This is a genomic window from Pseudomonas sp. SJZ074 (genome assembly GCF_007828215.1).
Classification (GTDB): Bacteria; Pseudomonadota; Gammaproteobacteria; order Pseudomonadales; family Pseudomonadaceae; genus Aquipseudomonas.
In genome coordinates, this window is sequence record NZ_VIUE01000030.1 from 1 (window position 1) to 56302 (window position 56302).

Genomic DNA, 56302 nt, shown 5'->3' on the forward strand with positions numbered 1-56302 from the left:
TGAATGGGCATAAAAAATCCGATACCAGAGGACTGGTATCGGATTTTCTAGAAAGCCCGGCTTGGACTCAAATGCTTAAGTGAACAGCATTACGGTGAAAACCGGGGTTCTTCTTTGAATCAGTTTCAGCCCTTGTAGGCGGCAACCGACTTGGTGATCGCTTCGCGGGCGGCGTCAGCACCGGCCCAGCCTTCGATCTTGACCCACTTGCCTTTTTCGAGGTCTTTGTAGTTCTCGAAGAAGTGTTCGATCTGCTGGATCAGCAGGGGTGGCAGATCGGTGTATTCCTTCACGTTGACGTACAGTTGCGACAGTTTGTCGTGTGGCACTGCGATAACTTTGGCATCGCCGCCGCCGTCGTCGGTCATGTTCAGGATGCCGACTGGACGGGCACGGATGACCGAGCCAGGGGCCACTGGGTAAGGGGTCACGACCAGCACGTCGAGGGGGTCGCCGTCGTCGGCCATGGTGTTAGGGATGTAACCGTAGTTGGCCGGGTAGAACATGGGGGTGGCCATGAAGCGGTCAACGAACAGGCAATCGCTGTCCTTGTCGATTTCGTATTTGATCGGGGCGTGGTTGGCCGGAATTTCGATCGCAACGTAGATGTCGTTCGGCAGGTCTTTGCCAGCCGGAATCTTGCTGTAACTCATTGGGCGGTGTCCCCGTTAGTTGACCAAAAGGCTGGTCGGATTGACCAAAAGTGGCGGCGATTATAGGCATATTCAGCCATCGATGCCACGTTACCAGGGTCTTAGAGACCTTAGTATGACGCCTGATAGACCGGATCTTCGACCTGAAGTTGCCGCAGCCGCGCCAGAGGATCCTGGCGGTAGAACGCCTTGAGCTGTTCGTAGACCCGCGGGTACGCCTGGTGCAGCAGGTCAGGGGCGCTGAAGAAGTATTCGCTGGTGACGGCGAAGAACTCCGCCGGGTTTTCCGCGGCGTAGGGATCGATGAGGGTGTCGGCGTCCGGGTTCTGGTCCAGTTGGCGGTTGAGGTCGTCGAAGGCCTGCTGCATGGCTTCGGCCCAGTCGCTGACGCGCATGTCGGCGTGCAGCGGTGGCAGGCCGTTGGCGTCGCCGTTGAGCATGTCGAGCTTGTGCGCCAGTTCGTGGATCACCAGGTTGTAACCGTCCCAGCCACCGCTGGCGAGCACGCCGTCCCAGGCCAGGATGATCGGGCCCTGGGGCCAGGCTTCGCCACTGTGTTCACCGTCCCATTCGTGTTCGATGCCGCTGGCGTCGCGGTAGCGCTGTGGGCTGAGGAAGTCGTCGGGATAGAGGACGATTTCGTGGAAGCCCTGGTACCAGTTCAGCTCGCCCAGGTGCATCAGTGGCAATTGGGCCTGGGCGGCGAGCAGCAGGCGTTGTTCCTGGTGCAGTTCGACGCCGGGCAGGGCGGTCAGGTGCTTGTCCTGCAGGAACAGGACGCAGGCTTCACGCAGCCACTGGTCCTCGGCGGCGCTGATGCCGTCGAGAAAGCTCAGGTGGTGACGCACGCGCTGCCAGATGTCATCGGCCACGGGATGCTTGGCGAGGGTGCGTTGGCGGCGCCAGTTGCTCAGGGACCACATGGGCGATCAGGCCTTCGAAGCACGCTGGCCCAGTTTGCTGCGGACCAGGCTGATGATCATCGGCAGCAGCGATACCAGGATGATGCCCACCACCAGCAGCGACAGGTTCTGCTTGATGAAGGGCACGTTGCCGAAGAAGTAGCCGAGGGTGACCAGGCCGCCGACCCACAGGACCGTGCCGAGGACGCTGAAGCCGAAGAAGCGCAGGTAATTCATTTTGCCCACACCGGCGACAAAGGGCGCGAAGGTGCGGATGATCGGCAGGAAGCGCGCCAGGGTCACGGTCTTGCCGCCGTGCTTGTCGTAGAAGTCGTGGGTTTGTTGCAGGTAGTCGCGGCGGAAGATTTTCGAGTTGGGGTTGCTGAACAGTTTTTCGCCGGCAGTGCGACCAATAAGGTAGTTGGTGCTGTCACCGAGGATCGCTGCCAGCATCAGCAGGCCGGCCAACAGGAGTGGGTCCATGGCGCCGCCCGCGGCCACGGCACCGGCGATGAACAACAGCGAATCCCCTGGCAGGAACGGCGTTACCACCAAGCCGGTTTCACAGAAGATCACCAGGAACAGGATGGCGTAGACCCAGGTGCCGTAGTGGGTCACCAGCATGTCGAGGTATACATCGAGATGCAGAATGAGGTCGAGGGGATTGAAATCCATGTAATGCACCTTGGTGGTGGCCCGGCTCGGCAGGCGGGTGGCTCGGGCTTTGAGTTGGGCTGCGGGGTTTGTAGCTTTTTCTTACAAGCCGGGAAGATCGGGATTATACGGCGTGGATTGTGAAGGGGGCGTTGAGTTTGTAGCGGGGGATTTCTGGATGCATATCAGGCGTGAAGAGTTTTTCTGTGGCGAGGGGATTCATCCCCGCTGGGCCGCAAAGACTGAATGTAAGGTGTGTCAGGCGGACTGAGTTGGATGGGTTGGGGCTGCTTCGCAGCCCAGCGGGGATGAATCCCCTCGCCACAAGGGGGTGGTGTGTTGTTTTCAGAGCTCTTCGCTGATCGGCAGGGTGTAGTTCTTGAACTCGGTGTCTTCCCTGAAGCCAATCGACTCGTAGGTTTTCTGCGCCACTTCATTGTTGCTGCTGGTGGAGACGCGCATGCGCACGGCGTTGGTTTCCTTGGCCATTTTTTTCGCGGTGCGGATCAGGTGGTCGGCCACCAGTTGCCGGCGGGCGTCTTCGGCGACGTAGATGTCGTTGAGGATCCACACGCGCTTGAGCGACAGCGACGAGAAGCTCGGGTAGAGCTGGCAGAAGCCCAGCAGCTTGTTGTCGTCGTCATCGGGCAGGGCCAGGTAGATCACCGATTCCTTGCGGCGCAGGCGCTTTTCGAGAAAGGCCCGGGACGAGTCCGGGTATGGCAGCGAGCCATAGAATTCCCGGTATTTGACGAACAATGGGGTCAGCAGGTCCAGGTGTTCCAGGGTCGCTTGAATAATCCGCATGGCAGGTCCCGTTTACAAAGGTCGACACAAAGTCTGACAACAACGGCGCTCTGCCGTGCTTTTGATGCTGCCTGAAATCGGATCAAGAACGCAATTGGATCTACGGATCAGCTTTGGGGCGGCATCAGTAGGAAATTACCTTTCATATCGGCACCGTTTTCCGACTCTAGAGTGTGTACCTGGGCCTCGTCCTTCAGGTTGACCCCCGAAAGCTGTCGGCGACAGGCCTCGCGCATCAGGTAGACCAGGCGATGGGCCGCCATGCCGTAGCTCAGGCCTTCGAGCCGGACATTGGAGATGCAGTTGCGATAGGCGTCGGTCAGGCCGACCTTGGGGTTGTAGGTGAAATACAGGCCCAGGCTGTCGGGCGAGCTGAGGCCGGGACGTTCGCCGATCAGGATCACCGACATTTTTGCCCCAAGGCGTTCAGCCACTTCATCGGCCACCGCAACCCGGCCTTGTTCTACCAGGATGACCGGCGAAACCGACCAGCCATCGGCGGCGATCTGTTCTTCCAGGCGCGCCAGGAACGGCAAGGTATGGCGGTGCACCGCCAACGCCGACAGGCCGTCGGCCACCACGATGGCAAGGTCGACGCCGCCGGGATGGGCCGCTGCGTAATCGTCCAGCGTCTGCGCAGAGGGCTCATCCAGGCGTCGGCCCAGGTCCGGGCGCTGCAGATAGCTGTTGCGGTCGCTGGCGGCGCTATGGAGCAACAGACTCTCGCGGCCGCGCTCGGCCAGTTGCGCGCGAATGCCCTGGTGGTCGAACGCCAGGTGCACCGCATCCCGTGCCTGGGCGTGGGCGTATTGGAAGTCCAGTTGTGCTTGTGTCGGCAGGCTGGTGCCGGTGCGACCCAGGGCGATGCGCGCCGGGGTCAGGCGGCGCAGTTCCAGCCACGGGTTTTGCGAATCGACAGATTTTTTGTCCATGGGCAGGTCACTCATCCCAAGTGCGCCAGGGCGTGACGAAACGCCGGAGGCAGGTTGTCGCCGAACTGAACCCGGCCGTCGGCCTGGGTGAAGATGCCCATGTTCGCCAGCCACTGCTCGAACTCCGGCGCCGGCTTCAGGCCCAGGGTCTGGCGGGCGTAAAGGGCGTCGTGGAACGAGGTGGTCTGGTAATTAAGCATGATGTCGTCGGAGCCGGGGATGCCCATGATGAAGTTGATCCCGGCTACGCCCAGCAGGGTCAGCAGGGTGTCCATGTCGTCCTGGTCGGCTTCGGCGTGGTTGGTGTAGCAGATGTCGCAACCCATCGGCACGCCCAGCAGCTTGCCGCAGAAGTGGTCTTCGAGGCCGGCGCGGATGATCTGTTTGCCGTTGTAGAGATATTCCGGGCCGATGAAACCTACAACGGTGTTGACCAGGAACGGGTTGAAATGTCGTGCCACGGCGTAGGCCCGGGTCTCGCAGGTCTGTTGATCCACGCCGTGGTGGGCGTTGGCTGACAGGGCGCTGCCCTGACCGGTTTCGAAATACATCAGGTTTTTGCCGAGGGTGCCCCGATTGAGGCTGAGCCCGGCGTCGTAGCCTTCTTTCAACACGTTGAGGTTGATGCCGAAACTGGCATTGGCCGCTTCGGTGCCGGCGATGGACTGGAACACCAGGTCCAGGGGCACGCCACGGTTGGCCGCTTCGATTGAGGTGGTGACGTGGGTCAGCACGCAACCCTGGGTCGGGATGTCGTAGCGCTGGATGATGGCGTCGAGCATTTCCAGCATGGCGCAGATCGAGGCCGTGCTGTCGGTGGCCGGGTTGATGCCGATCATGGCGTCGCCGTTGCCGTAGAGCAGGCCGTCAAGGATGCTCGCGGCGATCCCGGCTGGTTCGTCAGTGGGATGGTTGGGTTGCAGGCGCGTGGACAGACGCCCGCGCAGGCCGAGCGTGCCGCGGAATTTCGTCACTACGCGGATTTTCTGCGCCACCAGCACCAGGTCTTGCACACGCATGATTTTCGACACGGCCGCAACCATTTCCGGGGTCAGGCCAGGGGCCAGTGCCCGCAGGCTGTGTTCATCGGCGGCGTCGCTGAGCAGCCAGTCGCGAAAGCCACCGACTGTGAGGTGGCTGACCACCGCGAAGGCTTGCTTGTCGTGGGTGTCGACGATCAGCCGGGTGACTTCGTCGGCTTCGTAGGGAATCAGCATTTCTTGCAGGAAATGGCTGAGGGGCAAGTCAGCCAGGGCCATTTGCGCGGCCACGCGCTCGCCGTCGTTGAGCGCTGCGACACCGGCCAGGAAATCCCCGGAACGCGCCGGGCTGGCTTTGGCCATCAGTTCTTTGAGGCAGTCGAAGCGATAGGTCTGGGCGCCGACGGAATGGACGAATGCGGCCATGGGGCGGTGTCCTCCTGGTTCTTATAATGAATTCAAATACAACACTGGAACCTGTACTAAAACCTGCACTGGAACCCTGTGGGAGCGGGCTTGCTCGCGAATGCGGTGTGTCATTCAACAGATGCATTAACTGACACACTGCATTCGCGAGCAAGCCCGCTCCCACAGGGGGACTGGGTTCCCACACAGAGAACTCAGTCCCCCTCACTTCAAATCCCAGTAAGCATAGCGTCCGCCGGGGCAGCGGAGCGTTGTTTGGCGGTCAGTTGGAAGTACAGGTAGCCAACGATCATGAACGCCAGGAACACCAGCCCGATCAGGGTATTGAACCAGGCCATCGCCACCAGGCACACCACGGCCAGGAACAGCGCGATGCCCGGTACGATGGGGTAGCCCGGAGCACGGAAGGTACGCTCCAGGTTCGGCTCGACCTTACGCAGCCGGAACAGGCTGAGCATGCTGATGATGTACATCACGATGGCGCCGAACACCGACATGGTGATCATCGCCGCCGTCAGGCTCATGCCTTGCAGGTTCACCAGGCCATCGCTGTAGATCGCCGCGATGCCGATGACGCCGCCGGCCAGGATCGCCCGGTGCGGGGTCTGGAAGCGCGACAGTTTCGCCAGGCCCCGTGGCAGGTAACCGGCCCGGGCCAGGGCGAAGAACTGCCGCGAGTAGCCGAGGATGATCCCGTGGAAGCTCGCCACCAGGCCGAACAGGCCGATCCACACCAGCATGTGCATCCAGGTCGAATTGTTGCCGACCACTGCTTTCATTGCCTGGGGCAGCGGGTCGTTGATGTTCGACAGTTGGCGCCAGTCGCCCACGCCGCCGGCCATGATCATCACGCCGATGGCCAGGAACACCAGGGTCAGGATGCCGCTGACGTAGGCGCGGGGAATCGTGCGTTTCGGATCCTTGGCTTCTTCGGCGGCCATGGCCGCACCCTCGATGGCGAGGAAGAACCAGATCGCGAAGGGAATCGCCGCGAAAATGCCCGGAATTGAGGCGAGGCTGAACTCATTTGCACCAGACCAGCCGTTGAGCACGAAGTTGCTGAAACTGAAGCCCGGCGCGACCACGCCCATGAACACCAGCAGTTCGGCCACCGCCAGCACGGTGACCACCAGCTCGAACGCCGCGGCGATGCTGACGCCGAGGATGTTCAGGGTCATGAACACAATGTAGGCGCCAACCGCCGCCACTTTCGGGTCCAGGTCCGGGAACTGCACGTTGAGGTAGGCGCCAATGGCCATGGCGATGGCCGGGGGCGCAAAAACGAACTCGATCAAGGTGGCGATCCCGGCGATCAACCCGCCTTTCTCGCCAAAGGCCCGTCGGCTATAGGCGAACGGCCCGCCGGCGTGGGGAATCGCGGTGGTCAGCTCGGTGAAGCTGAAGATGAAACAGGTGTACATCAATGCCACCATCAGCGCGGTGACGAGAAAGCCCAGCGTCCCTGCCGTGCCCCAGCCGTAACTCCAGCCGAAATACTCGCCGGAAATCACCAGGCCGACGGCAATGCCCCACAGATGCAGGGTACCGAGTGTGGGTTTGAGTTGGTTGGTAGTCGTCATAAGTCCTCTCTTGGTTTTTGATCTTTGGTGGACTTTCGGTGGTTGGGGTGTGGAGCGGGCACGCAAAGGTTATGCCAGGGCTGTGGGGCATTGGTTAGGGTGTGTTAGTGAGGAAGCCTTCGCGAGCAAGCCCGCTCCCACAGGGGACTGTGAGCCGACGCAAATCCCCTGTGGGAGCGGGCTTGCTCGCGAAAGCTATCTAGGGAGCGACGCAGGACCTACCTGAATCGCCCCAGGGGGTTTAGAAGAACCCCAGCGGATTAATGTCGTAGCTCACCAGCAGGTTCTTGGTCTGCTGATAATGATCGAGCATCATCTTGTGGGTTTCACGACCCACGCCGGACTTCTTGTAGCCACCGAACGCGGCATGCGCCGGGTACAGGTGGTAGCAGTTGGTCCAGACGCGACCGGCCTTGATCGCCCGGCCCATGCGGTAGGCGCGGTTGATGTCGCGGGTCCACAGGCCGGCGCCGAGGCCGAACTCGGTGTCGTTGGCGATCGCCAGGGCTTCGGCTTCATCCTTGAAGGTGGTAATGCTCACCACCGGGCCGAAGATTTCTTCCTGGAACACGCGCATCTTGTTGGTGCCCTTGAGCAGGGTCGGCTGGATGTAATACCCGCTGGCGAGGTTGCCTTCGAGTTTTTCCACCTGGCCGCCGGTCAGCAGTTGAGCACCTTCGCCCTTGGCGATTTCCAGGTACGAGAGGATCTTGTCGAACTGTTGCTCGGACGCCTGGGCGCCGACCATGGTGTCGGTGTCCAGCGGGTCGCCGCGTTTGATCTGCTCGATCTTCTTCATCACCACCTGCATGAATTCGTCGTAGATCGATTCCTGCACCAGGGCGCGGGACGGGCAGGTGCAGACTTCGCCCTGGTTGAAGAACGCCAGCACCAGGCCTTCGGCGGCTTTTTCGATGAAGCTTGGTTCGGCCTGCATGATGTCTTCGAAGAAGATGTTCGGCGACTTGCCGCCCAGTTCCACGGTGGACGGGATGATGTTTTCGGCGGCGCATTTCATGATGTGCGAGCCGACCGGAGTCGAGCCGGTGAAGGCGATCTTGGCAATGCGCTTGCTGGTCGCCAGGGCTTCGCCGGCTTCCTTGCCGAAGCCTTGCACCACGTTCAGCACGCCGGGCGGCAGCAGGTCACCGATCAGTTCCATGAGTACGCAGATGCCTAGTGGGGTTTGCTCGGCAGGCTTGAGCACCACGCAGTTGCCGGCGGCCAGGGCCGGGGCGAGTTTCCAGGCGGCCATCAGCAGTGGGAAGTTCCACGGGATGATCTGCCCGACCACCCCCAGCGGTTCGTGGATGTGATAGGCCACGGTGTTGCCGTCGATCTCGGCGGCCGCGCCTTCCTGGGCCCGCAGGCAACCGGCGAAGTAGCGGAAGTGGTCGGCGGCCAGGGGAATATCGGCGTTGAGGGTTTCACGCACGGCCTTGCCGTTGTCCCAGGATTCGGTGATCGCCAGGGTTTCGAGGTTCTGTTCGATGCGGTCGGCGATTTTCAGCAGGATCAGCGAACGGGCCTGGGCCGAGGTGGCGCCCCAGGCATCGGCAGCAGCGTGGGCCGCGTCCAGGGCTTTTTCGATGTCTTCGGCCGTGGAGCGCGGGAATTCGGCAATGGGCTGGCCATTGACCGGGGAAGTATTGGTGAAGTACTGACCTTTGACAGGCGCGACGAACTCGCCGCCGATGTAGTTACCGTATTTGCTCTTGAACGAGACGATAGCGCCTTCAGTACCGGGGTGAGCGTAACGCATGGTGAATTCTCCTTGGCTTTTGTGCTTATACGGGAGGCCGCGCAAATTGAGCGCCGGTATCTAAGCCTAGAGCAAAGGTTGGGCCATTGCCGTGCAGGGCCCGAAAATCAAGACTTTAGGAGGAGTTGGTCGGACAAGCGGATGGGGTGTGTGGCGCTTTCGATACAGCGGATGTGACAGTTTGTGCCAGATGCGAGACAGTCTGTGACTGACAGGTCGCGCCAGCATTGCAAAGGCGGTTGGGCTGGAGGATGCTGGGCTTCACCCAGTTGCCCTGCAAGCACAATTGTGGTGAGGGATTGTCTGTGGCGAAGGGATAAATCCCCTCGCCACAAGTTAAGTGTCAAGCACGGGTCCGGTGTTCGACAGTTGCTTCAGCAGGAGAATAATAAGAAATGCACAGCAACCATTTGAGTCGCCATGCCCAGCAGGTCCTGACGGTCACCCAGGGCAAGGCCCATCTGCAGGGGCCTGGCAGCGATCCGTCGATTGCCCGTTCCTGGTTGCGCTGCCTCGAGGATTACCACCTCGACCCGGCCCAGAACCTGGCGCCGACGGTGCTCGAGCATGGTCGGGTGCTGGAAAGCCGCGAGCGCCTGCAACAGGTGCTGCACATCGCTGGTAATGAAATGACCAGCCTGCACCAGCAACTGTCCGGTGCCGGCCACGCGGTGTTGCTGACCGACGCCCGGGGCGTGATTCTCAACTGCGTCACCGCTCCCAGCGAACGGAAGATTTTCGAACGAGCCGGTCTCTGGCTCGGGGCCGACTGGAGCGAGGCCTGCGAAGGCACTAATGGCATTGGCACCTGCCTGGTGGAGCGCCAGGCGCTGACCATTCACCAGGAAGAACATTTTCGCGGTCGCCACACCGGCCTGACCTGCTCGGCCAGCCCGGTCTTCGACCCCCATGGCGAACTGCTGGCGGTGCTCGACGTCTCCTCGGCCCGACCGGACGTGTCGCGCCAGAGCCAGTTCCACACCATGGCGTTGGTGAATCTCTCGGCGAAGATGATCGAGAGCTGCTATTTCCTGCGCTGCTTCGACAATCAATGGCTGCTGCGCTTTCATCTGCAGGCCGAGTCCGTAGGGTTGTTCAGCGAAGGGCTGCTGGCGTTCGACGGCGAAGGGCGTATCTGTGCCGTCAACCAGAGTGCGCTCAACCTGCTGGGGCACATTCGCGGCGGCTTGCTGGGGCAACCGGTAGAAGCGTTTTTCGATTGTTCGCTGGACGAATTGCTGGGCCGGGCCAGCGTCCACGCCAGCGCCAGTTGGCCGCTGCGCACCCGTGACGGTCGGCATTTGTTCGCGGTACTGCGTGGTCAGCCTCGCAGTGTCCCGGTTCCACTCGCGCCGCCACCCAAGGTGACTGAGCCGCCGCGACTGTCGGGTATCTGCCTGGGGGATGCGCGATTGCAGGAGCATTTCCGCAAGGCGCTACGGGTGTTCGAGCGCGATGTACCACTGCTGGTCAACGGTGAAACCGGTTGTGGCAAGGAAGCCTTCGCCAAGGCCGTGCACCAGGCCAGTCAGCGCGCCGGGAAAAATTTCGTCGCCCTCAATTGCGCGGCCATCCCCGAAAGCCTGATCGAGAGCGAGCTGTTCGGCTATCGCGGCGGCAGTTTTACTGGGTCGCGCAAGGAAGGCATGCGCGGCAAGCTGCAGCAGGCTGACGGTGGCACCTTGTTCCTGGATGAAATCGGTGACATGCCCCTGGCCTTGCAGACCCGCTTGCTGCGGGTGCTGGAGGATCGCCAGGTGGTGCCCATCGGTGGTGAACCCGAGGCGGTTAATGTGCGCATCATCAGCGCCACCCACCGGCAATTGCTTGAGCGAGTGCAGGACGGCAGTTTCCGCGAAGACTTGTACTACCGGCTCAACGGCCTGGAAATCCCTTTGCCGGCGTTGCGCGAGCGCAGCGACAAGGCGCAGTTGCTGGATTTTCTGCTGGCCGAAGAAAGCGTCACCGAGGCGGTGTTCATCGACGAGCCGGCGCGCCGGGCGCTCCTGGCGTTCGACTGGCCGGGCAACGTGCGGCAGATGCGCAACGTGCTGCGCACTCTCGCCGCATTGTGCGACGGTGGCAGGATCGGGCTGGAGGACCTGCCAGCGATGATTCGCCAGGCACGACCGGCGTTGGAGGGCACACCCACATCCGAACATCCGCTGGAAGATGCGGAGCGGCTGGCCTTGCTCAATGCACTGGAACAGACCCGCTGGCACATGACCAACACGGCCGAGCAGTTGGGTATCAGCCGCAATACCCTCTACCGGAAACTGCGCAAACACGCGATCGCTCGCTGAGCCCGGATCCCACGGCCACTGAAAATCCCCTGTGGGAGCGGGCTTGCTCGCGAAAGCGGTGTGTCAGTTGACGCATCTGGTGGATGACACACCGCATTCGCGAGCAAGCCCGCTCCCACAGAGTTCGGTGGTGCTCACTGGCCTGTGAGCATCAGGTAGCTCCAAATACAAAAGATGCGATTTCTCCCTCCCTACGCTAACCTGCGGCCATGTTTTACGAGGTCGACTATGCACATCCATATTCTCGGTATTTGCGGCACTTTCATGGGGTCGATGGCGGTCCTGGCCAAGGAGCTTGGCCATCACGTGACCGGTTCCGACGCCAACGTCTACCCGCCGATGAGCACCCAACTGGAAGCTCAGGGCATCGAACTGACGCAGGGCTATGACCCCGCGCAGTTGGACCCGGCACCGGACCTGGTAGTCATCGGCAACGCCATGTCCCGTGGCAACCCGGCGGTGGAGTACGTGCTCAACAAAGGCCTGCCGTATGTGTCCGGGCCGCAGTGGTTGGCCGATCACGTGTTGCAGGGCCGTTGGGTCCTGGCCGTGGCGGGGACACACGGCAAGACCACCACCAGCAGCATGCTCGCCTGGGTGCTGGAGCACGCGGGCATGAGCCCGGGTTTCCTGATCGGTGGTGTGCCGCAGAATTTCTCGGTGTCGGCGCGCCTGGGCGCTACGCCGTTCTTCGTGATTGAAGCCGATGAATACGACAGCGCGTTTTTCGACAAGCGTTCGAAATTCGTCCACTACCGCCCGCGCACGGCGATCCTCAATAACCTGGAATTCGATCACGCAGACATCTTCCCTGATCTGGCGGCCATCGAGCGGCAATTCCACCATCTGGTCCGCACCATCCCGAGCGAAGGCCTGGTGATTCATCCAACCACTGAGCTAGCCTTGCAGCGGGTCATCGAGATGGGCTGCTGGACTCCGGTGCAGACCACCGGCGTGGGCGGGCAGTGGCAGGTGAAGTTGCTGAAGGACGACGGTTCGCAGTTCGAAGTGATGTTCGAGGGCCAGTCCCAAGGCGTCGTGGAGTGGGAACTGACCGGCCAGCACAACGTCGCCAACGCTCTGGCCACTTTGGCAGCGGCGCGTCATGTAGGCGTGGTACCGTCGATGGGTATCGCCGCGCTGAGCGCGTTCAAGAGCGTCAAGCGCCGCATGGAAAAGGTCGCCGAAGTACGCGGTATCACCATCTATGACGATTTCGCCCACCATCCGACCGCCATTGCCACGACCCTCGATGGTTTGCGCAAGCGTATTGGCGATGCGCCGTTGATCGCGATCATCGAGCCGCGCTCCAACTCGATGAAGCTCGGCGCCCACCGCGATGGCCTGCCGGAGAGCGTGGTCGATGCCGACCAGGTGATCTGGTACGCGCCGGCCAACCTCGGTTGGGACCTGGGAGCCACGGCCGCGTTGTGCACGGTGCCGTCGATTGTCAGCGATTCCCTGGAGGGCATCATCGAACGCGTGAAGAGCCAGGCCCAGCCCGGCACTCACGTGGTGATCATGAGTAACGGCGGCTTCGGCGGCCTGCATGGCAAACTGGCTGAGGCGCTGAAATGAGCAATGGCCCGGAACGCATCACGCTGGCGATGACCGGTGCGTCCGGCGCCCAGTACGGCTTGCGCCTGCTCGATTGCCTGGTGCGTGAGGACCGCGAGGTGCATTTCCTCATTTCCAAGGCCGCGCAGTTGGTGATGGCGACGGAAACCGACGTGACCCTACCGGCCAAGACCCAGATGATGCAGGCCTTCCTCACCGAATACACCGGCGCGGCAGCGGGGCAGATCCGGGTGTATGGCAAGGAAGACTGGATGTCGCCGGTGGCATCGGGCTCCGGCTCGCCGACGGCCATGGTGGTGGTGCCGTGTTCCACCGGGACGCTGTCGGCGATTGCCACCGGGGCCTGCAACAACCTGATCGAACGGGCCGCGGACGTGACGCTCAAGGAGCGTCGCCAGTTGATCCTCGTGCCGCGGGAGGCGCCATATTCGAGCATTCATCTGGAGCACATGCTCAAGCTGTCGAATATGGGCGTGACCATCCTGCCGGCCTCGCCGGGCTTCTATCATCAGCCGCAGACCATCGACGACCTGATTGATTTCGTCGTCGCGCGGATCCTCAACCTGCTGAATATCCCCCAGGACATGTTGCCGCGCTGGGGCGAACACCACTTGAGCAGTGATGAATAAGCTGCTGATCGTGCTGCTGGCGCTGCAACTGACCGGTTGTGCCACCGCCCGCACCCTCGACGCCGCCAAGCCCGGTGCGCCGGTGGTGTATGCGGGCACTCGCCTGGACCTTTACGCCCTCAACGGTGGCTGCTGCGCGAAGGACCGCTTTGGCGCCGAAGCCCCGAGCTACCCCGGTGTTGACCTGCCGGGCAGTGCATTGCTCGATACCTTGTTGCTGCCGTTGTCGTTGTTTACGGCGATGGGGGTGGGGTTCCGGGCGACGGGTGGGTTGTAACACCACAGAGCCCAATGGCGATGAGGTATCTGTGGCGAGGGGATTTATCCCCGCTGGACTGCGAAGCAGCGCCCTTCGGTCTGTCTGATACACCGCAGGTTCAGGTTTTGGGGGGCGCTTTGCACCCTAGCAGGGATAAATCCCCTCGCCACAAAAGCCCAGCAGCCCTCAGGTCATTTACCCAACTTACGCAGCTCATCCGACTCCACCACCCGCACCCCATCCTGTTCTTCCAAGGCCAGGCGCCACATGGCGCGGGCCAGTTGGCAGGCTTCGATACCGTGATACTTGCCGGGAATCAGCTTTGACAAGGGCCCGGCCAGTTGCTCGGCCAGCCGAGGCTCGACGCGGTCGCCCAACAGCAGGGAAGGGCGGCAGATCGTCAGTTGCGGCCAGTCCTGGGCCTTGAGCGCTGCTTCCATCTCGCCTTTGACCCGGTTGTAGAAGATCGACGACTTTGCATCCGCACCCAGGGCACTGATAACGATCAGGTGCCGTGCCCCCAGTTCCCGGGCGCGCTTGGCAAACGCCACCACCAGGTCCAGGTCCACTGCACGAAAGGCCTGTTCGGAACCGGCTTTCTTGATGGTCGTACCGAGGCAGCAAAAGGCTATGTCGATTTGGCCGGCAAGTTGCGGCAGGACCTGGGCCGGCTCCCCGACCGGATTTTCCAGATGTGGATGTTCGGCCAGTGGCCGGCGGGAAGGTGCCAGGACCCGGCTGATGGTCGGCTCGTTGAGCAGCCGGTCCAGCAGGTGTTCCCCGGTCAATCCGGTAGCGCCGGCGAGCAAAACATGCTGAGGCGTCAAGTACATAGTGTTTCCCCCTTGATACGGTTCAGCTTAGTTGCTCTTTTTGACATCGTCGTTCAGTGCAGCACTTTGCAATGCTTTTCGCGCCTGCAATTTACGCAGCAGTTGCCAGTGGGAAAGGACCGTTCTCGGGGCCCAGATCTGTGGCTCGGAGGCCTCGAAATTATCCGCCTGCTCCCGTTCGGCCACGGTGGCCTTGGCGAGCTTGAAGGCCTGCTCAAGGTCGTCGGTCTGATTCAGCGCCTGAGCGAACAAGGCATCGCCGAAATAGGTGAAGTTGGCTTCCTCGGAGCAACCGAAGGACACCCGGTCGGCCCGTGAAGCAGTCATGACCAGGGTGCGTTCATCCTTGATCGCCGGGATGAAACCGCCGGAGTAGCAGGCCGAGATCACCACGATCTTGTCGCGGTTCTTCAGCGGTGCCAGCACCACCGCCAGTTCGTCGGCGGGCAGGTCGGCCAGTTCCATGCGTGGCTGGTCGAGCACCAGCTCATGTTCGCTGGTGCCATGGCTGGTCAGGTAGATGAAGATCAGGTCTTCCGGGCCGCTGCGTTCGGCCAGGGTGTTGGCGGCGCGGCGCAGGCTTTCGCGGGTCGCCATGGGTCGGTCGCCCAGGTGATCGCGATGATTGACCAGGCGGATCTGGCCGAACGCGCCGAAACGGCTTGCGAGCATGTTGGCGACATAGTCGGATTCGCGCAGGAACACGCTCTGCTTGCCGTCGCCGCCCAGGGTCAGGCTGTACAGTTCCACCGCCGGTGTCGACGCCGGAATCTGCGCCAGGGCGTCATCCAGCAGACGGCCCTGGGACAGCAGGCCGAGCTCGAGTACGTCCGGGAGCAGCTTGCCATCCGCATCGCGCACCCGCTGGCCGTTGGCCCAGGTGCCGCTTTGCACCGTGCCATCGGTCAGCACCAGGGTGCCGCGCCCGTGGTAACTGTCGTTTTCGAACTCGCCGATGTAAAAACTGCCATCGGGCAGGTTCAGGCGGCCCTGGCCGGTAAAGCGCCATTCATTGAAGCGGCCGAGGTAATGGCTGCCATCGGCGCCGATCAGCTCGCCCTTGCCAGTGAGCGCGCCGTCCTTGAACTGGCCGATCCAGACATCGCCGTCGGCATTTTCATAGCGGCCGCGACCGTTGAGCTGGTTGTTCTTGAAGCTGCCGACATAGACATCGCCGTCGGCGCTGTTGAACGTGCCTTTGCCCTGCAACTGGCCATCGACGAAATGCCCGGTGAACTGATTGCCCGCGGCATCGAAGCGCTGGCCGTCTCCATTGGGCTTGCCATTGACGAACGGGCCCTGGTATTGGCTGCCATCGGCAAGCTCCAGGCGGCCGAGGCCTGAATAGCGGTCGGCCTTGAACTCGCCACGGTAGGTCACGCCGTTTTCCTTGAGCGTGCCTTCGCCGTCCCGGCGTCCCTGCTTGAAGCCGCCGGTATAGCTGCTGGTGGGCGTGTCGAGACGGCCCTGGCCGTGGAACAGGCCCTGCTGGAACTGGCCGCGATAGACCTCGCCATTGCTGCCGTGCCATTCCCCGACGCCATGCCATTGGCCTTTGTCGAATTGCCCGGAATACCAGCTGCCGTTGGGGTAGTCGACGCGTCCCTGGCCCTGCAACAGCCCATTTACCAGATCGCCGCGGTAGCGTCCGCCATCGGGCAGGCGTGCGTCAGGCGGCAACAGTGATTCGCCATCGCCGCAGGCGGCCAGCAACAGGGTCAAAGCCAGGGGAAAAAGTAAGCGCATAACGGGATCCAGGTAATCAGGCGACGAGTATGCCGCAGCTATGCGCGATAGAACCAGAGAAGCGCTGCGAAACTGCCTGGGCGGTTTCGCATGCGTGAAGGGGTTACACGAAGCAGAGCGACAGGGGCTCGGCGATGTAGGCCGGCTTGTCCGAGCCTTCGATCTCCAGCGTGGCGGTGGCCTTGAGCAGCCATTGGCCGGGTTTTTTCTCGGTGGCGTCCACCAGGTCGACCTTGAGCCGGACCTTGGAATCGACCTTCACCGGCTGGATGAAGCGCACGCTGTCCAGTCCGTAGTTGACGACCATTTTCACGCCTTCAGGCAGGATCAGGATGTCTTCCATCAACTTGGGCATCAGCGACAGCGACAGGAACCCGTGGGCGATGGTGCTGCCGAATGGCGTCTGGGCGGCCTTGACCGGATCGACGTGGATGAACTGAAAGTCGCCTGTGGCTTCGGCGAACAGGTTGATGCGGTCCTGGTCGATAGTCAGCCAGTCGGAACGTCCGAGTTCCTTGCCGACATAATCTTTGAGTGCTGCAACGGGAACATAGGGCATTGAGACTCTCCTTGGTTCAACGGTTCTATCTTTGGTATGGAGCAGGTGGCCCCCGGGGAACCACTGTAGATCAACATGACGCACAGGGAAGGTCACTGACCATGCTTTTTACGAATGCCGGTCCATAGCCTGGGCGTGCTTATAATGCGGGCGCTTTCATTGGGTAGAGGTTGCAGGGGAGAGGACGGATGTTGCTACGGGGCCTGACCTGGCTGGTGCTGTTTCAATTGCTGGGCACCGCCATCAATCATTTGTTCTTGCCGGTGCTGCCGGGGCCGATCATCGGCCTGCTGCTGTTGCTGGGCTATTTGATCGTCCGTGGCGAAGTCGCCGAGCCATTGAGCCTGGCCGCCGGCAGCCTGCTGCGTTACCTGCCGTTGCTGCTGGTGCCGCCGGCGGTGGGAGTGATGGTCTACGCGCGGGCCATCGCCGCCGATTTCTGGGCCATCGTCGGCGCGCTGGTGTTGTCGCTGGTCCTGTCCATGGCGTTCACCGGGGTGTTGATGCAGCGCCTCGGCCGGCGTCACATCGCTGCCGTGGAGGAGGACACGCCATGATCCTCGACTGGCAGGGCGCCTGGGCCTCGGTGATCCATCATCCGCTGTTCGGCATCGGCATTACCCTGGGGGCCTATCAACTGGTGCTGGCGGCTTTCGAGAAGACCCGCTGGGTATTCCTGCAACCGGTGTTGATGTCGATGGTGCTGCTGATCGGTGTGCTGGTCAGCTGCGGCATCACCTACGCCGAATACCGCAAGAGCACTGAAATCCTCAGCATCCTGCTGGGGCCGGCCACGGTCGCGCTGGCGGTGCCGCTGTACCTGAACCTACGGCGGATCCGGCAATTGTTCTGGCCGATCTTTACTACGCTGGTGATAGGTGGGGTGTTTGCCACCGGTTCTGCGGTGTTGCTGGGCTGGGCGTTCGGCGCCGAGCACATGATCCTGATGACCATGGCGCCCAAGTCGGTGACCTCGCCGATTGCCATGCTGGTGGCCGAGCAGATCGGCGGCGTAGCGGCCATGGCGGCGGTTTTCGTCTTGATCACCGGGGTGCTCGGGGCGATCCTGGGCCCGAGTATCCTGAGCCGGCTGGGCGTCCGCAGTCCTGAAGCCCGGGGCATGGCCCTGGGCCTGACGGCTCACGCGGTGGGGACATCGGTGGCGTTGCAGGAAAGCGAGGAGTCCGGCGCTTTTGCGGCGCTGGCGATGAGTCTGATGGGCGTGGCCACGGCGGTGCTGCTGCCGCTGGTGGTGTCGATGACGGTCTAGGAAATAGTTATGAATTTGCCGCTTTTTCCGTTGAACACTGTGCTTTTTCCCGGCTGCATTCTCGATTTGCAGATATTCGAGGCGCGCTACCTCGACATGATCGGGCGCTGCATGAAAAAGGGCGAAGGGTTCGGGGTGGTGTGCATCCTGGACGGGCAGGAAGTCGGTATCGCGCCGCAAGGCTATGCACGGGTCGGCTGTGAGGCGCTGATCACCGACTTTTCCCAGCAGGACAATGGGCTGCTGGGAATTCGTGTGCTGGGCGGGCGCCGCTTTATCGTGCACGGCAGCAGTATCCAGCCCGACCAGCTCACCGTGGCCGAGGTCGAGTGGCTGGAGGATGAGCCGGAACAACCGCTGCAGGACGAGGATGCCGACCTGGTGGCGTTGCTCCAGGCCCTGGCCGAGCACCCGATGGTCGAGGCCCTGAACATGGGCACCGAGGCGACCGGTCAACAATCATTGGCCAATCAATTGGCTTACCTGCTGCCGTTCAATGAACTGGACAAGATCGATCTGCTGCAACTGGATGATCCGCAGCAGCGCCTGGACGCGATCCAGGCATTGCTCGATGAGTTGCAAGGCGAATTGTTCGCCTGACCCAGCCGGGCTTCTGTGGGAGCGGGCTTGCTCGCGAATGCGGTGGGTCATCCAGCATATGTGTCGAATGACACACCGCATTCGCGAGCAAGCCCGCTCCCACAAGAGGCCTGGTCGTTAGTAGGCATACCTCAACATCCCATGAGGCAGATGCCGCAGAGCGAAGAAACTGAACGCGGCCACCAGCGCCGGCAAGATCAGCCACCAGATTTTCGGCGGCATGGCGGGCAGTGGGGTCTGGCGTTGGCTCAACCACAGGATGGCGGCGCAGACGCAGGCGGCGAGCATCGCGCCGGCGAGGATGTCGCTGGGCCAATGGGCTCCCAGGTACACCCGGGACAAGGCAATCGCCAGCGCCGGCAGGCAGCCCAGCAGCAGCCAGGTCAGGCGCAGGCGTGGCGGTTGTCCGCGACCGGCCAGGACCGCGAGTGCCAGGAACAGCGCGAACGAGCCGGAGGCATGACCGCTGGGCATGCTGTAGCTGGTCAGTGGGTCGGTGAGGATTTCCGGACGCACGCGGGCGAAAAAGTGCTTGAAGCCGGTATTGGCCAGGGCAGTGAACAGCATCGTGGCACCGGCGAAGATTGCCTGTCGCCATTGGCGCGCCAGTAACAGCAGTCCGGTCAGCAGGGCGCTGAAGATCAGCATGAAGCGGAATTCGCCGATCAGCGTGAAGGTCACGGCGATTTCGTCCAGGGTCGGGCTGCGATGTTCCTGGACCAGGGCCATCAACCCTTGGTCGAAGGCCGTCAGGTAGCGGAAACCGATGAACAGGCCGAGCAGGATCACCAGGCCCAGGCCGGCAATCAGCGCCGTGGCGTGTCGATGCCGCCGCAGGCTGCTGTTGACACTCAACCCGATCATGACCGCGATGCTGCCGATGACAATGCCGGCCTGTAGCCAGAAGCCTTCGGGCAGCGGCAGGCGAATCGCTGCCCCGGTGGCCCAGCCCGGCAACAGGTACGCCACGCTCCAACCCGACGCGGCCAGCAGGCTGACGGCGGCAAAACGGGGGAAGGGCATGTCGCACATCCCGGCCACCATCGGCAGCATCGGTCGCAACGGGCCGATAAAACGCCCCACCAGCAGACTGGCGATGCCGTAGCGCTGGAAATAGCTTTCCGCCGCACTCATCCATTCCGGGTGGTGCCGCAGCCCCGGCAGGCGTCGGATGTTCTGGTGGAAGTGCCGGCCCAGGAAGTACGACACCAGATCCCCGAGCAAGCCCCCGAGCAAGCCCAGCAACAGTGTCTCGCCCAGGGACAAGGCACCACTGCCGGCCAGCACCGCGACGGCAAACAGCAGCACGGTGCCCGGTACGATCAACCCGGCGATCGCCAGGCATTCCACGCACGCCACGATGAACACCGCCACCGCCAGCCATTGTGGGTTGGCGGCCAGCCAGCCAGTAATGCTATCGAGCCATGGGCCCATAGGTACAACTCCATTGAATGTGCATTGTTATTGTGGGAGCGAGCCTGCTCGCGATAGCGGTTTGTCAGTCAATATCGGATTCTACTGATCCGACGCCATCGCGAGCAGGCTCGCTCCCACGGGGTTTCGGCGCTGAACGAAAATCTGTGGCCACCGAAAATCCAATGTGGGAGCGGGCTTGCTCGCGAAGGCGGTGTGTCAGTCGACATCAATTCTGCTGACCCGACGCTTTCGCGAGCAAGCCCGCTCCCACAGGGGGCGGCGGTGTTATCAAGGCAGCAAAAAATAATCGCGCCCCTCGACCTGTCCACGCCGCAAGGGGTTGCGGGTGCACCATGGTGCATAGGCGGCGTCGACGAAACGGTAGGGCAGATGCTCGTCGCGGCCCAATGGGATGCCCAGGCGGGTGGTCTGGATCACATTGACCGTCGGCACCGCCACGTCTTCCACCAACAATCGCTCGGGGTCGAAGCGTTTGGCGTCCCATTCCGGCACCTTCAGCCCCAGGGCCTTGCAAAGCAGGGTCTGTCCGGCGCAGAGCTTCTGCGGTGTGCGTGGGCGGCTCTGGGCGTCGGGGTTGTTCAGCAGCATCTGCGCCAGGCTCTCCGGGCCGGAGATAGCGTCGACCCAGGGGTACGCCGATTTGATCAGCACCGCATTGCCCGGGCCCTGGGCGCTGAAGTTCAGCGAGTCGCCGCCCCGGGCGTAGTACATATAGATGTGGCCGCCGTCGAGGAACAGAGCCTTGCGTTTTTCGGTATAGCCCAGGGAGGCGTGGCTGCCCTTTTCGGCGAAATAGTAGGCTTCGGTCTCGATGATGCGGGCGCTGAGCCACAGGTTGCCGACCTTGTGGCGAATGACTTTGCCCAGCAGGTCCTTGGCGAGCACCTGGGCGTCGCGGTCGAAGAAGGCGTGGGGCAGGGCGTTTGGCGTATGAGGCGAATCGGTCATGACAGTAGACGAACTGAGGCCAAAGGAAGGGCGATGATAGCAATGGAAATCTTAATCGCCGCTGAACAGGTGAAATTCCTGACAGTTTTGTGCCTCCGCCGGTCACCACTGTGAGTCCATGCTGTTAGTCGAGGGTTACGACAGCTATAATCTGCCGCTTTCCTCTTCGCCAAGACCACACAGACCATGACTGAGTCCGTTCTTGACTACATGACCCGCCTGGGTCACGCCGCTCGCGAAGCGTCGCGCATCATCGGCCGTGCCAGCACCGCGCAGAAAAACCGTGCCCTGCAAGCCGCCGCCAATGCGCTGGACGCCGCTCGCACCGAGTTGTCCGCCGCCAACGAGCTGGACCTGGCCGCCGGCCGGGCCAATGGCCTCGAGCCGGCCATGCTCGAGCGACTGGCGCTGACCCCGGCGCGCATCGACGGCATGATCGTCGGTCTGCGTCAGGTGGCGGCCCTGCCTGACCCGGTCGGGGCGATCCGCGACATGAGCTACCGGCCATCGGGTATCCAGGTCGGCAAGATGCGCGTGCCCCTGGGCGTGGTCGGGATCATCTACGAGTCGCGGCCGAACGTGACCATCGACGCCGCGAGCCTGTGCCTGAAGGCCGGTAACGCGACCATCCTGCGTGGCGGTTCCGAGGCGATTCATTCCAACCGTGCCATTGCCGCCTGCATCCAGCGTGGCCTGGCCGAGGCCGGGCTGCCGGCCGCCGTGGTGCAAGTGGTGGAAACCACCGACCGCGCCGCTGTCGGCGCGCTGATCAGCATGCCCGAGTTCGTCGATGTCATCGTGCCGCGTGGTGGCAAGGGCCTGATCGAACGGGTCAGCCGCGATGCCCGTGTACCGGTGATCAAGCATCTGGACGGCATCTGCCACGTCTACGTCAGCGCCCACGCCGAGCTGCCAAAGGCCCAGCGCATTGCCTTCAACGCCAAGACCTATCGTTACGGCATCTGCGGTGCCATGGAAACCCTGCTGGTGGACCAGGCCGTCGCCCAGGAATTCCTACCAGCGATGGCCGCTCAGTTCCGCGAAAATGGCGTCGAGCTGCGTGGCTGCGAGCGCACCCGGGCGATCATCGAGGCGGCAGAAGCCACCGAAGAGGACTGGAACACCGAATACCTGGCGCCGATCCTGTCGATCCGCGTGGTCGACGGGTTGGATGAAGCCATCGAGCACATCAATCGTCATGGTTCGCACCACACCGATTCGATTGTCAGCGAGCACCAGGGCGAAACCCGGCGCTTCGTGACTGAAGTGGATTCGGCGTCGGTGATGATCAATACCCCGACCTGCTTCGCTGATGGCTTTGAATACGGATTGGGCGCCGAGATCGGCATCTCTACTGATAAGCTGCACGCCCGCGGCCCGGTGGGCCTCGAAGGGCTGACCTGCGAGAAGTACATTGTGGTCGGTGATGGCCAGTTGCGCGGACAGGAGCCGGTCTGACTTGGGCGACCTCGACCCGTCAGCCGCTGTGACGACGACAGCCCTGCCCCGGCGCATCGGTATCCTGGGCGGCACGTTCGACCCGGTGCACATCGGCCACTTGCGCGGTGCGCTGGAAGTCGCCGACGCCCTGGGCCTCGATGAGCTACGCCTGACGCCCAACGCCAGGCCGCCTCACCGGGATACGCCGCAGGTGTCGGCGCAGGACCGTCTGGCGATGGTCGAGTGCGCGGTGGCCGGAGTGCCGCCGCTGGTGGTGGACGCCCGCGAATTGCAGCGGGACAAACCGTCCTACTCCATTGATACCCTAGAGCTGATGCGTGCCGAAATGCCCGCCGACGCCCAGGTTTTCCTGCTTCTGGGCTGGGACGCGTTTTGCGGCCTGCCCACTTGGCACCGCTGGGAAGAGTTGCTCCAGCATTGCCACATCCTGGTGTTGCAACGCCCGGATGCCGATAGCGAGCCGCCGGATGCCTTGCGCAACCTGCTGGCGGCGCGCTCGGTGAGCGACCCGCTGGCCCTCAAGGGGCCGAGCGGACAGATTGCATTCGTCTGGCAGACGCCGCTCGCGGTATCCGCCACCCAGATCCGTCAACTGCTGGCCAGCGGTAAGTCGGTACGTTTCCTGGTGCCCGACGCGGTCCTGGCCTACATCGATGCGCACGGGCTGTACCGTGCGTCGAACTGAACGAGGCTGCTTCAAGGCACGTGAATGCGTGTAGCGAAGCGCCCGAATATACGAGCAAAACGAGTTTTATATGACTGACAAAGACGTAAACAAAGTAAAGCGCAAGGGCACTTTCAAAAGCGCCCCGCTGCCTGTTGAGGCCCATACCGGTGCCGTACTGGCCGGCGAGGAGCTGGTCAAGGTGGCCGTTGCCGCCCTGGAAGACGTCAAGGCCCAGGACATCCAGGTGATCGACGTTCGTGAAAAGCAGAGCATCACGGACTTCATGATCATCGCCACCGGTACCTCCAACCGCCAGATCGGCGCGATGCTGGACAAGGTCCGCGAAGCGGTCAAGGCCCAGGGCATCAAGCCGCTGGGTGAAGAAGGCAAGGGCGACAGCGACTGGGTCCTGCTGGATATGGACGATGTCATCGTGCACATGATGACCGCCTCGGCACGTCAGTTCTACGACCTGGAGCGCCTGTGGGCCGGTGCCGAGCAGAGCCGTGCGGCGGATGCCCGTCACCACAGCCCTGAAAACACCCATGAGCACTTTACCAAGCTCAACAAAGACCAGCAGTAAGGGATCGCTGTGCGACTGCGCCTGATCGCCGTCGGTTCCCGCATGCCCAAGTGGGTGGAAGAAGGCTGGCATGAATATGCCAAGCGTCTTCCTTCCGAACTGGCCCTGGAACTGGTGGAAATTCCGCTCAACACCCGTGGGAAGAACGCCGACGTGGCGCGCTTCATTCGCCAGGAGGGCGAAGCCATGCTGGCCAAGGTCGGGCCGAACGAGCGCATCGTCACCCTCGAGGTCCACGGCAAGCCCTGGAGCACCGAGCAACTGGCGGTCGAGCTCGATCGCTGGCGGCTGGACTCGCGCACGGTGAATTTCATGGTCGGCGGCCCGGAAGGGCTGGCGCCGGAAGTCTGTGCCCGGGCCGATCAGCGCTGGTCGTTGTCGCCTCTGACGTTGCCGCACCCGTTGGTGCGGATTCTGATCGGTGAACAGTTGTATCGTGCCTGGACAGTCCTGTCCGGGCACCCTTACCACAAGTAATCCTGCCCTCATGCCTCAGCCGATCCGCATCAAGGACCACGAAAAAGACGCCCGCCTGGTGCGCAGTCGCGTCGTGTTCGGCGCCATTACGGTGGTGACGCTGATCGGCGTGCTGATTGCGCGGCTCTATTTCCTCCAGGTGATCCAGTACGAGTACCACTCGACCCTGTCGGAAAACAACCGGGTGCATGTGCAGCCGATCCCGCCGACCCGTGGTTTGATCTTCGACCGCAATGGCGTGGTGGTGGCTGACAACCGCCCCAGCTTCAGCCTGAGCATGACCCGCGAGCGGTCCGGCGACTGGCAGCAGGTGCTGGATGTCATCGTCGAAGTGCTGCAACTGACGCCCGAGGATCGGGCCATCTTCGAAAAACGCATGCGTCAGGGGCGTCGGCCGTTCGAGCCGGTGCCGATCCTGTTCGAGTTGACCGAAGAGCAGATTGCTCTGATCGCGGTGAACCAGTTCCGCCTGCCGGGCGTCGAGGTGGTGGCGCAGTTGGTGCGTCATTACCCCCAGGGGGCGCACTTTGCCCACTCGGTCGGCTACATGGGGCGGATCAACGAGAAAGAGCTCAAGAGCCTCGATCCGGTCAACTACAGCGGCACCCACCACATCGGCAAGACCGGCATCGAGCGCTTCTACGAGCCCGAGCTGCACGGCCAGGTGGGCTACGAAGAAGTCGAGACCAACGCCCGCGGTCGCGTGTTGCGGGTGCTCAAGCGCACCGACCCGATCCCCGGCAAGGACATTGTCCTGAGCCTGGACATCAAGTTGCAGGAAGCCGCTGAAGCGGCCCTGGGCGGACGCCGTGGCGCCGTGGTGGCGCTGGACCCGGCCACCGGCGAAGTCCTGGCGATGGTCAGCCAGCCGAGTTTCGACCCGAACCTGTTCGTCACCGGCATCAGTTTCAAGGCCTATGCCGAGTTGCGCGACTCCATCGACCGGCCCCTGTTCAACCGTGTCCTGCGCGGCCTCTACCCGCCAGGCTCGACCATAAAGCCGGCCGTGGCGATCGCCGGGCTGGACGCCGGCGTGGTGACCGCCTCGAGCCGGGTCTTCGACCCCGGTTATTACATGCTGCCCAACTACGACCACAAGTACCGTAACTGGAACCGTACCGGCGACGGCTATGTGGACCTGGAAACGGCGATCATGCGTTCCAATGACACCTACTTCTATGACCTGGCCCATAAGCTGGGGATCGATAGGTTGTCGTCCTACCTGGGCAAGTTCGGCATCGGCCAGAAAGTCTCCCTGGACATGTTCGAGGAATCGCCCGGCCTGATGCCCTCACGGGAATGGAAGCGGGCGACCCGTCGCCAGGCGTGGTTCCCCGGTGAAACCCTGATCCTGGGGATCGGCCAGGGCTACATGCAGGCAACGCCGTTGCAACTGGCCCAGGCCACGGCCCTGGTGGCGAGCAAGGGCAAGTGGCATCGCCCGCACCTGGCCAAGACCATCGAAGGCCAGCCGCCCGTGGACCCGGACCCGATGCCGGACATCGTCCTGCACAATCCGTCGGACTGGCAGAAGGTCAACAACGGCATGCAGCAGGTGATGCACGGCGCCCGGGGTACGGCGCGCAAGGCGGCGATCGGCTCGCCTTATCGCATCGCCGGCAAGAGCGGTACGGCCCAGGTGGTCGCGATCAAGCAGGGCGAGAAGTACGACCGCTCCAAAGTCCAGGAGCGCCATCGCGACCACGCCTTGTTCGTCGGCTTCGCCCCGGCCGACAACCCGAAGATCGTTGTTTCGGTGATGGTCGAGAACGGTGAGTCCGGTTCCGGTGTCGCCGCGCCCGTGGTGCGTCAGGTGATGGATGCCTGGCTGCTGGACGAGCACGGCCAGCTCAAGCCCGAATTCGCAAGCCCCACCACCGCGGAGGCTACGGCCCGTGAAGAATAATTTCGACCGGATCCTTTCCAGCGAAGATGTGATGCGCCGTCGCGCCACGCTGTTGCAGCGCATGCACATCGATGGCCCGCTGCTGGTCCTGCTGCTGATCCTGGCCGCGGGCAGCCTGTTCGTCTTGTATTCGGCCAGCGGCAAGAGCTGGGACCTGCTGGCCAAGCAGGCCACCTCGTTCGGCATCGGCCTGGTGTCGATGATCGTCATCGCCCAGCTTGAACCTCGTTTCATGGCGCGCTGGGTGCCGCTGGCCTATGTGGTCGGCGTGAGCCTGTTGGTGGTGGTGGATGTAATGGGCCATAACGCCATGGGGGCCACGCGCTGGATCAATATCCCTGGGGTGATCCGCTTCCAGCCTTCGGAATTCCTGAAGATCATCATGCCGGCGACCATCGCCTGGTACTTGTCCAAGCGCACCTTGCCGCCGCAGCTCAAGCACGTGTGCATCAGCCTGATGCTGATCGGCATCCCGTTCATCCTGATCGTGCGCCAGCCGGACCTTGGCACTTCATTGCTGATCCTGGCGGGGGGAGCCTTCGTGCTGTTCATGGGCGGGTTGCGCTGGCGCTGGATCTTGAGCGTGATCGCCATCGCGATACCGGTGTCGGTCGCCATGTGGTACTTCGTGATGCACGACTACCAGAAGCAGCGCATCCTGACCTTCCTCGACCCGGAAAGCGACCCATTGGGCACCGGCTGGAACATCATCCAGTCCAAGGCCGCCATCGGCTCCGGCGGGGTATTCGGCAAGGGTTGGCTGATGGGCACCCAGTCGCACCTGGACTTCCTGCCGGAAAGCCACACCGACTTCATCATCGCCGTGATGGGCGAGGAGTTCGGCCTGGTGGGGATCTGCCTGCTGCTGCTGATCTATCTGTTGCTGATCGGCCGGGGGCTGGTCATCACCGCCCAGGCGCAGACCTTGTTCGGCAAGTTGCTGGCGGGCAGCCTGACCATGACGTTTTTTGTTTACGTTTTCGTCAACATCGGTATGGTCAGTGGCCTGTTGCCGGTCGTGGGGGTGCCGTTGCCCTTCATCAGCTACGGAGGAACTTCGCTGGTGACGCTACTGTCAGCGTTTGGGGTCTTGATGTCGATCCATACCCACCGCAAGTGGATCGCGCAGGTTTGAATAAGGTGAAGAGTTCAATGCAAGCAATGCGTGGCTGGTCGGCGCGACATGCGTGGGTCGGCCTGATCGGCCTCCTGGGCGGTGCGTCGCACGCCTTGGCCGGTGAATACGAAGGCTCGCCCCAGGTGGCCGAATTCGTCGGTGAAATGACCCGCGACTACGGCTTCGCCGGTGAGCAACTGATGGGGGTGTTCCGCGAGGCTGAACGCAAGCAGTCGATCCTCGACGCGATCTCCCGGCCCGCCGAGCGGGTCAAACAGTGGAGCGAATACCGGCCGATGTTCATCACCGAGGCGCGCGTCGCCCGGGGCGTGGACTTCTGGCGCCAACACGAGGCCGCCCTGGCCCGCGCCGAGCAGGAATATGGCGTGCCGGCCCAGGTCATCGTGTCCATCATCGGCGTCGAGACCTTCTTTGGCCGCAATACCGGGAATTTCCGGGTGATCGACGCGCTGTCGACCCTGGGCTTCGATTACCCGCCGCGGGCCGAGTTCTTCCGCAAAGAACTGCGCGAGTTCCTCTTGTTGGCCCGCGAGGAGCAGGTCGACCCGCTGACCCTCAAGGGGTCCTATGCCGGGGCCATGGGCCTGCCGCAATTCATGCCCAGCAGTTTCCGCGCCTATGCGGTAGATTTCGATGGCGATGGCCACATCAATATCTGGACCAACCCGACCGATGCCATCGGTAGTGTTGCCAGCTATTTCAAGCGCCACGGCTGGGAAGCCGGTCAACCGGTGGTCAGCCGTGCCGACGTGCGAGGCGAGCAGGTGGACGAAGGCCTGAGCGAAGGCATCGAGCCGACGAAAACCGTCGGGGAGTTGCGGGCGCTGGGCTGGTCGAGTCATGATGCGCTGCGTGACGACATGCCCGTCACCGCCATCCGCCTGGAAGGCGAGCAGGGCCCTGAATACTGGATGGGTCTGAAGAATTTCTACGCAATTACGCGTTATAACCGCAGTGTGATGTACGCCATGGCTGTGCATCAACTGTCTGAAGAGCTGGTCAAAGCACGGGGCGTCAAATAATGCAGGCATTGCCTACCTATCAACCCCTGAACGCCAGGCCCTTGAAGTTCGTGGCACTGGCTGCGCTGTCGCTGTTGGTCGTCAGTTGTTCGACCAGTCGCGCACCGACCCAGAAAAACACCACCGCCGTGCGCGCCATGCCGGGCCTGGACATCAACCGTGCCCACAAGGACGGCGCGCCGTGGTGGGACGTGGATGTCTCGCGCATTCCCGACGCCACCCCGACCCTGCACACCGGCCCCTACAAGGCCAACCCGTACACGGTGCTGGGCAAGACCTATTTCCCGATGGCCGACTCCAAGACCTACGTCGCCTCGGGCACAGCGTCCTGGTATGGCACCAAGTTCCATGGCCAGAACACCGCCAATGGTGAGGTGTATGACCTGTACGGCATGAGCGCGGCCCACAAGACCTTGCCGTTGCCCAGTTACGTGCGGGTGACCAACCTGGACAACAACAAGAGCGTGATCCTGCGGGTCAATGACCGTGGGCCGTTCTATTCCGACCGTATCATCGACTTGTCGTATGCGGCGGCGAAAAAACTCGGTTACGCTGAAATCGGCACCGCGCGGGTCAAGGTCGAGGGCATCGACCCGCAGGAATGGTGGGCCCAGCGTGGCCGTCCGGCGCCTTTGATGCTCAACGAGCCAAAAGTGGCGCAAAATGCCGCGCCGACGGTGACGGCATCCACCGGCACGGTCGAACAATGGACACCGCCGCCACAGCAACACGCCGCGGCCGTAGTGCCTGTGCAGTTGGATGCAAAAAAAAACGCTTCTGCAACAGCGTCTGGCCAGTATCTGCAGGTGGGCGCGTTCGCCAACCCGGACGCTGCCGAGCTGCTCCGGTCGAAGCTCAGCTCGATGGTGAGCGCTCCGGTGTTCATCAGCTCGATCGTGCGCAACCAGCAGACACTGCATCGGGTGCGCCTGGGGCCGATCGGCTCTCCGGGTGAAGTCCAGCAGGTGCAGAACAGCGTGCGCCTGGCCAATCTCGGTTCGCCGAGCCTGGTCACTGCCGAATGATTGATTGAAGGCCCGCTTGCGGTTCGAGCGGGTCCGGTTGTTGGCTCCATGAATAACAAAAGCCCGGCAAGGGATGTGAGTGAGCAACTTAATACGCGGCGGCCCGTCAAGAAGGCTGCCTGTTCAGTATTGCCTCCGGGCAGTCCATTAGCGATTTCGAGAGACGGATGAACATTACCACCTTTGCCAAACGCCTTTGCCTGTTAGTCCCGCTGCTTCTTTCACCTGCCGCGTTCGCGGTCGAGATGATGCCGTCGCCTCCACAACTGGCGGCCAAGGCCTTTGTGCTCATGGACGCCAGCAGCGGCAATGTGCTGGTCGAGAGCAACGGTGACCAGCGCCTGCCACCGGCCAGCCTGACCAAGCTGATGACCGCCTACATCGCGACCCTGGAAATCCGTCGCGGCCAGATCGGCGAGAACGACCCGGTGACCGTCAGCGAAAATGCCTGGCGCACCGGCGGTTCGCGGATGTTCATCAAGGTCGGCTCGCAGGTGACCGTCAGCGACCTGCTGCACGGCATCATCATCCAGTCCGGCAACGACGCCAGCGTCGCCCTCGCCGAGCACATCGCTGGCAGCGAAGACGCGTTTGCCGACATGATGAACAAGACGGTTGCCGACCTGGGCATGACCAACAGCCACTTCATGAACCCGACCGGCCTGCCGAACCCCGAGCACTACTCGTCGGCGCATGACATGGCGGTCCTGGCCCGGGCGATCATCCACGAAGACCCGGCGCACTACGCCATTTATTCCCAGAAGGAGTTCTTCTGGAACGGTATCAAGCAGCCCAACCGCAACCTGTTGCTGTGGCGCGACAAGACCGTCGACGGCCTGAAGACCGGCCATACCGAAGAGGCCGGCTACTGCATGGTGTCTTCGGCAGTGCGTGACGGCATGCGCCTGATCGCCGTGGTGTTCGGTACCAACAGCGAAGTGGCCCGTGCCGCTGAAACCCAGAAGCTGCTGACCTACGGTTTCCGCTTCTTCGAAACCCAGACCTTCTACCAGAAGGGCACCGAACTGGCCCAGGCCCAGGTCTGGAAAGGCACCAGCAGCCAGGTTAAAGCCGGCCTGGCCGAAGACCTGACCATGACTCTGCCAAAAGGCCAGCTCAAAAAGCTCGCTGCCAGCATGACCCTGAACCCGCAACTGACCGCCCCCATCGCCAAAGGCGACGTGATCGGTAAGGTTGAAGTCAAACTGGAAGACAAAGTGGTGCACAGCGCCGACTTGATCGCGCTGGATGCGGTCGAGGAAGGTGGTATCTTCCGCCGCATGTGGGATAGCATCCGGCTATTCTTCTACGGCTTGTTCAACTGAATCGAAGGTTGACTGCACGGCCCCGTTCCTGTCCGGTGCGGGGCCTTGTTCGTTTTCACGTCTACGAGGCCGTTACGCCATGACAGACTCAGAAGTAAAGGCGCCAAAGATCGAATTTCCCTGCAAGGACTATCCGATCAAAGTGATTGGCGACACCGGAGTGGGCTTCAAGGACAAGGTCGTTGCCATTCTGGAAAAACACGCCACCGTCGATCTCCTGACCCTGGCCGAGCGCCAGAGCAGCAACGGCAAGTACACGACGATCCAATTGCACATCGTTGCGACTGGCCAGGAGCAGCTGTACGACATCAATAGCGAGCTGCGGGCGACCGGCGTCGTGCACATGGTCTTGTGATGCCGGGCACGCTGGGCTTTCGCGAGCTGGGTCAGATGGCTTACGAGCCGGTCTGGCATGCCATGCAGCGCTTTACCAACGAACGAGGCAACACCGCCGAAGACGAAGTCTGGCTGGTGGAGCACCCGCCGGTGTTCACCCAGGGCCAGGCCGGCAAGGCCGAGCATCTGCTGCTGCCGGGGGATATTCCAGTGGTGAAGGTCGACCGGGGCGGGCAGGTGACTTACCATGGCCCCGGCCAGTTGGTTGCCTACCTGTTGCTGGACGTGCGCAAGCTGGGGTTCGGCGTGCGCGAGCTGGTAACGCGCATGGAAAGCTGCCTGATCGAGTTGCTGGCCAGCTACGGCGTCACGGCGCAGGCCAGGCCGGATGCGCCGGGGGTCTACGTCGACGGGGCGAAAATCGCCTCCCTGGGCCTGCGGATCCGCCACGGTTGTTCGTTTCACGGCCTGGCGTTGAACGTGGACATGGACCTTTCGCCGTTTCGACGGATTAATCCCTGTGGCTACGCGGGGCTGGCGATGACCCAGCTGCGCGATCACACAGGATCGATTGAATTTGCCGAGGTAAGTGCCCGGCTGCGCGCGCAGCTCGTCAAACACCTCGACTATGCTGAGCAGACGACCCTTACGGGCGGAATCGACTGATATGACTACTGATGCAGTGCAAACCATGATCCCGACGCAGGACGTTACCGAGCGTCCGGCCCCACGTGCCAAGGTCGAGGCCGGCGTCAAGCTGCGCGGCGCCGAGAAGGTTGCGCGCATCCCGGTCAAGATCATCCCGACCACCGAATTGCCGAAGAAGCCTGACTGGATCCGCGTGCGCATTCCGGTGTCCCCGGAAGTCGACCGTATCAAGGCCCTGCTGCGTAAGCACAAGCTGCACAGCGTCTGCGAAGAAGCCTCCTGCCCGAATCTGGGCGAGTGTTTCTCCGGCGGCACCGCGACCTTCATGATCATGGGCGACATCTGCACCCGTCGCTGCCCGTTCTGCGACGTCGGCCACGGCCGGCCGAAGCCGCTGGACGCAAGCGAGCCGGAAAACCTGGCCGTTGCCATTGCCGACCTGAAGCTCAAGTACGTGGTCATCACCTCGGTGGACCGCGATGACCTGCGTGACGGCGGTGCCCAGCACTTTGCCGATTGCATCCGTGAAATCCGCAAGCTGTCGCCGAACGTGCAACTCGAAACGCTGGTGCCGGACTACCGTGGTCGCATGGACATCGCTCTGGAGATCACCGCTGCCGAGCCGCCGGATGTGTTCAACCACAACCTGGAAACCGTGCCGCGCTTGTACAAAGCTGCGCGGCCGGGTTCGGACTACCAGTGGTCGTTGACCTTGCTGCAGCGCTTCAAGCAGATGATGCCGCACGTTCCGACCAAGTCTGGGCTGATGCTGGGCCTGGGGGAGACCGACGAAGAGGTTATCGAGGTCATGAAGCGCATGCGTGAGCATGACATCGATATGCTGACCCTGGGGCAGTATCTGCAGCCTTCGCGTAGTCACTTGCCGGTGCAGCGGTTTGTGCATCCGGATACCTTTGCCTGGTTTGCCGAGGAAGGGTACAAGATGGGCTTCAAGAATGTGGCTTCGGGGCCTTTGGTGCGGTCTTCGTATCATGCCGACGAACAGGCGAAACTGGTTAAGGCTGAGTTGTTGGGGTCTTGATTTAGCTTTGGGGTTTGGTGGGGTGGTGTGTATATCCGTTGCTGCGGTAACGGCTACTTAGGGTTCCGCCCTTACGGCGGCTTACTTTTTTTCAAACGCCAAAAAAAGTAAGCAAAAAAGGCTTGGCCCCACCACTCGGTGCCTCGCCTAGGCTCGGCATGCCCTCACTCCGACATTGCTCCGTGGGCCCGCCGCGAAGGGCCATCCATGGCCCAGCGCGGCTAACCCGGCATCCATGCCGGGTTGCCCACTACGCAATGCCTGCGTTCGGCCGTCGTGGTTAACGGGGCCTGAAGATCAAAAGCAAAAGCAAAAGCAAAAGCGAAGTGGTTTAGCTGATCTGTCTTTGAAGCGTACATGCTCCTCCTGTGGGAGCGAGCCTGCTCGCGATAGCGGTGGCTCTGTTTGCATGAAGCGACGGATCTGCACACCAATCAGACCCCACAGGGAACCCCACGAATGCCCCTTCACCCCATCCAGACCCTGTGCCCCCACCAACCTGTTCCGGCCTTGCCATCCGAAGGGCTGATCGGTGTGATCGCACCCGCCGGCCCGGCCCCGTTGGACACGGACAAGGCGGTGCAGTGGATGCGCGCCCGTGGTCATGAGCTACGGATATTCCCGGGGGTCTATGAGAAGGACGGTTACCTGGCCGGCAGCGACGATACGCGGCTCAACGACCTGCACGGGGCCTTCGCCGACTCTGAGGTCAATGCCATCATCTGCCTGCGTGGCGGCTACGGCACGCCCCGTCTGTTGGATCGTATCGACTTCGAGCTCTTGCGGTGCAACGCCAAACCTTTCGTCGGCTACAGCGATATCACTGCGCTGCACCTGGCTATCAGCCGTTACGCGGGCTTCGTCACCTTCCATGGACCGCTGCTCAATGCCGATCTCCTGGGCGACAAGGAGCCCTCGACGGTCACCTCGTTTTTCAGCCTGCTGCGTGGGCAGTTAAAGGTGGGCGATGTGCTGAGCCATCCAGATGCTTACCCCTTGACCACTGTCTGGTCTGGTACCGCCCATGGCCGCCTGCTGGGGGGCAACCTGTCGATCATTGCGGCGACTATGGGCACGCCTTATCAGATCGACGCCGAAGACGTGATCCTGTTCATCGAAGACGTCAACGAGCCGCTGTATCGGATCGACCGATTGCTGACCCAGCTACGGTTGGCGGGTACGTTGCAGAAGTTGCGCGCAGTTTTGGTGGGCGACGTTGCCGGGGTGGATGGCGAGGCGCTGAACCGGTTGCTCAGGCAGACCTTCGAGCCATTGCGGATCCCGGTGCTGTCCGGCTGGCGCAGCGGTCACTGCGATCCGAACCTGACCTTGCCCATGGGTGCATTGGTGAGTCTGGATGCGGGGGAGAAGAGGTTGGTGTTGGAGCAGGATGTGGTGACCACACGCTAATCATGTGTCGTCCGTGACTCAGTCTTCGCGAGCAAGCCCGCTCCCACAGGGATCGCATTCCTTCATGGAAACACGATCATCTGTGGGAGCGGGCTTGCTCGCGAAAGCGGCAGCGGCCATTAAGACAATCTTCAGCGGCTACGCAACGCCTCCAGCAGCTTGTGCGTCGGATACCCATCCGCCGGCCAGCCGAGCGATTGCTGGGCGCTGCGGATGGCTTTGCGGGTGTTGGCGCCGATGATGCCGTCGGGGTTGCCGGTGTCATAGTTGCGTGCGCTCAGCAGCGTTTGCAATTCGATACGTTCGCTGCGGCTCAGGGGCAGGTCGTCCTTGGGCCACTGGCCATAGACCAGCCCGCCGCCGCTGAAGCGCTCCGACAACAGCCCGACCGCCAATGCGTAGGATGACGAGTTGTTGTATTTGAGGATGGCGCGGAAGTTGTCGAACACCAGGAACGCCGGGCCTCGGTAGCCAGCCGGTAGCAGCAGTGCTGCTGGCAGTTGTCGGTCGCCCGGAGGAATCGGCATGCCGTCGTAGGTCGATACGCCCAACCGCATCCATTCGGAAAATGGCTTGCGAGTCGTGCCGTCGGCCAGGGAGTAGTCGAAGCCTTCTTTGAGCTCTACTTCGAACCCCCACGGCTGACCGCGTTGCCAGCCGGAGCTTTGCAGGTAATGCGCCGTGGAGGCCAGGGCGTCGGTGGAGCTGCCCCAGATGTCGCGACGGCCATCGCCGTCGAAATCCACCGCGTGGGTGTTGTACGTGGTGGGGATGAACTGGGTCTGGCCCATGGCGCCGGCCCAGGAACCAAGCATTTTTTCCGGGGTGATATCGCCCTGTTGCAGGATTTGCAGCGCGGCGATCAGTTGTGCGTGAGCAAAGCCCGGGCGCCGTCCTTCATAGGCCAGGGTCGCCAGGGAGTTGATGACGGACTTGGTGCCCTGGAACTGGCCAAAGTTGCTCTCCATGCCCCACACCGCCACCAGCGCCTGGCGATCGACACCGTAGCGCTGCTCGATGCTTTGCAGAATCTGGGTGTTCTGTTGAATCAGCGTCTTGCCTTTGTTGACCCGCAGCGGCGACAGCGCGCCATCGAGGTATTCCCACACAGGGCGGGTGAATTCCGGCTGGCTGCGATCGGCCTTGATCACGCTCATGTCGGGGCTCACACCGATAAAGGCGCGATCGAACAGGTCGGCACGGATACCGGCGGCCAGTGCTTCCTTGCGAAAGCCGGCCTGCCATTCGGCGAAGGTCTGGGTCGGGACGATGTCCAGGTTTTCACCGGTAGGCACTACGGGCGGCACCACGGCCGGGGCGGTCACTGCAGGAACGGTCTGGAGCGGTTGGGCATCGGCGGCGGTGGGTTTTTCTGCGCAGGCGACAAGCAGTGCGAAGCTTGTGGCGGCCATCAATTGGCGCAGTGGCCAGCGGCGGGTAAGACAAAAGGGCATGCAGGGGTCCAGAAATGCAAATCAGGTGCTGACCTTATCATGGGCAGGGTGTAAAGGGCTTGTCCGGATGTTTCAAGCAGCCAGAAAGCAAGAAGCCTCCCAGTTGTCAGACTGGAAGGCTTCGCGGCGGTAGCTGCCTTTGCCCTTGGCGGGTCGTTCCTGACGGCTGCGGAACAGGGGCTGGGCGATGATGGACTTGGCCTTGTTGGGGCCATGCCTGGATGGCTTTTTGCTCATGGTGGATCTCTCGTGGGGGTGGTTTGCGGGGCAAATCATGGGACAGAGTTGGGGGGTTGTCCAGTCCCGGCAGCGTGCTTCAATTGTCAGTAAGTCGTACAAAGTTGTGGCGAGGGGATTTATCTGTGGCGAGGGGATTTATCCCCGTTGGGACGCGAAGCGTCCCCATTCGAACTGTCTGATACACCGCAGTGGCAGGTTTCAGGTCTGCTGCGCAGCCCAGCGGGGATAAATCCCCTCGCCACAAAGGCATCTGGCAGAGCGGTGGGTTATTCGGCAGGCAGCGCCAGCCGCTGCCCGGCCATCAGCAGGGACAAGCGACTGAGGCTCATCCACGGCGATCCGGCGGCCTGGCCCTTGATCTGTGCGTCGATGCGCTGGGCCTCCAGCAGCAATTGCGCCCAGCGCGGGGCTGAATAGCGTTGCAGCGCCTTGCTCATCAGCGGCTTGCGCTTGTCCCACACGGGCGGACGGGCCTGGCTGAAGGCTTTGTCCAGCGGTACACCCTGGCTGTATTGCAATGACAGGTTCGCCAGCAGGCGCAGTTCCCGGGCCAGGGCCCAGAGGATCACCGGCGGCTCGACGCCTTCGCCGCGCAGGCCTTCGAGCATGCGCAGGGCGTGGGCGGCTTCGCCGTTGAGGATCGCATCGGTCAAGCCGAAGACGTCGAAACGCGCGCTGTCGGCCACGGCGGCTTGTACCGTTTCCACGGTGATCTGGCCGCCCTCGGCCATGAGCTTGAGTTTCTCGATTTCCTGGGCGGCAGCCAGCAGGTTGCCTTCGACCCGGGCGGCGATCAGCTCCACCGCATCCTGGCTGGCCGACAGCCCGGCCTGGGACAGGCGTTGGCGGATCCAGCTCGGCAGTTGGCTGACGTCCACCGGCCAGATCTGCACGAACTGGGTCTGCGGGCCTTCGACCAGCGCCTTGCCCCATTTGGTCTTTTGCGCGCTGCCGTCGAGTTTCGGCAGGCTGATGAGCAGCACCGTGTCCTCGGCCGGCCTCGAGCAGTACTCGATCAGCGCGGCGGCGCCCTTGTCACCGGGTTTGCCCGAAGGCAAGCGCAGTTCCAGGAGGCGCTTTTCGGCGAACAGCGACATGCTCGCCCCGGCCTGCAGCAACGTGCCCCAATCGAAACTGGCGTCGGCAGCGAACACCTGGCGTTCGTCAAAGCCTTGCTGGCGGGCGGCGGAGCGAATGGCGTCGGCGGCTTCCTGGCACAACAGCGGGTCATCGCCACTGATGACATAGACCGGCGCCAGAGCGCCTTGCAGGTGTTTGCCGAGTTGGGCGGGGGCGAGCTTCATAAGAGCGGGCATGTGGGGCGCCGAAGCGCCTCACTAAGCTTATTCAGCCGGGATTTGCATGGGCGACTGTTGCGGGGTTTCCGCCTCAGCCTTGCGTGCCGCTTCCAGCGCCTCGGCTTCAGCCTTGGCCTTGGCGTCGGCGGTCTGTTGCAGCTGTTCCAGCTGGCTCGGGCTCAGCTGTTGCAGGCGCAGCATCATGCGCTGGACCAGGTCGCGACGCATTTCCTCGCGTACCTCGGTCGACTCCTGGTCGGAACCTGTGATGTTGTTGCCGTCGTGCAGGTAGACCTTCTGCACCTGCAACTTGTCGTCCAGCAGCACCAGGCCGTTCCGACCGCGGATCTCATAGCTCAGCACGCTGTTCAATTCGTACTCGGCCGAACGACCGGCGCCGGCGTAGCTCAGGCTGCGCTGGGTTTGTTGTTCACGGGTCAGCACCAGCTTGTAGGGCGCACCGCTATAGACTTTCACCCCGCTGTTCTCCAGCGTCTCGCGCAGCATCTTCACGGTGCTGCCGTAGGCGTCGCGTGCGCTGAGATCCAGTTCATTGATGGCCAGCTCGGTGGTGCCGGTGCCGCGCAGCTGGAAGCCGCAGGCGCTCAGCAGGACCGTCAGGCACATGACCAGCAGATTACGTTTCATCATCTTGTTGCTCCCCTTGAAACCTATGGGCCGGCAGTGCGGCCCCGGCAGGTCATATTCGGCGCCTGGTCCATGACCGGGCGCCCGATCCAATTAGCTTGCGACGATGTTGACCAGTTTGCCGGGCACGACGATCACTTTACGGATCGTCAGGCCATCGACGAAGCGCAGCACGTTTTCATTGGTCCGTGCGGCCGCTTCGACTTCTTCGCGCGTTGCAGTGGCCGGCATGTCGATCTGACCGCGCAGCTTGCCGTTGACCTGGATGACCAGGGTCAGGCTGTCCTGCACCAGCGCGCTTTCATCCACCACCGGCCAGCCGGCGTCGATCACCGGAGAAGCGTGGCCCAGTTGGTTCCACAGTTCATGGCTAATGTGCGGTGTGATCGGAGCCAGCAACAGCGTCACGGCTTCCAGGCCTTCGTGAACCAGCGCGCGATCCTGTTCGGTCGCCTGCGCGGCTTTCTCCAGCACGTTCATCAGCGTCATCACCTGGGCGATGGCGGTGTTGAATTTGTGGTTCTGGCCGACATCATGGCTGGCCTGCTTGATGGCCAGGTGGATCGAGCGGCGAATGGCCTTCTGTTCGTCGTTCAGGCTCGCGACGTCCAGTTTGCCTGGCAGGCCTTGGACGACGTGAGCCTGGGCCAGGCGCCAGACACGCTTGAGGAAACGGTGCGAACCCTCGACGCCGGAGTCGGACCACTCCGCGCTCATGTCAGGTGGCGAGGCGAACATCATGAACAGGCGGCAGGTGTCTGCGCCGAACTGGTCGATCATCGACTGCGGATCGACGCCGTTGTTCTTCGACTTGGCCATCTTCTCGGTGCCACCGATCTCCACCGGCAGGCCGTCTGCGATCAGCTTGGCGCTGATGACCTTGGCCTTGCTGTCGCGTTCGAGTTCGACATCGGCCGGGTTGAACCAGGTGTAGGCACCGTTGGCTTCGCGACGGTAGTAGGTTTCGGCTACCACCATGCCCTGGGTCAGCAGATTCTTGAACGGCTCGTTGGAGCTCACCAGGCCTTCGTCACGCATCAGCTTGTGGAAGAAGCGCGCATAGAGCAGGTGGAGGATGGCGTGTTCGATGCCGCCGATGTACTGATCCACCGGCAACCAGTGGTCGGCGGCGGATTTTTCCACCAGGCCGCCTTCATAGTGCGACGAGGCGTAGCGGGCGTAGTACCACGAGGACTCGACGAAGGTATCCATGGTGTCGGTTTCACGCTTGGCCGGAGCGCCGCATTTCGGGCAGTTGCACTCGTAGAATTCGGGCATGCGCGCAAGGGGCGAGCCGGCGCCGTCGGGAACGACGTCTTCCGGCAGGACCACGGGCAATTGATCTTCCGGTACCGGTACGTCACCACAGGTAGCGCAATGCACGATCGGGATCGGGCAGCCCCAGTAACGCTGGCGGCTGATGCCCCAGTCGCGCAGGCGGAACTGGGTGCGGGAAGCACCCAGGTTTTTCTTGATCAGGGCCACTTCGATGGCGTCGAACGCGCCGGCGAAATCCAGGCCGTCGAATTCACCGGAGTTGATCAGCTCGCCGTGTTCGCCATAGGCGTCCTGCCAGGGGGCCGGGGTCTGGTCACCGGCGCTGGTGCGGACCACGGTCTTGACCGGCAGGTTGTACTTGTGGGCGAACTCGAAATCGCGCTCGTCGTGGGCAGGTACCGCCATGACGGCGCCATCGCCGTAGTGCATCAGCACGTAGTTGGCGACCCACACCGGGAGTTTTTCGCCGGTCAGTGGGTGCTCGACGAACAGTGAGGTCGGTACACCTTTCTTTTCCTGGGTGGCGACGTCGGCTTCGGCGACGCTGCCGCCCTTGCATTCGGCGATGAACGCCTGCAGCGCGGGGTCGTTCTGCGCCGCCAGGGTCGCCAGCGGATGCTCGGCGGCCACGGCCACGTAGGTGGCGCCCATCAGGGTGTCCGGACGGGTGGTGAAGACCTTCAGGGTACCGGCCTCGCCGATGGAGGCGACGTCGTAGGGGAACTGCACTTCCATGCCCCGGGACTTGCCGATCCAGTTGCGCTGCATGGTCTTGACCTGCTCGGGCCAGCCGGTCAGTTCGTCGAGGCTCTCCAGCAGTTCATCCGCGTAGGCGGTGATCTTGAAGTAGTACATCGGGATTTCGCGCTTTTCGATCAGCGCGCCGGAGCGCCAGCCGCGACCGTCGATCACCTGCTCGTTGGCCAGTACGGTCTGGTCCACCGGGTCCCAGTTCACGGTGCCGTTCTTGCGGTAGATCACGCCTTTTTCGAACAGGCGGGTGAACAGCCATTGTTCCCAGCGGTAGTAGTCGGGCTTGCAGGTGGTGACTTCCCGGGACCAGTCCACCGCCAGGCCCAGGCTGCGCAGCTGGGATTTCATGTAGGCGATGTTTTCGTAGGTCCACTTGGCGGGCGCCACGTTGTTCTTCATCGCGGCGTTTTCCGCCGGCATGCCGAAGGCGTCCCAACCCATGGGTTGCAGGACGTTCTTGCCTTGCATGCGCTGGTAGCGGGAAATCACGTCGCCGATGGTGTAGTTGCGCACGTGCCCCATGTGCAGCTTGCCGCTGGGGTAAGGGAACATCGACAGGCAGTAGTAGGTTTCCTTGCCTGGCTGTTCACTGACTTCAAAGGACTTTTGCTCGTCCCAGAACGACTGGGCGGCGGCTTCGATTTCACGGGGCTGATAGTGTTCGTGCATGGCTACTTTTGTACTGAATGGGGTGGCCCAATCCTCTTCGTTGCCATGCTGGACGCAGACGACGCCGAATACGGCGCTTTCGATGCCCAGCGGAGCTGGAAGTGGAGTTACAGGAAGCGCCGTAGCATACATGACCGCGCTCGGCGGAGGGAAACCCTGATTGCGTGTCGGGCAGTGTCGACAGCCGGCGGTGCCGGGCGTTCAGGGCCGTTGGTCGCGGCGTCCTGTCGGTTTGCCCAGCGAAGCTAAGCTTCTGAGTGGGGAGTGAGTCTTATCTTCAATGAGGTGAGGGATGGTTGAATCACAACGAGAAGTCGCTACACCGGAGTTGTATGAAAAGCTGATCGATCGTCTCGGGGTGGCCCTGGACGCTGCAAGAACCGCCGGACGCTTGCGTGATGAACGTCCGGCAGAGCTGGAACTGCGTGGCTTGAGCCCCGCAGAGTTCGAACTGGTCAGGGCTTACCTCGAACAGGTCGGACATCAGGCCCGCACAAGCGGGGCCCAGGTACTCCAGCGTCTTGATGCGCCCCGTTCGGCCAAGGTTGTCTGGCTCAAGGATCGGACGCCCGACAAGGATGCTGTAAAAGTCCGGTCGCTACAGTTCAAGTAAAGCCGGATTCACGCGTTGCGCTTTTTTGGTCCAAGCTTTTGATTCAGGTTTCTTTCGAATCAGTTGTCGCTTTGCGTCAACCCACCTAGGCTTCGGGCATCTCTGGAGATGCCCGATGCCATTTCGCTATTTCATCAAACAATTGCTACTGCCGCCCGGCATTCTTTTGCTGCTGTTGGTGCTTGCCTGGTGGTGGCGCAATTCCCGGCCGCGCCTGGCGCGCCTGTGTTTTATCGTCGGCTTGGGCGGTTTCTGGCTGATGAGCCTGCCCGTGGTGGTGCAATGGGGCGCCAAGGCGCTGGAGCGTCAGCCGCCACTGTCTCGCAGTGAATGGGCGACCCTGGCCCAGCGTGCCGATGCCATCGTGATACTGGGTTCGGGCCGTGAGCGTGGCGACCTGGCCTGGGGCGCCGCCGACCAGCCCACCGGTGTCGGCCTGGAGCGCCAGCGTTATGCGGCGCGGTTGGCCAAGGCATCAGGGTTGCCGGTGCTGGTGACCGGTGGTTTGCACTATGGCACCCCGCCCAGTGAAGCGAAGTTGATGGCCGATTCGATGTTGGATGATTTTGGCGTCACTGTGCGTTGGCAAGAGGGGCTCAGCCGTACCACTTGGGAAAACGCGCAGATGAGCGCCGGGATCCTCCACCCGGAAGGGATCCGTCGCGTCGTGGTGGTGACCCAGGCTTGGCATATGCCAAGGGCGGTCTGGAGTTTCGAGCGTGCCGGGTTTGAAGTACTGCCGGCGCCGGTGGGCTTCCTGGGACAGGACAACGCCCGGCCGCTGGGCGGTTGGATGCCGGAGTTCAAGTCGATCTGGCAGTCCGGGCAATTGCTGAATGAGGCGGTGGGGTTGCTGGGGTATTGGGTGTTTTACCGCTGAGGTGTTACCGGATCATTCCCACGCTCCTGCGTGGGAACGATCAAAAACCTTAAACGGTCTTGGCGATCCTGCTGGTCACCAACGCCCAACCCAGCAGCAACACACACAGGATGATCAACGGCCACGACCGCCATTGCAGATACGGCGTCAATTCGTGCATCGGCACCACTTCGCCGTACAGGATGCCGCGTTCGAATTGCGGGATCCGCGCGGTGATCTGACCGAAGGGGTTGATCAGGCCGGTCACGCCGTTGTTGGTGGCGCGAATCATCCAGCGACCGGCTTCGAGGGCGCGCATCTGGGCCATTTGCAAGTGCTGCAGCGGGCCGATCGAGGTACCGAACCAGGTGTCATTGCTGATGGTCAGCAGCAGGTCGCTGCGGGCCGAGAGGCCGGCGGCAAACTCCGGGTACACCACTTCATAGCAGATGAACGGCGCAATCTGGTAACCCTTGGCCTGCAGCAACGGCTGATCGGCCGGCCCCCGGGCGAAGTCCGACATGGGCAGGTCGAAGAAGGCGATCAGCCCGCGCAACAGGTCCTGCAGGGGCACGTACTCGCCGAACGGCACCAGTTTCTGCTTCAGGTAAGTACCGTCGCCTTCGCCGGTCACGGTGATGCCATTGAAGTAGCGTTTCTCATGCCTTACCAGTTGGCGAATCGGTACGCCGGTGATCAACGCCGAATGCCGCTCGGCAGCGAAACTGCCCATCATGTCCAGGTAGCCCTGGGCAGAGTCCTTGAGCACCGGGACCGCGGTTTCCGGCCAGATCAGCAAGTCGACGCGCTTGGAGGTAAAGCTCATATCGCGATACAGCGCCAGTTGAGCATTGAGCTGCTCGGGATCCCACTTCATGCTCTGTTCGATGTTGCCCTGGATGGCGGCAACGCTGAGCGGGTTGCCCGAGGGGCTGGTCCAGGCATGGCCCTTGAGCGCCATGCCGGCTGCCCATGGGCCGATCAGCAGGCCCACGCCCGCCGCGATAAAGCCCTTGCGTCCGGTGCGGATCAGGCGAGGGGCGTTGTACAGCAGCGCGGCAGTCAGGGCCAGGGTAAAGGAAATCAGCCACATCCCACCCACCGGCGCGAGACCGGCCAAGGGGCCGTCAAGCTGGCTATAACCGGAATAGAGCCATGGAAAGCCGGTGAGGAACCAACCGCGAAAGGCTTCCTGGCCCAACCACAGTGCGGCGAATGCCAAGGCGTCGGCCAACGGGGCTTCGTTACGGCGCAGCCAGCGCGCCCACAGCCAGGCGGGCAGGGCGAAAAACCAGGCGATGGCGGCCACGAACAGCAACATCAACAGCCCGGCGAGCAGTACCGAGGCGCCGCCGAAATTATGGATGCTGACGTAGATCCAACTGGTGCCGGCGCCAAACAGGCCAAAACCGAAGCACCAGCCCCGACCCAGGGCCTGGCGCGGCGAGAGTTCGCGCAACCCGGCATAGAACAGCCCGACGGCCAGCAGTGCCAGCGGCCATATATCGAATGGCGCCAGGGCCAGGGTGGTGATCGCACCGGCCGCCACGGCCAGCAGGTTACCGGGCCAGCCGGGGCGGGTTATCCAGCGCATGTGTATCCTTAGCGGGTCTCGCAGGGGTTAACGGCCAATGGGTGACAGGCGCAACAGGTGGATCCGGCGGCTGTCGGCGTTCAGGATGCGGAAGCGCCACGAGCCGATTTCCGTGGTTTCGTTGCGCTTGGGCAGGTGTCCGAATGCGCTCATCACCAGGCCGCCGACGGTGTCGAACTCGTCGTCGGAGAATTGGCTGTCGAAGAATTCGTTGAAGTTCTCGATCGGCGTCAGGGCCTTGATCAGGAAGTCGCCGCTGGGCAGCGGCTTGATGTAGCTGTCTTCCTCGACATCGTGCTCGTCCTCGATGTCACCGACGATCTGCTCGAGCACGTCCTCGATGGTGACCAGCCCGGCCACGCCGCCGTACTCGTCGATGACGATGGCCATATGGTTGTGGTTGGCGCGGAACTCACGCAGCAGCACGTTCAGGCGCTTGGACTCGGGCACGAAGGTGGCCGGGCGCAGCAAGTCCTTGATATTGAAACTGTCGCCGTTCTCTTGGAGGATCAGCGGCAACAGATCCTTGGCCAGTAGCACGCCCATGACGTCGTCATGGCTCTCGCCGATCACCGGGTAGCGCGAATGGGCGGAGTCGACCACGGCAGGCAGGAATTCGCGGGGTGTCTGGGTCGCCTTGATGCTGACCATCTGCGAGCGCGGCACCATGATGTCCCGTACTTGCAGGTCTGCGACCTGGATGGCGCCTTCGACGATGGCCAGCGCTTCGCTGTCCAGCAGCTTGTTCTGGTGTGCATCGCGCAGCAGCTCCAGCAGCTCCTGGCGGTTTTTCGGCTCATGGGCAAAAGCCTGGGTGAGCTTGCCCAGCCATGACTTCTGCCCGTTGCTCGATCGATCTTCGCTCATAGCGATTACTCTGAATCCTTTGTCGTTACAGGTTGATGTATCAGTGCTCGTCGCCGGCGTAGGGGTCGGCATGACCCAGCTCTGCAAGCAACGTTCGTTCCAGTGCTTCCATTTCTTCGGCTTCGTCATCTTCGATATGGTCGTAACCAAGCAGATGTAAGCAGCCGTGAATGACCAGATGGGCCCAGTGGGCCTCGGAAGGTTTGCCTTGTTCCGTGGCTTCGCGCTCCACCACCGGGACGCAGATCACCAGATCCCCCAGCAGCGGGATGTCGAGCAGTTCGTCGGGCACGTCGGCGGGGAAGGACAGTACGTTGGTCGCGTAGTCTTTCTGCCGCCAGGTATGGTTCAGCTCCCGACCTTCGGGTTCGTCCACCAGGCGGATCGTCAGCTCCGAATCGGCGCTGCGTTGGCGCAGGGCCAGTTCGCACCACTGGCGGAACTGGACTTCGCTGGGGACGGCATGTGCGCTGGCCAGTTGCAGGTCAAGTTCAAGCATCTTGGCGGCTGCCTTTGCTTTCGTGCAGGTCCTCGGCGCGCTGCTCGAAGCGCTCGTAGGCTTCGACGATGCGTTGCACCAATGGATGGCGCACGACGTCCTTGGGCAGGAAATGCGTGAAACTGATACCCGGCACGTCCTTGAGCACCTGGATCACGTGGTTCAGCCCGGACTTGGTGCCGCGGGGCAGGTCGACCTGTGTGATGTCCCCGGTGATGACGGCGGTGGAACCGAAACCTATCCGGGTCAGGAACATCTTCATTTGTTCGACGGTGGTGTTCTGGCTTTCGTCGAGGATGATGAAGCTGTTGTTCAGGGTCCGGCCACGCATGTAGGCCAGCGGCGCGACCTCGATGACCTGGCGTTCGATCAGCTTGGCGACGTATTCGAAGCCGAGCATTTCATACAGCGCGTCATAGAGCGGGCGCAGGTACGGGTCGATTTTCTGGGTCAGGTCGCCGGGCAGGAAGCCGAGTTTTTCCCCGGCTTCGACCGCCGGGCGCACCAGCAGGATGCGTCGCACCTGCTCGCGCTCCAGGGCATCGACTGCGCAGGCCACGGCCAGGTAGGTCTTGCCCGTACCGGCCGGGCCGATACCGAAATTGATATCGTTGCCGAGGATTTCCTTCACGTAGCGTTGCTGATTCAAGCCGCGAGGGCGAATCATGCCTTTCTTCGTGCGCAGGGCCACGGCAGGTTCCGCCGGGGCGTGGTTGTCGAGCTCTTCGAGGGCCGATTCCTGCAGGAACAGGTGGACAGTGTCCGGCGATAGCTCGCTTCCCTTGGTTTCCCGGTAGAGGCGGCGCAGCAGGTTTTCCGCGGAGGTGGTGTGCTTGGGTTCGCCGATCAGCTCGAACTGGTTTCCGCGGTTGCGGATCTCGATGGCCAGGCGCTGTTCGATCAAGCGCAGATGCTCGTCGAATTGCCCGCACAGATTGGCGAAGCGGCGAGCCTCAAAGGGCTCCAGAATGAAACGATGGGGTTCGATGGGTGCGTTCAAGGTCGTTTTTAGCCGCCCAGGGGCAATTGAGATGAAATCAAGGATAACGCCAGTAGGCTGGGTGCGAAAGCTCTGTAAGCGGCGACGATCTGATTTTGGCGACCGGCGCAGTCCCTGTGGGAGCGGGCTTGCTCGCGAAGGCGGTGTGTCAGACAGCTCAGTGTTGAATTCCAAACCGCTTTCGCGAGCAAGCCCGCTCCCACAGGTGAGTGCTTTACTAGAGCAACGAGCCGCGCAGGGAGTGCGGTTGCGCGGAGTCGATGTGCACGTCGGCGAACTGGCCGATCAGGGCCGGGGTGTCGCAGCGGAAATTGACGATGCGATTGTTTTCGGTCCGGCCTTGCAGCTCGCCCGGGTCTTTTTTCGAATAATCGGTGACCAGAATCCGCTGGACGGAACCGACCATTTGTCGGCTGATCTCGAAACCCTGCTGGTTCAGACGATGTTGCAGGGCATTGAGCCGTTCTTTTTTCAGCTCTTCGGGGGTGTCGTCCGCCAGGTCTGCCGCCGGGGTGCCGGGGCGCTGGCTGTAAACGAACGAGTAGGAGAAGTCGAACCCCACGTCTTCGATCAGCTTCATGGTCTGTTGGAAGTCTTTCTCGGTTTCGCCGGGAAAGCCCACGATGAAGTCCGAACTGATGCAGATCCCCGGCACCGCTGCCCGCAGCTTGCGCAGTTTGGATTTGTATTCCAGCGCCGTGTGGTTGCGCTTCATGGCGGCCAGGATCCGGTCGGAGCCCGATTGCACCGGCAGGTGCAGGTGCTTGACCAGTTCGGGGACCTCGGCGTGGGCGCGGATCAGGCTGTCGGAGAACTCCAGCGGATGGGAGGTGGTGTAGCGAATGCGATCGATGCCGTCCACCGCCGCCACCACGCGGATAAGCTCGGCGAGGTCCGCCAGCCGTCCGTCGTGGGTCAGGCCGCGATAGCCGTTGACGTTCTGCCCCAGCAACGTCACTTCCCGCACGCCGTTTTCCGCCAGGTGGATGATCTCGGCGATCACGTCGTCGAAAGGGCGGCTGACTTCTTCGCCCCGGGTATAGGGCACCACGCAGAACGTGCAGTACTTGCTGCAGCCTTCCATGACCGAGACATAGGCGCTCGGGCCATCGATACGCGGCTCTGGCAGGTGGTCGAATTTTTCGATTTCCGGGAACGAAACGTCCACCTGCGGCAGCTTGGTGACACGGGCCGCGTCGATCATCTCCGGCAGCCGGTGCAGGGTCTGCGGGCCAAAGACCACGTCCACGTAGGGGGCACGGTCACGAATGGCGGCGCCTTCCTGGCTGGCCACGCAACCGCCTACGGCGATGACCATTTCCGGATTGGCCAGCTTCAGTTCGCGCCAGCGGCCGAGCTGGGAATAGACCCGGTCCTGGGCGCGTTCGCGGATCGAACAGGTGTTGAGCAGGATCACGTCCGCGTCTTCGGCGCGTGCAGTGACTTCCAGGGCCTGGTGTTCACCCAGCAGATCGACCATGCGCGAGCTGTCGTACTCGTTCATCTGGCAACCGTGGGTTTCGATGTAAAGCTTCTTGGCCATGGAGGGGTCATCACGTGATTCAAAGAACCGCGCATTATAGGGAACAAGTCCCGCGGTTCCTACCGCTGTGCGAGCAGTGGCTATGCTATAGTTCGCGCCCTCATTTTTACCTGCCGATGTGTTTCGCCCGCCATGACCAAACGTGAAGCTCCAATCTACAAGGTGATTTTCCTCAATCAGGGCCAGGTGTTCGAAATGTACGCCAAGCAGATCTATCAAAGTGATCTGTGGGGCTTCCTGGAAGTGGAAGAGTTCGTCTTTGGCGAGCGCACGCAAGTGGTCGTCGACCCGAGCGAAGAAAAGCTCAAGGCCCAGTTCGAAGGCGTGGTGCGCAGCTTCGTGCCGATGCATTCGATCGTGCGCATCGACGAAGTCGAGCGCCTGGGCACCCCGAAAATCAGCGAAGCCCGCGGTACGGTCGGCAATGTGATGCCGTTTCCGATGCCGATGCCTGAGAAGTAAGACCAGACGCTAAAAGAATGAAGCCGAGCAGTACCTGTGGCGAGGGGATTTATCCCCGTTGGGCTGCGGAGCAGCCCTAAGATTTTGTACCTCGGTGGGTCAGGCTAATGGCATCGGCTGTTGGGGCTGCTTTGCAGCCCAGCGGGGATAAATCCCCTCGCCACAGCAGGCCGGGGTAGATTCAGGGCAGCGGCGAGAAGGGCGTACGCCCGTCGGCGTTCTGCAGTTCCATCAGGTATTTGCGGAAGATTTGCCCCAGCACCTGGGTCGCCACTTCCAGTTCGTCACGAGGCATCTGCTCGGCGACTTCGTCGGCGGTGTCCAGCGCATCTTCAGCGCCGTTAACGGCCGCCATCTTCAGCACGATGTAGGCCTGGACGTTATTGGCGGGTACGCCTTCGCCATGGAAGAACATGCCACCCAGCTTGAATTGCGCCTGGGCATGGCCCTGCAGCGAGGCTTTTTCGAAATAGTTGAGGGCTTGCTTGAGGTCCCGTGGCACGGCCTTGCCTTCGTAGTAGAACTCGCCCAACTCGTATTGCGCTTGTGCGTCACCGGCATCCGCTGCTTTTTGACAGGCGTCGAGTGCCGGTGCGAGATCTTGTGGCTGGGTATTGAGCGTGCAACGGCCCACCGCCGGGATCAACAACGAGTTGCCGCCTGCCTGTGCATTCGCGAGCAGCGGCTGAAGGAGCAACAGGCAGCCCAGGGCAAGGGTGCGGCCGGTGCGGTTCATGGGAATCGACTTACCTCTGAGGGGCGCGCGGACCCTCCGGGGGATCCAATAAGCGCGCATTATGAAATAAGCAGGGCCATCCTTACAAAGTCTTTACTCGTTTTTCTGCTCCCAGAGCATGTCGATGGCTGCTTTATAGATCAATACGTAGGAAAAAAGACAAAGCGTGTCGTTAATCACTGACGCCGGCGTCAGCCAGCGTCAGTTATCCACAGGCTTATTTCATAGCGGCGAAGGCCCGTTCGGCCGCGTCGAGGGTGATCTTCAACTCGGCCTCGCCATGGGCGATGGAGGTGAAGCCGGCTTCGAACGCGCTCGGCGCCAGGTAGACGCCGCCCTCAAGCATCAGGTGGAAGAAGCGCTTGAAGCGATCCGCGTCACTGGCCATCACGTCTTCGAACGTCACGATGTCGTCGGCGCCACTGAAGTACAGGCCGAACATGCCGCCGGCCTGGGTGGTCACGAACGGGATGCCGGCCGCATCGGCGCGAATCTGCAGGCCGTCGAGCAGGCGGGTGGTGAAGTCGGTCAGCTCGGCATGGAAGCCGGGTCGGCTGATCAGGCGCAGCGTGGTCAGGCCGGCGGCCATGGCCAGCGGGTTACCCGACAGCGTGCCGGCCTGGTAGACCGGGCCCAGTGGCGCGATGCATTCCATGATGGCGCGCTTGCCGCCGAAGCAGCCCACCGGCATGCCGCCGCCGATGATCTTGCCGAAGGTGCTCAGGTCCGGCGTCACGCCGTAGTGGGCCTGGGCGCCGCCGAGAGCGACACGGAAACCGGTCATCACTTCGTCGAAGATCAAGACCACGCCGTGTTTATCGCACAGGCTGCGCAAGCCTTCGAGGAAGCCTGGCGCCGGCGGTACGCAGTTCATGTTGCCGGCCACTGGCTCGACGATGATGCAGGCCACTTCCTGACCGACGTCGGCAAGCATCTTTTCGACCTCTTCGAGATCGTTGAACGGCAGGGTCAGAGTGTGCTTGGCGAATGCCGCCGGTACACCGGCCGAGCTCGGCACGCCCTGGGTGAGCGCGCCGGAGCCGGCCTTGACCAGCAGGCTGTCGGAGTGACCGTGGTAGCAGCCTTCGAACTTGATGATGCTGTCGCGGCCGGTGTAGCCCCGCGCCAGGCGGATCGCGCTCATGGTCGCCTCGGTGCCGGAGCTGACCATCCGCACCATTTCCATCGATGGCACGATGGCGCAGACCAGGTCGGCCATTTCGGTTTCCATGGCAGTCGGGGCGCCGTAGGAGAGGCCGTGTTCCAGCTGCCTGCGCACGGCGTCCAGCACGTCCGGGTGGCTGTGGCCCAGGATCATCGGACCCCAGGAACCCACGTAATCCACATAGCGCTTGTCGTCTTCGTCCGTTACATAAGCGCCTTCGGCGTGTTTGAAGAACAACGGGGTACCGCCGACGCTCTTGAACGCACGAACGGGCGAGTTCACACCGCCGGGGATATGTTTTTGGGCGTTGGCAAACAGGGTTTCGGAACGGGACATGGTCAGTCTCTCGAAAACGGAAATTATTTGATCTTCAACAGATCGTTGAATGCGCGGGCACGGCGCGTCACTTCATGAGTGCTGTCGGCGCCGAACAGGCCATGGACCACTGCCAGCACATCGACACCATGGGCCACCAACGGGGCGGCGTTCTCCAGGGTGATGCCGCCGATGGCACATATCGGTACATGCAGTTTGAGGCGGGCTTGTTCGAGCAGTTCAAGGTTGGCGCTGGGTGCACCGGGCTTGGTGTTGGAATTGAAGAAGCGGCCGAAGGCGACGTAGCTCGCGCCTTCGGCGGCGGCCCGCGCAGCCAGTTCCAGGCTGGCGTGGCAGGTCGACCCGATGATCGCCTTGTGCCCGAGCAATGCCCGCACCGGCGCCAACGGCCCATCGGTTTGTCCCAGGTGCACGCCGACGCCCAGGCGCGCGGCCAGTTCGGCGTCGTCGTTGATGATCAACCGGGTCTTGTAGCGCTCGCACAGGTCACGCAGGGCTTCGGCTTCGCGCAGGCGTCGGGCCTCGTCGCTGCTTTTATCGCGGTATTGCAGCAGGGTGACGCCGCCTTCCAGTGCCGCTTCTACGTAGGCGAGGAATTTACCGGCCAGCAACTGGCTATCAGTGATGGCATAGAGGCCACGTAATTTCATTCCACTGCCCTCTGTTTCTGGCAAAAAATGTGACTGGCAAAAATGTTACGAGCAGAAATCCAGCGGCAGGCGACGTGGCACGAACTGGCCTTTGCCCAGTTTTTCGGCATCGCGCAGGGTGCGCCAGGTGTAGTCCAGGGCGCTGCGCACGGCGCTGGCGAGCTGTTCGCCCTGGGCCAATCGACCGGCCAGGGCGCTGGCCAGGGTGCAGCCGGAACCATGGTAGCTGCCGGGCAAGCGCTGGCAGGTAAATGTCTCGCGGCGACCGTCACGGCTGTACAGGCGATTATGGACTTCATGTTCGTCGCCATGCCCGCCGGTGATCAACAGGTGTTTGACGAAGGGCAGCAGTTTTTCGGCGCACTCATCGGCGCTGCCCTCGGGCAGTTCGGCGAGGATGCGGGCTTCCGGCAGGTTCGGGGTGGCAATGATCGACAAAGGCAACAGGCGTTCGCGCATGGCATAGCCGACTTCATCCTTGCCCAGGCGACCACCGCCGCCGGCGCGCAGCACCGGGTCGCAGACCGTCGGCAAATGCGGATGCGCCTGGAGCAGTTCGACCACGGTGTCGACCATCTCCAGGGATCCGAGCATGCCCAGCTTGACCGCCGCCACCGACGAATCGTTGAGCACGGCATTGGCTTGCGCCAGGACCCACTCGCGATCGAGTACGCGGAAGTCGCTTACGTTCACCGTGTCTTGCACGGTTAGCGCTGTAACGGCCGGGGCGGCATGGCAACCCTGGGCGAGCAGGGCTTCGATATCTGCCTGCAAGCCGGCGCCACCACTGGGGTCGTGGCCGGAGAGACAGAGGACAACGGGACGAGAGCTGTAGATATTCATGGTGCGCGAGCTTACCACCAAACCTCTTCGGTCGGCGCCACCGTTAAATTTCCCGGCCATTGGGTAAGCGTGTGCCGACGCAGCGTGGCTCCTTGGCTCGAAGCAACAGCTCTATCTCAATGCTTTGCTCTGGAACGCCCGTTCTAGAGCCTTCTGTCGGAGAAATTTCAATGGTGCAAGTTGGCCATCAACGGCTATGCTAAGGATGGATCCAACTCAATAACAGGTAATGCCGGCTTTACGTCTACTCAGGGAATGGGGGGCTTCCTGACTCAACCGGACAGGCCACGCTGGGGCTTAAATGCGCTATTTGCTGATGTTGCTGCTGTGCTTGTCCCCCCTGGCAAGTGCCCTCGAATTCGATGAGTCCACCCAAAGCCTGCCGCTGGGCCAGGCGCTGCAAGTATTCGAAGACGCAAATGGCACCGCCACCATCGACGACGTGCTGGCCGAGGCCGCAGCCGGTCGCTTCAAGTCCCAGGACAAGGAAACGCTGAATGCCGGTTACTCGCGGTCGGCGTTCTGGTTGAAAATCGACCTTCACTACCGCCCACACAATGTGGATGCCCAGCGCACCTGGTTGTTGGAGCTGGCCTATCCGCCATTGGATCACCTCGATCTGTATCTGCCTGATGTCGGCGGCGTTTATCGCCTGGTCCGCCAGACCGGCGATGCGCTGCCGTTCGGCGCCCGGGAAATTCGTCAGAACAGCTACCTGTTCAGCCTCGATTTTATCCCCGATCAGCACCAGGTCGTTTATCTGCGCCTGCAGAGCGAGGGATCGATCCAGGCGCCGCTGACGCTCTGGTCCAGCACTGCTTTTCTCGAACAGCAGCCGGTGCGCTTGTATGTGCTGGGGATCATCTATGGCGTACTGCTGGGCATGCTGGTGTACAACCTGTTCATCTACCTCAGTGTGCGGGACACCAGTTACCTCTATTACATCGTCTACATTGCCTCGTTCGGCCTGTACCAGTTGTCGGTCAACGGTGCCGCCGCCGAGTATTTCTGGCCGGACAATCCCTGGTGGACCAACGCCGCGACACCGTTCTTCATTGGCTGCGCGGGCCTGTTCGGCAGCCAGTTTGCCCGCAGCTTCCTGCAAACCGGCCAACATAGCCGTTGGCTCGATCGCCTGCTGTTGGGGCTGATCGTCTTCAGCGCAGGGGTGGTGGGGCTGTCGCTGATGGCCAGCTACGCCCTGGCACTACGCCTGGCGACGGCGTTGGCGCTGGTGTTCACCGTGGTGATTTTTGCCGCCGGCCTGTTCGCCTGGTGGCGTGGGCTGAGGGTGGCGCGTTACTTCATCATTGCCTGGTCGGCCTTCTTGCTGGGAGGCATCGTCAACACCCTGATGGTGCTTGGTTACCTGCCAAATGTGTTCCTGACCATGTACGCCAGCCAGATCGGCTCGGCCATCGAAGTGGCGTTGTTGTCCCTGGCCCTGGCCGACCGCATCAATGCCATGCGCGAGCAACAGGCCCAGACCCTGCTGGATGCCGGGCAGAAGCTGGAAGTGCTCAACCAGCAACTGGCCCATGGCAACAAGCTCAAGGACGAGTTTCTCGCGACCCTGACCCATGAACTGCGCACGCCCATGAATGGCGTAATTGGCTCGCTGGAGTTGATGGAAACCGTCGAGATGGACGAGGAACTGACCCAGTACCAACAGACCGCCGCTGGTTCGGCGCGGGATATGATGCGCATGGTCAACGGCATGCTGACCCTCACGGAATTGCAGGCCGGCAAGCTCAAGGTCAATCCGGCGCCGTTCAGCCTGCGCGGGGTGATCGATGTCCTGCAGGTGCAGTTCGCGGCCACTGCCCAGGCCAAGGGCCTGGATTTCAAGGTCGAGATGGCGCCGGGGCTGGCGGATCGACTGCTTGGTGACAGCTGCAAACTGACCCAGTGCCTGGAATGCCTGCTGGACAACGCCATCAAGTTTACCCGGGTGGGCGGCCTGGCCCTGCGAGTCAGCGGCAAGCCAATGGAACATGATCGCTGGGGGGTGTCCTTTGCCGTGACCGACACCGGGATCGGTTTCACCGACCTGGGCGAGGCGACCTTGTACCAGCGCTTCTTCCAGCTCGACGGCTCCATGACTCGTGAGTACGGCGGCCTGGGCGTGGGCCTGGCGATTTGCAGGCAACTGGTGGGCTTGCTGGGCGGACGCCTGACCCATTCCTCCGAGCCCGGGCGCGGCAGCCGTTTCCAGCTGGACATCGAGTTTGAAATGGCCTTGCCGATGCCGGGCCCCACGCCGTTTCCGTTCAACAGAAGGCACGGTAGCCGTCAGCCCCAGGACTGTACGGTGTTGCTGGCCGATGACGACAGCATCGATCAACTGGTCATGCGCGGCATGCTGCTCAAGCTGGGCTACCGGGTGCGCACCGCCGACAGTGGCCATGGGGCGCTGGAGATGTTGCGGAACGAGCGTTTCGACGCTGTAGTACTCGATTGCCAGTCGCCACCGTTGGACGGCGTGTCGGTCTGTTGCCAGATCCGTACCCTGGCCGGCTGTGAGGATTTGCCGGTGCTGGTGGTCGCTCCGAACCTGGACCCGAATGGTTGCCCGGCGGGCGCGTTGGTCGATTACCTGGGTAAACCAGTGAAATTCGAGGTTCTGCAGGCGATTTTGCAGCGTCGTGTGTTGTGTCCGAGACAGGGTGAAAGCGCCGACATTTAGGCGGGTATGACACTTTGTTAAGCCTGGAGGCGGTGCTTAACTGGTTCCTGCTGGCCGACCGAGGAGCCCCGTCATGAACCTGCACCAGTTCGCCGAAACCCACGATGTCACCAATCAGCCGCCCTCCCTGGACGGCGCCAATCTGTACCGCATCGACTTGCCACTGCAGCAATGGTCACAGCGTTTCGGTGCCGGCTGGGCCCAGGCACGGATCGATGAATACGGTGGGTTGGCCGGTGGGCCGCTGATGGAGGCAGGGTTCCTGGCCAACCAGAATAAGCCGGTGTTTTCCAGCCATGACCGCTATGGTCATCGCATCGATCTGGTGGAATTTCATCCGGCTTATCATCAGTTGATGCGGACCGCCATCGAACATGGCCTGCCCAGCCTGCCCTGGGCCCATCCGCAACCCGGTGCCCACGTGGCCCGGGCTTCGATGACGTATCTGCACAGCCAGGCCGAAGCCGGCACGGGCTGCCCGCTGACCATGACCTTTGCCAGCGTCCCGGCGCTGCGCCTGCAACCGGATCTGGCCGAGCGCTGGCTGCCGAAAGTGCTCGCCACCGAGTATGACCCGCGCAATGTCGGCATGGCCCACAAGACCGGGGTCACCCTTGGCATGGCCATGACCGAGAAACAGGGCGGTACCGATGTGCGGGCCAATACCACCAAGGCTTTTCCGGTGGGCGCCCGGGGGCCGGGCCAGGCCTATGAACTGGTAGGCCACAAGTGGTTCTGTTCGGCGCCGATGTGCGATGCCTTCCTGACCCTGGCCCAGACCGACAAGGGGCTGACCTGTTTCCTGCTGCCGCGCCATCGTCCGGACGACACCCGCAACCAGTTCTACATCCAGCGCCTGAAAAACAAGCTGGGCAACTGTTCCAATGCTTCCAGCGAAGTCGAGTTCCGCGGTGCCCTGGCCTGGATGGTCGGTGAGGAAGGGCGAGGCGTGCCGACCATTATCGAGATGGTCGCCATGACCCGCTTCGATTGCATGGTCGGCTCCAGCGCCCTGATGCGCCAGGCGCTGACCCAGGCCAGCCATCACTGCGCTCATCGCACCGTCGGCGGCAAGCTGTTGAGTGAGCAGCCCTTGATGCAAAACGTGCTGGCCGACCTGGCGCTGGAAAGCGAGTCCGCGTTGGCCTTGAGTTTGCGCATGGGCCGGGCGCTGGATCATTTGAGTGACGAGCACGAAGCCAAGTTCGCCCGGCTGGTGACGGCGGTTGGCAAGTACTGGATCTGCAAGCGCGCCCCCGCGATGATCAATGAAGCCGCCGAGTGCATGGGCGGTGCCGGGTATGTCGAAGACAGCATCCTGCCGCGCCTGTACCGGGAGGCGCCGGTCAATTCGACGTGGGAAGGTTCTGGCAATGTGCAATGCCTCGACGTGTTGCGAGCCCTGTCCAAGGAGCCCGGGGTGCTTGAGGTGCTGTTCAGCGAATTGGGTGACGGTCATGGCGATAAACGCCTGGCTGGCCATATCAATCAACTGCATGGGACGTTCAAGGACACCGGCGACATCCAGTACCGCGCCCGACAGTTGACCGAAGACATCGCCGTGGGCCTGCAAGCCCGGTTGTTGCTCGAGGCGGGGAACAGTGAGGTCAGCGATGCTTTTATTGCCAGCCGCCTGGGCTCGACTGGTCGGGTCTACGGTGCCTTGCCGCGAGGCCTGAATGTGGAAGCCATCGTGACGCGCTCGACCCCGCAGGGTTTCTGAAAGTCTGCGACAAGCACCACCTCCTTGTGGGAGCGAGCCTGCTCGCGAAGGCGTCGGCACATCCAGCATCGATGCAAGCTGGCCCACCGCTATCGCGAGCAAGGCTCGTTCCCACAGGGGGAATGGTGTGCGCGACAGGCTGCGGGTGCCTTCGGTCAGGGTGGGTGTCCAACACGCCACTGTTCCCGTAGGGCGACGATGCAGGCAAGATGAAAGCCTGCAAGTCAGAACACAGGAAGCTGATCGTGACCGAAGCGTTTATTGTCGTTCAAACCGCCGAACAAGCCGTGGATCGCCTGGCGGCCCTGCACGAGCGTGCGACCACCGCGTTGAATCAGGCGCTTATGCGCTACCTCAAGGACCGCATCGAGCCGGATGCCGAGCAACGTGCGCTGTTTCGTTATCCGGCCCTGCGCCTGACTTATCACTGCCACGGCGAAGTTCCGCAAACCACCCGCGCTTATGCCAAGGTCCAGTTGCCGGGTACC

At 62.3% G+C, this 56302-nt stretch carries 53 protein-coding genes and 1 pseudogene (1 of these 54 cut by a window edge); 27 read left to right on the top strand and 27 right to left on the bottom strand.

What is annotated here, in order from left to right:
• Window positions 1–125 precede the first annotated feature (125 nt).
• The 8 genes from ppa to FBX99_RS24090 all read right to left on the bottom strand — a co-directional run bounded on the left by ppa (window position 126) and on the right by FBX99_RS24090 (window position 8696).
• On the bottom strand, window positions 126–653 hold the full coding sequence (gene ppa, locus FBX99_RS24050) for an inorganic diphosphatase (RefSeq protein ID WP_144929838.1): 528 nt from the start codon (window positions 651–653) through the stop codon (window positions 126–128).
• 110 nt (window positions 654–763) lie between these two features.
• The gene (locus FBX99_RS24055) at window positions 764–1576 is read right to left on the bottom strand and encodes a zinc-dependent peptidase (RefSeq protein ID WP_144929839.1); all 813 of its coding nucleotides are present in this window, start codon (window positions 1574–1576) and stop codon (window positions 764–766) included.
• A 6-nt stretch (window positions 1577–1582) separates the two neighbouring features.
• Window positions 1583–2230 (bottom strand): DedA family protein, encoded by a 648-nt coding sequence (locus FBX99_RS24060; RefSeq protein WP_144929840.1) that lies wholly within the window; start codon window positions 2228–2230, stop codon window positions 1583–1585.
• 324 nt (window positions 2231–2554) lie between these two features.
• A complete protein-coding gene (locus tag FBX99_RS24065) occupies window positions 2555–3016 on the bottom strand; it encodes an N-acetyltransferase (protein WP_144929841.1) in 462 nt (153 codons plus the stop codon).
• A gap of 107 nt (window positions 3017–3123) precedes the next feature.
• The gene (gene eutC / locus FBX99_RS24070) at window positions 3124–3948 is read right to left on the bottom strand and encodes an ethanolamine ammonia-lyase subunit EutC (RefSeq protein ID WP_144929842.1); all 825 of its coding nucleotides are present in this window, start codon (window positions 3946–3948) and stop codon (window positions 3124–3126) included.
• 11 nt (window positions 3949–3959) lie between these two features.
• Window positions 3960–5354, bottom strand: coding sequence for an ethanolamine ammonia-lyase subunit EutB (locus FBX99_RS24075; RefSeq protein ID WP_144929843.1), 1395 nt, complete (start codon window positions 5352–5354; stop codon window positions 3960–3962).
• A 209-nt stretch (window positions 5355–5563) separates the two neighbouring features.
• The gene (eat, locus tag FBX99_RS24085) at window positions 5564–6934 is read right to left on the bottom strand and encodes an ethanolamine permease (protein WP_144929844.1); all 1371 of its coding nucleotides are present in this window, start codon (window positions 6932–6934) and stop codon (window positions 5564–5566) included.
• Between the two features lie 241 nt (window positions 6935–7175).
• Window positions 7176–8696 carry an aldehyde dehydrogenase family protein gene (locus tag FBX99_RS24090; protein ID WP_144929845.1) on the bottom strand — a complete coding sequence of 507 codons (1521 nt, stop codon included), beginning with the start codon at window positions 8694–8696 and terminating at the stop codon, window positions 7176–7178.
• A 395-nt stretch (window positions 8697–9091) separates the two neighbouring features.
• Here FBX99_RS24090 and FBX99_RS24095 point away from each other — a divergent pair, with 395 nt between their 5' ends.
• The 5 genes and pseudogenes from FBX99_RS24095 to FBX99_RS24115 all read left to right on the top strand — a co-directional run bounded on the left by FBX99_RS24095 (window position 9092) and on the right by FBX99_RS24115 (window position 13483).
• Window positions 9092–10999 carry a sigma-54-dependent Fis family transcriptional regulator gene (locus FBX99_RS24095; RefSeq protein WP_145133142.1) on the top strand — a complete coding sequence of 636 codons (1908 nt, stop codon included), beginning with the start codon at window positions 9092–9094 and terminating at the stop codon, window positions 10997–10999.
• 31 nt (window positions 11000–11030) lie between these two features.
• Window positions 11031–11126: pseudogene (locus FBX99_RS29395) on the top strand (metal ABC transporter ATP-binding protein); the annotation flags it as partial.
• 101 nt (window positions 11127–11227) lie between these two features.
• Window positions 11228–12577: a UDP-N-acetylmuramate:L-alanyl-gamma-D-glutamyl-meso-diaminopimelate ligase gene (mpl, locus tag FBX99_RS24105; RefSeq protein WP_145133144.1), complete on the top strand. Its 1350-nt coding sequence runs from the start codon at window positions 11228–11230 to the stop codon at window positions 12575–12577.
• Window positions 12574–13206 (top strand): flavin prenyltransferase UbiX, encoded by a 633-nt coding sequence (gene ubiX, locus FBX99_RS24110; protein ID WP_145133145.1) that lies wholly within the window; start codon window positions 12574–12576, stop codon window positions 13204–13206. The genes mpl and ubiX overlap by 4 nt, the downstream gene beginning before the upstream one ends.
• A complete protein-coding gene (locus FBX99_RS24115; RefSeq protein WP_047702712.1) occupies window positions 13199–13483 on the top strand; it encodes a YceK/YidQ family lipoprotein in 285 nt (94 codons plus the stop codon). Before ubiX ends, FBX99_RS24115 begins: the two co-directional genes overlap by 8 nt.
• A 173-nt stretch (window positions 13484–13656) precedes the next feature.
• On the opposite strand, the gene FBX99_RS24120 is transcribed toward FBX99_RS24115, so the two are convergent.
• The 3 genes from FBX99_RS24120 to FBX99_RS24130 all read right to left on the bottom strand — a co-directional run bounded on the left by FBX99_RS24120 (window position 13657) and on the right by FBX99_RS24130 (window position 16603).
• A complete protein-coding gene (locus FBX99_RS24120; RefSeq protein WP_144929848.1) occupies window positions 13657–14298 on the bottom strand; it encodes an oxidoreductase in 642 nt (213 codons plus the stop codon).
• 27 nt (window positions 14299–14325) lie between these two features.
• Window positions 14326–16044 (bottom strand): C13 family peptidase, encoded by a 1719-nt coding sequence (locus FBX99_RS24125; RefSeq protein ID WP_144929849.1) that lies wholly within the window; start codon window positions 16042–16044, stop codon window positions 14326–14328.
• Between the two features lie 103 nt (window positions 16045–16147).
• A complete protein-coding gene (locus FBX99_RS24130; RefSeq protein ID WP_025215658.1) occupies window positions 16148–16603 on the bottom strand; it encodes a MaoC family dehydratase in 456 nt (151 codons plus the stop codon).
• 188 nt (window positions 16604–16791) lie between these two features.
• On the opposite strand from FBX99_RS24130, the gene FBX99_RS24135 reads away from it, so the two are divergent.
• From FBX99_RS24135 to FBX99_RS24145, 3 genes are read left to right on the top strand one after another with little or no spacing between them, the layout of a single operon-like run.
• Window positions 16792–17160, top strand: coding sequence for a CidA/LrgA family protein (locus FBX99_RS24135; RefSeq protein WP_144929850.1), 369 nt, complete (start codon window positions 16792–16794; stop codon window positions 17158–17160).
• Window positions 17157–17873: an LrgB family protein gene (locus FBX99_RS24140; protein ID WP_145133147.1), complete on the top strand. Its 717-nt coding sequence runs from the start codon at window positions 17157–17159 to the stop codon at window positions 17871–17873. Before FBX99_RS24135 ends, FBX99_RS24140 begins: the two co-directional genes overlap by 4 nt.
• Before the next feature lie 9 nt (window positions 17874–17882).
• Window positions 17883–18473, top strand: a complete 591-nt coding sequence (locus FBX99_RS24145) for an LON peptidase substrate-binding domain-containing protein (protein ID WP_144929852.1) — start codon at window positions 17883–17885, stop codon at window positions 18471–18473.
• Window positions 18474–18590: 117 nt separating this feature from the next.
• Here FBX99_RS24145 and FBX99_RS24150 read toward each other — a convergent pair whose 3' ends face one another.
• Both FBX99_RS24150 and FBX99_RS24160 read right to left on the bottom strand, forming a co-directional pair.
• Complete coding sequence (locus tag FBX99_RS24150; protein WP_144929853.1) at window positions 18591–19907, bottom strand: bifunctional DedA family/phosphatase PAP2 family protein; 1317 nt, start codon at window positions 19905–19907, stop codon at window positions 18591–18593.
• 270 nt (window positions 19908–20177) lie between these two features.
• On the bottom strand, window positions 20178–20858 hold the full coding sequence (locus FBX99_RS24160; RefSeq protein ID WP_144929854.1) for a DNA-3-methyladenine glycosylase: 681 nt from the start codon (window positions 20856–20858) through the stop codon (window positions 20178–20180).
• Between the two features lie 186 nt (window positions 20859–21044).
• On the opposite strand from FBX99_RS24160, the gene FBX99_RS24165 reads away from it, so the two are divergent.
• From FBX99_RS24165 to FBX99_RS24225, 13 genes are all read left to right on the top strand, one after another.
• On the top strand, window positions 21045–22316 hold the full coding sequence (locus tag FBX99_RS24165; RefSeq protein ID WP_145133149.1) for a glutamate-5-semialdehyde dehydrogenase: 1272 nt from the start codon (window positions 21045–21047) through the stop codon (window positions 22314–22316).
• A gap of 43 nt (window positions 22317–22359) precedes the next feature.
• Window positions 22360–23004 (top strand): nicotinate-nucleotide adenylyltransferase, encoded by a 645-nt coding sequence (nadD, locus tag FBX99_RS24170; RefSeq protein WP_178112049.1) that lies wholly within the window; start codon window positions 22360–22362, stop codon window positions 23002–23004.
• Between the two features lie 70 nt (window positions 23005–23074).
• Window positions 23075–23569 carry a ribosome silencing factor gene (gene rsfS / locus FBX99_RS24175; RefSeq protein WP_047702701.1) on the top strand — a complete coding sequence of 165 codons (495 nt, stop codon included), beginning with the start codon at window positions 23075–23077 and terminating at the stop codon, window positions 23567–23569.
• A gap of 9 nt (window positions 23570–23578) precedes the next feature.
• Window positions 23579–24046 (top strand): 23S rRNA (pseudouridine(1915)-N(3))-methyltransferase RlmH, encoded by a 468-nt coding sequence (gene rlmH, locus FBX99_RS24180; RefSeq protein WP_003185785.1) that lies wholly within the window; start codon window positions 23579–23581, stop codon window positions 24044–24046.
• Window positions 24047–24056: 10 nt separating this feature from the next.
• Window positions 24057–25952 (top strand): penicillin-binding protein 2, encoded by a 1896-nt coding sequence (gene mrdA, locus FBX99_RS24185; RefSeq protein WP_047702700.1) that lies wholly within the window; start codon window positions 24057–24059, stop codon window positions 25950–25952.
• A 31-nt stretch (window positions 25953–25983) separates the two neighbouring features.
• On the top strand, window positions 25984–27087 hold the full coding sequence (rodA, locus tag FBX99_RS24190; protein ID WP_178112051.1) for a rod shape-determining protein RodA: 1104 nt from the start codon (window positions 25984–25986) through the stop codon (window positions 27085–27087).
• Window positions 27088–27104: 17 nt separating this feature from the next.
• Window positions 27105–28112, top strand: a complete 1008-nt coding sequence (gene mltB / locus FBX99_RS24195) for a lytic murein transglycosylase B (protein WP_144929858.1) — start codon at window positions 27105–27107, stop codon at window positions 28110–28112.
• Window positions 28112–29137: a septal ring lytic transglycosylase RlpA family protein gene (locus FBX99_RS24200; protein WP_144929859.1), complete on the top strand. Its 1026-nt coding sequence runs from the start codon at window positions 28112–28114 to the stop codon at window positions 29135–29137. Before mltB ends, FBX99_RS24200 begins: the two co-directional genes overlap by 1 nt.
• A 167-nt stretch (window positions 29138–29304) precedes the next feature.
• Entirely contained in the window at window positions 29305–30462 is a 1158-nt protein-coding gene (locus tag FBX99_RS24205; RefSeq protein ID WP_047702696.1) for a D-alanyl-D-alanine carboxypeptidase family protein, read from the top strand.
• Between the two features lie 79 nt (window positions 30463–30541).
• The gene (locus tag FBX99_RS24210) at window positions 30542–30817 is read left to right on the top strand and encodes a DUF493 domain-containing protein (RefSeq protein ID WP_041024391.1); all 276 of its coding nucleotides are present in this window, start codon (window positions 30542–30544) and stop codon (window positions 30815–30817) included.
• Window positions 30817–31464: a lipoyl(octanoyl) transferase LipB gene (lipB, locus tag FBX99_RS24215; protein WP_144929860.1), complete on the top strand. Its 648-nt coding sequence runs from the start codon at window positions 30817–30819 to the stop codon at window positions 31462–31464. Before FBX99_RS24210 ends, lipB begins: the two co-directional genes overlap by 1 nt.
• 1 nt (window position 31465) lies before the next feature.
• The gene (gene lipA / locus FBX99_RS24220; protein ID WP_144929861.1) at window positions 31466–32488 is read left to right on the top strand and encodes a lipoyl synthase; all 1023 of its coding nucleotides are present in this window, start codon (window positions 31466–31468) and stop codon (window positions 32486–32488) included.
• A 459-nt stretch (window positions 32489–32947) separates the two neighbouring features.
• A complete protein-coding gene (locus FBX99_RS24225; protein WP_144929862.1) occupies window positions 32948–33898 on the top strand; it encodes an LD-carboxypeptidase in 951 nt (316 codons plus the stop codon).
• 131 nt (window positions 33899–34029) lie between these two features.
• On the opposite strand, the gene FBX99_RS24230 is transcribed toward FBX99_RS24225, so the two are convergent.
• The 5 genes from FBX99_RS24230 to leuS form a co-directional block, all read right to left on the bottom strand.
• Window positions 34030–35352 (bottom strand): lytic murein transglycosylase, encoded by a 1323-nt coding sequence (locus tag FBX99_RS24230; protein ID WP_144929863.1) that lies wholly within the window; start codon window positions 35350–35352, stop codon window positions 34030–34032.
• A gap of 72 nt (window positions 35353–35424) precedes the next feature.
• The gene (arfA, locus tag FBX99_RS24235; protein ID WP_145133151.1) at window positions 35425–35589 is read right to left on the bottom strand and encodes an alternative ribosome rescue factor ArfA; all 165 of its coding nucleotides are present in this window, start codon (window positions 35587–35589) and stop codon (window positions 35425–35427) included.
• Between the two features lie 269 nt (window positions 35590–35858).
• Window positions 35859–36896 carry a DNA polymerase III subunit delta gene (gene holA / locus FBX99_RS24240; RefSeq protein ID WP_024780839.1) on the bottom strand — a complete coding sequence of 346 codons (1038 nt, stop codon included), beginning with the start codon at window positions 36894–36896 and terminating at the stop codon, window positions 35859–35861.
• A gap of 39 nt (window positions 36897–36935) precedes the next feature.
• Window positions 36936–37541 (bottom strand): LPS assembly lipoprotein LptE, encoded by a 606-nt coding sequence (gene lptE / locus FBX99_RS24245; RefSeq protein WP_144929864.1) that lies wholly within the window; start codon window positions 37539–37541, stop codon window positions 36936–36938.
• Window positions 37542–37631: 90 nt separating this feature from the next.
• Window positions 37632–40238: a leucine--tRNA ligase gene (leuS, locus tag FBX99_RS24250; protein WP_145133153.1), complete on the bottom strand. Its 2607-nt coding sequence runs from the start codon at window positions 40236–40238 to the stop codon at window positions 37632–37634.
• A gap of 292 nt (window positions 40239–40530) precedes the next feature.
• Here leuS and FBX99_RS24255 point away from each other — a divergent pair, with 292 nt between their 5' ends.
• The gene (locus tag FBX99_RS24255; RefSeq protein WP_144929866.1) at window positions 40531–40851 is read left to right on the top strand and encodes a hypothetical protein; all 321 of its coding nucleotides are present in this window, start codon (window positions 40531–40533) and stop codon (window positions 40849–40851) included.
• A 115-nt stretch (window positions 40852–40966) separates the two neighbouring features.
• Window positions 40967–41731, top strand: coding sequence for a YdcF family protein (locus tag FBX99_RS24260; protein ID WP_145133156.1), 765 nt, complete (start codon window positions 40967–40969; stop codon window positions 41729–41731).
• A gap of 49 nt (window positions 41732–41780) precedes the next feature.
• Here the strand turns inward: FBX99_RS24260 and lnt are convergent, their stop codons facing one another.
• The 5 genes from lnt to miaB all read right to left on the bottom strand — a co-directional run bounded on the left by lnt (window position 41781) and on the right by miaB (window position 47213).
• A complete protein-coding gene (lnt, locus tag FBX99_RS24265; RefSeq protein WP_144929868.1) occupies window positions 41781–43304 on the bottom strand; it encodes an apolipoprotein N-acyltransferase in 1524 nt (507 codons plus the stop codon).
• 27 nt (window positions 43305–43331) lie between these two features.
• Window positions 43332–44171, bottom strand: coding sequence for an HlyC/CorC family transporter (locus tag FBX99_RS24270; RefSeq protein ID WP_024780845.1), 840 nt, complete (start codon window positions 44169–44171; stop codon window positions 43332–43334).
• A gap of 40 nt (window positions 44172–44211) precedes the next feature.
• Window positions 44212–44670: an rRNA maturation RNase YbeY gene (gene ybeY, locus FBX99_RS24275; RefSeq protein ID WP_047702684.1), complete on the bottom strand. Its 459-nt coding sequence runs from the start codon at window positions 44668–44670 to the stop codon at window positions 44212–44214.
• Window positions 44663–45670, bottom strand: coding sequence for a PhoH family protein (locus tag FBX99_RS24280; protein ID WP_144929869.1), 1008 nt, complete (start codon window positions 45668–45670; stop codon window positions 44663–44665). The genes ybeY and FBX99_RS24280 overlap by 8 nt, the downstream gene beginning before the upstream one ends.
• Before the next feature lie 217 nt (window positions 45671–45887).
• Complete coding sequence (gene miaB, locus FBX99_RS24285) at window positions 45888–47213, bottom strand: tRNA (N6-isopentenyl adenosine(37)-C2)-methylthiotransferase MiaB (protein WP_144929870.1); 1326 nt, start codon at window positions 47211–47213, stop codon at window positions 45888–45890.
• 132 nt (window positions 47214–47345) lie between these two features.
• Between miaB and FBX99_RS24290 the strand changes: the two genes are divergently transcribed.
• Window positions 47346–47675 (top strand): DUF1820 family protein, encoded by a 330-nt coding sequence (locus FBX99_RS24290; RefSeq protein WP_024780849.1) that lies wholly within the window; start codon window positions 47346–47348, stop codon window positions 47673–47675.
• A 181-nt stretch (window positions 47676–47856) separates the two neighbouring features.
• Here FBX99_RS24290 and FBX99_RS24295 read toward each other — a convergent pair whose 3' ends face one another.
• The 4 genes from FBX99_RS24295 to FBX99_RS24310 form a co-directional block, all read right to left on the bottom strand.
• Window positions 47857–48411 carry a tetratricopeptide repeat protein gene (locus FBX99_RS24295; protein WP_144929871.1) on the bottom strand — a complete coding sequence of 185 codons (555 nt, stop codon included), beginning with the start codon at window positions 48409–48411 and terminating at the stop codon, window positions 47857–47859.
• Between the two features lie 217 nt (window positions 48412–48628).
• A complete protein-coding gene (gene hemL, locus FBX99_RS24300) occupies window positions 48629–49912 on the bottom strand; it encodes a glutamate-1-semialdehyde 2,1-aminomutase (RefSeq protein WP_144929872.1) in 1284 nt (427 codons plus the stop codon).
• A 23-nt stretch (window positions 49913–49935) separates the two neighbouring features.
• Entirely contained in the window at window positions 49936–50562 is a 627-nt protein-coding gene (gene thiE, locus FBX99_RS24305) for a thiamine phosphate synthase (RefSeq protein ID WP_145133158.1), read from the bottom strand.
• 45 nt (window positions 50563–50607) lie between these two features.
• A complete protein-coding gene (locus tag FBX99_RS24310) occupies window positions 50608–51405 on the bottom strand; it encodes a hydroxymethylpyrimidine/phosphomethylpyrimidine kinase (RefSeq protein ID WP_144929874.1) in 798 nt (265 codons plus the stop codon).
• Window positions 51406–51706: 301 nt separating this feature from the next.
• On the opposite strand from FBX99_RS24310, the gene FBX99_RS24315 reads away from it, so the two are divergent.
• The 3 genes from FBX99_RS24315 to amn form a co-directional block, all read left to right on the top strand.
• Complete coding sequence (locus FBX99_RS24315; protein WP_144929875.1) at window positions 51707–54091, top strand: hybrid sensor histidine kinase/response regulator; 2385 nt, start codon at window positions 51707–51709, stop codon at window positions 54089–54091.
• 73 nt (window positions 54092–54164) lie between these two features.
• A complete protein-coding gene (locus FBX99_RS24320) occupies window positions 54165–55814 on the top strand; it encodes an acyl-CoA dehydrogenase family protein (RefSeq protein WP_144929876.1) in 1650 nt (549 codons plus the stop codon).
• A 209-nt stretch (window positions 55815–56023) separates the two neighbouring features.
• Window positions 56024–56302 carry the beginning of an AMP nucleosidase gene (amn, locus tag FBX99_RS24325; protein WP_178112047.1) on the top strand. Its footprint extends 1221 nt past the window's final position, so 279 of the gene's 1500 nt are visible here — the first part of the coding sequence; it begins with the start codon at window positions 56024–56026; the stop codon falls past the right edge of the window.

Bases quoted from the DNA above. Each gene is read 5' to 3' on its own strand.
- ppa (WP_144929838.1), bottom strand. From the start codon at position 653: ATGAGTTACAGCAAGATTCCGGCTGGCAAAGACCTGCCGAACGACATC.
- FBX99_RS24055 (WP_144929839.1), bottom strand. From the start codon at position 1,576: ATGTGGTCCCTGAGCAACTGGCGCCGCCAACGCACCCTCGCCAAGCAT.
- FBX99_RS24060 (WP_144929840.1), bottom strand. From the start codon at position 2,230: ATGGATTTCAATCCCCTCGACCTCATTCTGCATCTCGATGTATACCTC.
- FBX99_RS24065 (WP_144929841.1), bottom strand. From the start codon at position 3,016: ATGCGGATTATTCAAGCGACCCTGGAACACCTGGACCTGCTGACCCCA.
- eutC (WP_144929842.1), bottom strand. From the start codon at position 3,948: ATGGACAAAAAATCTGTCGATTCGCAAAACCCGTGGCTGGAACTGCGC.
- FBX99_RS24075 (WP_144929843.1), bottom strand. From the start codon at position 5,354: ATGGCCGCATTCGTCCATTCCGTCGGCGCCCAGACCTATCGCTTCGAC.
- eat (WP_144929844.1), bottom strand. From the start codon at position 6,934: ATGACGACTACCAACCAACTCAAACCCACACTCGGTACCCTGCATCTG.
- FBX99_RS24090 (WP_144929845.1), bottom strand. From the start codon at position 8,696: ATGCGTTACGCTCACCCCGGTACTGAAGGCGCTATCGTCTCGTTCAAG.
- FBX99_RS24095 (WP_145133142.1), top strand. From the start codon at position 9,092: ATGCACAGCAACCATTTGAGTCGCCATGCCCAGCAGGTCCTGACGGTC.
- mpl (WP_145133144.1), top strand. From the start codon at position 11,228: ATGCACATCCATATTCTCGGTATTTGCGGCACTTTCATGGGGTCGATG.
- ubiX (WP_145133145.1), top strand. From the start codon at position 12,574: ATGAGCAATGGCCCGGAACGCATCACGCTGGCGATGACCGGTGCGTCC.
- FBX99_RS24115 (WP_047702712.1), top strand. From the start codon at position 13,199: ATGAATAAGCTGCTGATCGTGCTGCTGGCGCTGCAACTGACCGGTTGT.
- FBX99_RS24120 (WP_144929848.1), bottom strand. From the start codon at position 14,298: ATGTACTTGACGCCTCAGCATGTTTTGCTCGCCGGCGCTACCGGATTG.
- FBX99_RS24125 (WP_144929849.1), bottom strand. From the start codon at position 16,044: ATGCGCTTACTTTTTCCCCTGGCTTTGACCCTGTTGCTGGCCGCCTGC.
- FBX99_RS24130 (WP_025215658.1), bottom strand. From the start codon at position 16,603: ATGCCCTATGTTCCCGTTGCAGCACTCAAAGATTATGTCGGCAAGGAA.
- FBX99_RS24135 (WP_144929850.1), top strand. From the start codon at position 16,792: ATGTTGCTACGGGGCCTGACCTGGCTGGTGCTGTTTCAATTGCTGGGC.
- FBX99_RS24140 (WP_145133147.1), top strand. From the start codon at position 17,157: ATGATCCTCGACTGGCAGGGCGCCTGGGCCTCGGTGATCCATCATCCG.
- FBX99_RS24145 (WP_144929852.1), top strand. From the start codon at position 17,883: ATGAATTTGCCGCTTTTTCCGTTGAACACTGTGCTTTTTCCCGGCTGC.
- FBX99_RS24150 (WP_144929853.1), bottom strand. From the start codon at position 19,907: ATGGGCCCATGGCTCGATAGCATTACTGGCTGGCTGGCCGCCAACCCA.
- FBX99_RS24160 (WP_144929854.1), bottom strand. From the start codon at position 20,858: ATGACCGATTCGCCTCATACGCCAAACGCCCTGCCCCACGCCTTCTTC.
- FBX99_RS24165 (WP_145133149.1), top strand. From the start codon at position 21,045: ATGACTGAGTCCGTTCTTGACTACATGACCCGCCTGGGTCACGCCGCT.
- rsfS (WP_047702701.1), top strand. From the start codon at position 23,075: ATGACTGACAAAGACGTAAACAAAGTAAAGCGCAAGGGCACTTTCAAA.
- mrdA (WP_047702700.1), top strand. From the start codon at position 24,057: ATGCCTCAGCCGATCCGCATCAAGGACCACGAAAAAGACGCCCGCCTG.
- rodA (WP_178112051.1), top strand. From the start codon at position 25,984: ATGCGCCGTCGCGCCACGCTGTTGCAGCGCATGCACATCGATGGCCCG.
- mltB (WP_144929858.1), top strand. From the start codon at position 27,105: ATGCAAGCAATGCGTGGCTGGTCGGCGCGACATGCGTGGGTCGGCCTG.
- FBX99_RS24200 (WP_144929859.1), top strand. From the start codon at position 28,112: ATGCAGGCATTGCCTACCTATCAACCCCTGAACGCCAGGCCCTTGAAG.
- FBX99_RS24205 (WP_047702696.1), top strand. From the start codon at position 29,305: ATGAACATTACCACCTTTGCCAAACGCCTTTGCCTGTTAGTCCCGCTG.
- FBX99_RS24210 (WP_041024391.1), top strand. From the start codon at position 30,542: ATGACAGACTCAGAAGTAAAGGCGCCAAAGATCGAATTTCCCTGCAAG.
- lipB (WP_144929860.1), top strand. From the start codon at position 30,817: ATGCCGGGCACGCTGGGCTTTCGCGAGCTGGGTCAGATGGCTTACGAG.
- lipA (WP_144929861.1), top strand. From the start codon at position 31,466: ATGACTACTGATGCAGTGCAAACCATGATCCCGACGCAGGACGTTACC.
- FBX99_RS24225 (WP_144929862.1), top strand. From the start codon at position 32,948: ATGCCCCTTCACCCCATCCAGACCCTGTGCCCCCACCAACCTGTTCCG.
- FBX99_RS24230 (WP_144929863.1), bottom strand. From the start codon at position 35,352: ATGCCCTTTTGTCTTACCCGCCGCTGGCCACTGCGCCAATTGATGGCC.
- arfA (WP_145133151.1), bottom strand. From the start codon at position 35,589: ATGAGCAAAAAGCCATCCAGGCATGGCCCCAACAAGGCCAAGTCCATC.
- holA (WP_024780839.1), bottom strand. From the start codon at position 36,896: ATGAAGCTCGCCCCCGCCCAACTCGGCAAACACCTGCAAGGCGCTCTG.
- lptE (WP_144929864.1), bottom strand. From the start codon at position 37,541: ATGATGAAACGTAATCTGCTGGTCATGTGCCTGACGGTCCTGCTGAGC.
- leuS (WP_145133153.1), bottom strand. From the start codon at position 40,238: ATGCACGAACACTATCAGCCCCGTGAAATCGAAGCCGCCGCCCAGTCG.
- FBX99_RS24255 (WP_144929866.1), top strand. From the start codon at position 40,531: ATGGTTGAATCACAACGAGAAGTCGCTACACCGGAGTTGTATGAAAAG.
- FBX99_RS24260 (WP_145133156.1), top strand. From the start codon at position 40,967: ATGCCATTTCGCTATTTCATCAAACAATTGCTACTGCCGCCCGGCATT.
- lnt (WP_144929868.1), bottom strand. From the start codon at position 43,304: ATGCGCTGGATAACCCGCCCCGGCTGGCCCGGTAACCTGCTGGCCGTG.
- FBX99_RS24270 (WP_024780845.1), bottom strand. From the start codon at position 44,171: ATGAGCGAAGATCGATCGAGCAACGGGCAGAAGTCATGGCTGGGCAAG.
- ybeY (WP_047702684.1), bottom strand. From the start codon at position 44,670: ATGCTTGAACTTGACCTGCAACTGGCCAGCGCACATGCCGTCCCCAGC.
- miaB (WP_144929870.1), bottom strand. From the start codon at position 47,213: ATGGCCAAGAAGCTTTACATCGAAACCCACGGTTGCCAGATGAACGAG.
- FBX99_RS24290 (WP_024780849.1), top strand. From the start codon at position 47,346: ATGACCAAACGTGAAGCTCCAATCTACAAGGTGATTTTCCTCAATCAG.
- FBX99_RS24295 (WP_144929871.1), bottom strand. From the start codon at position 48,411: ATGAACCGCACCGGCCGCACCCTTGCCCTGGGCTGCCTGTTGCTCCTT.
- hemL (WP_144929872.1), bottom strand. From the start codon at position 49,912: ATGTCCCGTTCCGAAACCCTGTTTGCCAACGCCCAAAAACATATCCCC.
- thiE (WP_145133158.1), bottom strand. From the start codon at position 50,562: ATGAAATTACGTGGCCTCTATGCCATCACTGATAGCCAGTTGCTGGCC.
- FBX99_RS24310 (WP_144929874.1), bottom strand. From the start codon at position 51,405: ATGAATATCTACAGCTCTCGTCCCGTTGTCCTCTGTCTCTCCGGCCAC.
- FBX99_RS24315 (WP_144929875.1), top strand. From the start codon at position 51,707: ATGCGCTATTTGCTGATGTTGCTGCTGTGCTTGTCCCCCCTGGCAAGT.
- FBX99_RS24320 (WP_144929876.1), top strand. From the start codon at position 54,165: ATGAACCTGCACCAGTTCGCCGAAACCCACGATGTCACCAATCAGCCG.